Annotated in this window: 58 protein-coding genes and 1 pseudogene; 19 read left to right on the top strand and 40 right to left on the bottom strand. The window is 39.8% G+C overall.

Annotated elements, in window-relative coordinates; all coding sequences use genetic code 11:
* Positions 1 to 72: 72 nt before the first annotated feature.
* Genes AC25Y5_RS16755 through AC25Y5_RS16735 form a run of 5 tightly spaced genes read right to left on the bottom strand, consistent with a single transcriptional unit; the run spans position 73 to position 3,775 of the window.
* Positions 73 to 294, bottom strand: coding sequence for a hypothetical protein (locus tag AC25Y5_RS16755; RefSeq protein WP_488141297.1), 222 nt, complete (start codon positions 292 to 294; stop codon positions 73 to 75).
* Positions 295 to 315: 21 nt separating this feature from the next.
* Entirely contained in the window at positions 316 to 1,002 is a 687-nt protein-coding gene (locus tag AC25Y5_RS16750; RefSeq protein WP_482101337.1) for an ABC transporter permease, read from the bottom strand.
* An 18-nt stretch (positions 1,003 to 1,020) separates the two neighbouring features.
* Complete coding sequence (locus AC25Y5_RS16745) at positions 1,021 to 1,935, bottom strand: osmoprotectant ABC transporter substrate-binding protein (protein ID WP_488141296.1); 915 nt, start codon at positions 1,933 to 1,935, stop codon at positions 1,021 to 1,023.
* 12 nt (positions 1,936 to 1,947) lie between these two features.
* A complete protein-coding gene (locus AC25Y5_RS16740; protein ID WP_482105946.1) occupies positions 1,948 to 2,604 on the bottom strand; it encodes an ABC transporter permease in 657 nt (218 codons plus the stop codon).
* A gap of 13 nt (positions 2,605 to 2,617) precedes the next feature.
* Positions 2,618 to 3,775 carry a betaine/proline/choline family ABC transporter ATP-binding protein gene (locus tag AC25Y5_RS16735; protein ID WP_488141295.1) on the bottom strand — a complete coding sequence of 386 codons (1,158 nt, stop codon included), beginning with the start codon at positions 3,773 to 3,775 and terminating at the stop codon, positions 2,618 to 2,620.
* A 192-nt stretch (positions 3,776 to 3,967) separates the two neighbouring features.
* Here AC25Y5_RS16735 and AC25Y5_RS16730 point away from each other — a divergent pair, with 192 nt between their 5' ends.
* Entirely contained in the window at positions 3,968 to 4,783 is an 816-nt protein-coding gene (locus AC25Y5_RS16730; RefSeq protein WP_488141294.1) for a flagellin N-terminal helical domain-containing protein, read from the top strand.
* A 46-nt stretch (positions 4,784 to 4,829) separates the two neighbouring features.
* Here AC25Y5_RS16730 and AC25Y5_RS16725 read toward each other — a convergent pair whose 3' ends face one another.
* Positions 4,830 to 5,243: a hypothetical protein gene (locus tag AC25Y5_RS16725; protein WP_488141293.1), complete on the bottom strand. Its 414-nt coding sequence runs from the start codon at positions 5,241 to 5,243 to the stop codon at positions 4,830 to 4,832.
* Between the two features lie 209 nt (positions 5,244 to 5,452).
* On the opposite strand from AC25Y5_RS16725, the gene AC25Y5_RS16720 reads away from it, so the two are divergent.
* Positions 5,453 to 5,647, top strand: coding sequence for a CsbD family protein (locus AC25Y5_RS16720; protein WP_488141292.1), 195 nt, complete (start codon positions 5,453 to 5,455; stop codon positions 5,645 to 5,647).
* Between the two features lie 31 nt (positions 5,648 to 5,678).
* On the opposite strand, the gene AC25Y5_RS16715 is transcribed toward AC25Y5_RS16720, so the two are convergent.
* Positions 5,679 to 6,146, bottom strand: coding sequence for a YflT domain-containing protein (locus tag AC25Y5_RS16715; protein WP_488141291.1), 468 nt, complete (start codon positions 6,144 to 6,146; stop codon positions 5,679 to 5,681).
* 156 nt (positions 6,147 to 6,302) lie between these two features.
* On the opposite strand from AC25Y5_RS16715, the gene AC25Y5_RS16710 reads away from it, so the two are divergent.
* Positions 6,303 to 6,551, top strand: coding sequence for a hypothetical protein (locus AC25Y5_RS16710; RefSeq protein WP_482101345.1), 249 nt, complete (start codon positions 6,303 to 6,305; stop codon positions 6,549 to 6,551).
* 47 nt (positions 6,552 to 6,598) lie between these two features.
* Here AC25Y5_RS16710 and AC25Y5_RS16705 read toward each other — a convergent pair whose 3' ends face one another.
* The 4 genes from AC25Y5_RS16705 to AC25Y5_RS16690 all read right to left on the bottom strand — a co-directional run bounded on the left by AC25Y5_RS16705 (position 6,599) and on the right by AC25Y5_RS16690 (position 9,242).
* Positions 6,599 to 7,303, bottom strand: coding sequence for a CBS domain-containing protein (locus tag AC25Y5_RS16705; RefSeq protein WP_488141290.1), 705 nt, complete (start codon positions 7,301 to 7,303; stop codon positions 6,599 to 6,601).
* 96 nt (positions 7,304 to 7,399) lie between these two features.
* Positions 7,400 to 8,182 (bottom strand): ABC transporter permease, encoded by a 783-nt coding sequence (locus tag AC25Y5_RS16700; protein ID WP_488141289.1) that lies wholly within the window; start codon positions 8,180 to 8,182, stop codon positions 7,400 to 7,402.
* On the bottom strand, positions 8,182 to 9,081 hold the full coding sequence (locus tag AC25Y5_RS16695) for an ABC transporter ATP-binding protein (protein WP_488141288.1): 900 nt from the start codon (positions 9,079 to 9,081) through the stop codon (positions 8,182 to 8,184). Before AC25Y5_RS16695 ends, AC25Y5_RS16700 begins: the two co-directional genes overlap by 1 nt.
* On the bottom strand, positions 9,078 to 9,242 hold the full coding sequence (locus tag AC25Y5_RS16690; protein WP_482101349.1) for a PLDc N-terminal domain-containing protein: 165 nt from the start codon (positions 9,240 to 9,242) through the stop codon (positions 9,078 to 9,080). Before AC25Y5_RS16690 ends, AC25Y5_RS16695 begins: the two co-directional genes overlap by 4 nt.
* Positions 9,243 to 9,601: 359 nt before the next feature.
* Here AC25Y5_RS16690 and AC25Y5_RS16685 point away from each other — a divergent pair, with 359 nt between their 5' ends.
* Together AC25Y5_RS16685 and AC25Y5_RS16680 are read left to right on the top strand one after the other, a co-directional pair.
* On the top strand, positions 9,602 to 10,489 hold the full coding sequence (locus AC25Y5_RS16685; protein ID WP_488141287.1) for an EamA family transporter: 888 nt from the start codon (positions 9,602 to 9,604) through the stop codon (positions 10,487 to 10,489).
* A 93-nt stretch (positions 10,490 to 10,582) separates the two neighbouring features.
* Positions 10,583 to 11,146, top strand: coding sequence for a GNAT family N-acetyltransferase (locus AC25Y5_RS16680; RefSeq protein WP_488141286.1), 564 nt, complete (start codon positions 10,583 to 10,585; stop codon positions 11,144 to 11,146).
* Between the two features lie 148 nt (positions 11,147 to 11,294).
* On the opposite strand, the gene AC25Y5_RS16675 is transcribed toward AC25Y5_RS16680, so the two are convergent.
* Complete coding sequence (locus AC25Y5_RS16675; protein ID WP_488141285.1) at positions 11,295 to 11,840, bottom strand: NADPH-dependent FMN reductase; 546 nt, start codon at positions 11,838 to 11,840, stop codon at positions 11,295 to 11,297.
* Between the two features lie 190 nt (positions 11,841 to 12,030).
* On the opposite strand from AC25Y5_RS16675, the gene AC25Y5_RS16670 reads away from it, so the two are divergent.
* Together AC25Y5_RS16670 and AC25Y5_RS16665 are read left to right on the top strand one after the other, a co-directional pair.
* The gene (locus tag AC25Y5_RS16670; RefSeq protein ID WP_488141284.1) at positions 12,031 to 12,567 is read left to right on the top strand and encodes an RNA polymerase sigma factor; all 537 of its coding nucleotides are present in this window, start codon (positions 12,031 to 12,033) and stop codon (positions 12,565 to 12,567) included.
* Entirely contained in the window at positions 12,564 to 13,316 is a 753-nt protein-coding gene (locus tag AC25Y5_RS16665) for a hypothetical protein (protein ID WP_488141283.1), read from the top strand. Before AC25Y5_RS16670 ends, AC25Y5_RS16665 begins: the two co-directional genes overlap by 4 nt.
* A gap of 659 nt (positions 13,317 to 13,975) precedes the next feature.
* Here the strand turns inward: AC25Y5_RS16665 and AC25Y5_RS16660 are convergent.
* The gene (locus AC25Y5_RS16660) at positions 13,976 to 14,689 is read right to left on the bottom strand and encodes a FadR/GntR family transcriptional regulator (RefSeq protein WP_488141282.1); all 714 of its coding nucleotides are present in this window, start codon (positions 14,687 to 14,689) and stop codon (positions 13,976 to 13,978) included.
* Positions 14,690 to 14,879: 190 nt separating this feature from the next.
* On the opposite strand from AC25Y5_RS16660, the gene AC25Y5_RS16655 reads away from it, so the two are divergent.
* From AC25Y5_RS16655 to AC25Y5_RS16640, 4 genes are all read left to right on the top strand, one after another.
* Positions 14,880 to 16,262 (top strand): FAD-binding oxidoreductase, encoded by a 1,383-nt coding sequence (locus tag AC25Y5_RS16655; RefSeq protein WP_488141281.1) that lies wholly within the window; start codon positions 14,880 to 14,882, stop codon positions 16,260 to 16,262.
* 14 nt (positions 16,263 to 16,276) lie between these two features.
* Positions 16,277 to 17,272, top strand: a complete 996-nt coding sequence (locus tag AC25Y5_RS16650; protein ID WP_488141280.1) for a bile acid:sodium symporter family protein — start codon at positions 16,277 to 16,279, stop codon at positions 17,270 to 17,272.
* An 88-nt stretch (positions 17,273 to 17,360) separates the two neighbouring features.
* Positions 17,361 to 18,569, top strand: a complete 1,209-nt coding sequence (locus tag AC25Y5_RS16645; protein ID WP_488141279.1) for an alanyl-tRNA editing protein — start codon at positions 17,361 to 17,363, stop codon at positions 18,567 to 18,569.
* 11 nt (positions 18,570 to 18,580) lie between these two features.
* On the top strand, positions 18,581 to 18,829 hold the full coding sequence (locus AC25Y5_RS16640) for a hypothetical protein (RefSeq protein ID WP_488141278.1): 249 nt from the start codon (positions 18,581 to 18,583) through the stop codon (positions 18,827 to 18,829).
* A gap of 63 nt (positions 18,830 to 18,892) precedes the next feature.
* Here the strand turns inward: AC25Y5_RS16640 and AC25Y5_RS16635 are convergent, their stop codons facing one another.
* Positions 18,893 to 19,492 (bottom strand): short chain dehydrogenase, encoded by a 600-nt coding sequence (locus AC25Y5_RS16635; protein ID WP_488141300.1) that lies wholly within the window; start codon positions 19,490 to 19,492, stop codon positions 18,893 to 18,895.
* Between the two features lie 165 nt (positions 19,493 to 19,657).
* Positions 19,658 to 20,392: a sulfite exporter TauE/SafE family protein gene (locus AC25Y5_RS16630; RefSeq protein WP_488141277.1), complete on the bottom strand. Its 735-nt coding sequence runs from the start codon at positions 20,390 to 20,392 to the stop codon at positions 19,658 to 19,660.
* Between the two features lie 325 nt (positions 20,393 to 20,717).
* On the opposite strand from AC25Y5_RS16630, the gene AC25Y5_RS16625 reads away from it, so the two are divergent.
* Both AC25Y5_RS16625 and AC25Y5_RS16620 read left to right on the top strand, forming a co-directional pair.
* On the top strand, positions 20,718 to 21,257 hold the full coding sequence (locus AC25Y5_RS16625) for a DUF1572 family protein (RefSeq protein ID WP_488141276.1): 540 nt from the start codon (positions 20,718 to 20,720) through the stop codon (positions 21,255 to 21,257).
* A gap of 374 nt (positions 21,258 to 21,631) precedes the next feature.
* A pseudogene (locus tag AC25Y5_RS16620) lies at positions 21,632 to 23,116 on the top strand (MDR family MFS transporter).
* Between the two features lie 237 nt (positions 23,117 to 23,353).
* On the opposite strand, the gene AC25Y5_RS16615 reads toward AC25Y5_RS16620, so the two are convergent.
* The 5 genes from AC25Y5_RS16615 to AC25Y5_RS16595 form a co-directional block, all read right to left on the bottom strand.
* On the bottom strand, positions 23,354 to 24,427 hold the full coding sequence (locus AC25Y5_RS16615) for an LLM class flavin-dependent oxidoreductase (protein WP_488141275.1): 1,074 nt from the start codon (positions 24,425 to 24,427) through the stop codon (positions 23,354 to 23,356).
* Between the two features lie 26 nt (positions 24,428 to 24,453).
* Entirely contained in the window at positions 24,454 to 25,302 is an 849-nt protein-coding gene (locus tag AC25Y5_RS16610; RefSeq protein WP_488141274.1) for a VOC family protein, read from the bottom strand.
* 349 nt (positions 25,303 to 25,651) lie between these two features.
* On the bottom strand, positions 25,652 to 26,797 hold the full coding sequence (locus tag AC25Y5_RS16605; protein WP_488141273.1) for an NADH-dependent flavin oxidoreductase: 1,146 nt from the start codon (positions 26,795 to 26,797) through the stop codon (positions 25,652 to 25,654).
* A 47-nt stretch (positions 26,798 to 26,844) separates the two neighbouring features.
* Complete coding sequence (locus AC25Y5_RS16600) at positions 26,845 to 27,777, bottom strand: aldo/keto reductase (RefSeq protein ID WP_488141272.1); 933 nt, start codon at positions 27,775 to 27,777, stop codon at positions 26,845 to 26,847.
* Between the two features lie 77 nt (positions 27,778 to 27,854).
* Entirely contained in the window at positions 27,855 to 28,598 is a 744-nt protein-coding gene (locus tag AC25Y5_RS16595) for an IclR family transcriptional regulator (RefSeq protein WP_488141271.1), read from the bottom strand.
* A gap of 260 nt (positions 28,599 to 28,858) precedes the next feature.
* Here AC25Y5_RS16595 and yiaA point away from each other — a divergent pair, with 260 nt between their 5' ends.
* The gene (yiaA, locus tag AC25Y5_RS16590) at positions 28,859 to 29,329 is read left to right on the top strand and encodes an inner membrane protein YiaA (RefSeq protein ID WP_482105918.1); all 471 of its coding nucleotides are present in this window, start codon (positions 28,859 to 28,861) and stop codon (positions 29,327 to 29,329) included.
* A 120-nt stretch (positions 29,330 to 29,449) separates the two neighbouring features.
* Here yiaA and AC25Y5_RS16585 read toward each other — a convergent pair whose 3' ends face one another.
* From AC25Y5_RS16585 to AC25Y5_RS16555, 7 genes are all read right to left on the bottom strand, one after another.
* Complete coding sequence (locus tag AC25Y5_RS16585) at positions 29,450 to 29,878, bottom strand: MarR family winged helix-turn-helix transcriptional regulator (RefSeq protein ID WP_488141270.1); 429 nt, start codon at positions 29,876 to 29,878, stop codon at positions 29,450 to 29,452.
* A gap of 30 nt (positions 29,879 to 29,908) precedes the next feature.
* On the bottom strand, positions 29,909 to 30,520 hold the full coding sequence (locus AC25Y5_RS16580) for an alpha/beta hydrolase (protein ID WP_488141299.1): 612 nt from the start codon (positions 30,518 to 30,520) through the stop codon (positions 29,909 to 29,911).
* Positions 30,521 to 30,568: 48 nt separating this feature from the next.
* On the bottom strand, positions 30,569 to 31,174 hold the full coding sequence (locus AC25Y5_RS16575) for a flavin reductase family protein (protein ID WP_488141269.1): 606 nt from the start codon (positions 31,172 to 31,174) through the stop codon (positions 30,569 to 30,571).
* Between the two features lie 18 nt (positions 31,175 to 31,192).
* Positions 31,193 to 32,131: a ring-cleaving dioxygenase gene (locus AC25Y5_RS16570; RefSeq protein ID WP_488141268.1), complete on the bottom strand. Its 939-nt coding sequence runs from the start codon at positions 32,129 to 32,131 to the stop codon at positions 31,193 to 31,195.
* Between the two features lie 66 nt (positions 32,132 to 32,197).
* Positions 32,198 to 33,139, bottom strand: a complete 942-nt coding sequence (locus tag AC25Y5_RS16565) for a ring-cleaving dioxygenase (RefSeq protein WP_488141267.1) — start codon at positions 33,137 to 33,139, stop codon at positions 32,198 to 32,200.
* Between the two features lie 141 nt (positions 33,140 to 33,280).
* Positions 33,281 to 33,889 (bottom strand): NADPH-dependent FMN reductase, encoded by a 609-nt coding sequence (locus AC25Y5_RS16560; RefSeq protein WP_482101374.1) that lies wholly within the window; start codon positions 33,887 to 33,889, stop codon positions 33,281 to 33,283.
* A gap of 17 nt (positions 33,890 to 33,906) precedes the next feature.
* The gene (locus tag AC25Y5_RS16555; protein WP_488141266.1) at positions 33,907 to 34,890 is read right to left on the bottom strand and encodes a ring-cleaving dioxygenase; all 984 of its coding nucleotides are present in this window, start codon (positions 34,888 to 34,890) and stop codon (positions 33,907 to 33,909) included.
* 1,121 nt (positions 34,891 to 36,011) lie between these two features.
* On the opposite strand from AC25Y5_RS16555, the gene AC25Y5_RS16550 reads away from it, so the two are divergent.
* Positions 36,012 to 36,494 (top strand): DUF2975 domain-containing protein, encoded by a 483-nt coding sequence (locus AC25Y5_RS16550; protein ID WP_488141265.1) that lies wholly within the window; start codon positions 36,012 to 36,014, stop codon positions 36,492 to 36,494.
* A 9-nt stretch (positions 36,495 to 36,503) separates the two neighbouring features.
* Positions 36,504 to 36,725 (top strand): helix-turn-helix domain-containing protein, encoded by a 222-nt coding sequence (locus tag AC25Y5_RS16545; RefSeq protein ID WP_488141264.1) that lies wholly within the window; start codon positions 36,504 to 36,506, stop codon positions 36,723 to 36,725.
* 132 nt (positions 36,726 to 36,857) lie between these two features.
* On the opposite strand, the gene AC25Y5_RS16540 is transcribed toward AC25Y5_RS16545, so the two are convergent.
* From AC25Y5_RS16540 to AC25Y5_RS16515, 6 genes are all read right to left on the bottom strand, one after another.
* Entirely contained in the window at positions 36,858 to 37,523 is a 666-nt protein-coding gene (locus AC25Y5_RS16540; protein ID WP_488141263.1) for an MOSC domain-containing protein, read from the bottom strand.
* Between the two features lie 155 nt (positions 37,524 to 37,678).
* Positions 37,679 to 38,236 carry an NUDIX domain-containing protein gene (locus AC25Y5_RS16535; protein ID WP_488141262.1) on the bottom strand — a complete coding sequence of 186 codons (558 nt, stop codon included), beginning with the start codon at positions 38,234 to 38,236 and terminating at the stop codon, positions 37,679 to 37,681.
* Between the two features lie 143 nt (positions 38,237 to 38,379).
* On the bottom strand, positions 38,380 to 39,012 hold the full coding sequence (locus AC25Y5_RS16530) for an FMN-dependent NADH-azoreductase (protein WP_488141261.1): 633 nt from the start codon (positions 39,010 to 39,012) through the stop codon (positions 38,380 to 38,382).
* 262 nt (positions 39,013 to 39,274) lie between these two features.
* The gene (locus AC25Y5_RS16525; RefSeq protein ID WP_488141260.1) at positions 39,275 to 40,588 is read right to left on the bottom strand and encodes an NtaA/DmoA family FMN-dependent monooxygenase; all 1,314 of its coding nucleotides are present in this window, start codon (positions 40,586 to 40,588) and stop codon (positions 39,275 to 39,277) included.
* 49 nt (positions 40,589 to 40,637) lie between these two features.
* A complete protein-coding gene (locus tag AC25Y5_RS16520) occupies positions 40,638 to 41,675 on the bottom strand; it encodes an LLM class flavin-dependent oxidoreductase (protein ID WP_488141259.1) in 1,038 nt (345 codons plus the stop codon).
* 77 nt (positions 41,676 to 41,752) lie between these two features.
* Entirely contained in the window at positions 41,753 to 42,169 is a 417-nt protein-coding gene (locus AC25Y5_RS16515; RefSeq protein WP_488141258.1) for a MarR family winged helix-turn-helix transcriptional regulator, read from the bottom strand.
* Between the two features lie 267 nt (positions 42,170 to 42,436).
* On the opposite strand from AC25Y5_RS16515, the gene AC25Y5_RS16510 reads away from it, so the two are divergent.
* A complete protein-coding gene (locus AC25Y5_RS16510; protein ID WP_488141257.1) occupies positions 42,437 to 44,419 on the top strand; it encodes a methyl-accepting chemotaxis protein in 1,983 nt (660 codons plus the stop codon).
* A gap of 488 nt (positions 44,420 to 44,907) precedes the next feature.
* Here the strand turns inward: AC25Y5_RS16510 and AC25Y5_RS16505 are convergent, their stop codons facing one another.
* A complete protein-coding gene (locus AC25Y5_RS16505; protein ID WP_488141256.1) occupies positions 44,908 to 46,620 on the bottom strand; it encodes a GMC family oxidoreductase in 1,713 nt (570 codons plus the stop codon).
* Between the two features lie 74 nt (positions 46,621 to 46,694).
* Positions 46,695 to 47,441, bottom strand: coding sequence for a gluconate 2-dehydrogenase subunit 3 family protein (locus tag AC25Y5_RS16500; protein ID WP_488141255.1), 747 nt, complete (start codon positions 47,439 to 47,441; stop codon positions 46,695 to 46,697).
* 502 nt (positions 47,442 to 47,943) lie between these two features.
* On the opposite strand from AC25Y5_RS16500, the gene AC25Y5_RS16495 reads away from it, so the two are divergent.
* On the top strand, positions 47,944 to 50,076 hold the full coding sequence (locus tag AC25Y5_RS16495; protein ID WP_488141254.1) for a type IA DNA topoisomerase: 2,133 nt from the start codon (positions 47,944 to 47,946) through the stop codon (positions 50,074 to 50,076).
* Positions 50,077 to 50,133: 57 nt separating this feature from the next.
* Here AC25Y5_RS16495 and AC25Y5_RS16490 read toward each other — a convergent pair whose 3' ends face one another.
* The 5 genes from AC25Y5_RS16490 to AC25Y5_RS16470 all read right to left on the bottom strand — a co-directional run bounded on the left by AC25Y5_RS16490 (position 50,134) and on the right by AC25Y5_RS16470 (position 55,605).
* A complete protein-coding gene (locus tag AC25Y5_RS16490) occupies positions 50,134 to 52,254 on the bottom strand; it encodes an MMPL family transporter (RefSeq protein ID WP_488141253.1) in 2,121 nt (706 codons plus the stop codon).
* A complete protein-coding gene (locus AC25Y5_RS16485) occupies positions 52,254 to 52,652 on the bottom strand; it encodes a hypothetical protein (protein ID WP_488141252.1) in 399 nt (132 codons plus the stop codon). Before AC25Y5_RS16485 ends, AC25Y5_RS16490 begins: the two co-directional genes overlap by 1 nt.
* A gap of 75 nt (positions 52,653 to 52,727) precedes the next feature.
* A complete protein-coding gene (locus AC25Y5_RS16480) occupies positions 52,728 to 54,107 on the bottom strand; it encodes a HAMP domain-containing sensor histidine kinase (RefSeq protein ID WP_488141251.1) in 1,380 nt (459 codons plus the stop codon).
* Positions 54,104 to 54,778: a response regulator transcription factor gene (locus AC25Y5_RS16475; protein WP_488141298.1), complete on the bottom strand. Its 675-nt coding sequence runs from the start codon at positions 54,776 to 54,778 to the stop codon at positions 54,104 to 54,106. Before AC25Y5_RS16475 ends, AC25Y5_RS16480 begins: the two co-directional genes overlap by 4 nt.
* The gene (locus AC25Y5_RS16470; RefSeq protein WP_488141250.1) at positions 54,778 to 55,605 is read right to left on the bottom strand and encodes a YihY/virulence factor BrkB family protein; all 828 of its coding nucleotides are present in this window, start codon (positions 55,603 to 55,605) and stop codon (positions 54,778 to 54,780) included. The genes AC25Y5_RS16475 and AC25Y5_RS16470 overlap by 1 nt, the downstream gene beginning before the upstream one ends.
* A 229-nt stretch (positions 55,606 to 55,834) precedes the next feature.
* On the opposite strand from AC25Y5_RS16470, the gene AC25Y5_RS16465 reads away from it, so the two are divergent.
* A complete protein-coding gene (locus AC25Y5_RS16465; protein WP_488141249.1) occupies positions 55,835 to 56,455 on the top strand; it encodes a hypothetical protein in 621 nt (206 codons plus the stop codon).
* The last annotated feature ends 524 nt before the right edge of the window (positions 56,456 to 56,979 follow it).

Here is a 56,979-nt window from a genome sequence, read left to right as displayed (position 1 = left end):
TAGCTGCATAATATAAAACTCTAACTTTAAGGGGTCACAACAGTTATCGGTGGTTTTCGAACTACTTTCCATTCAATTTGATTCCCATTCTTTAATTCTCTTTTTCACTTCGGCTTCCAAGTCTGCAATCTGCATTTCGTGGTTCTCCTGGTCAGGCTTCATTTGAAACCAGTTCACATCATTGTCCTTGTAATGTCCTTGGTATTCATTCCCGTCCAAGGTTAACTCGAAATGCAATGTCTCATTTGGTGTATCTCCAAACATTTCCTTACGTATATTAAAATTCTCTATCATTTAGTCCCCTCCAATCCGTTACTATACGATATTATTTACAGGTGAAACTTTTTTAGTCACTGCCTTCCGGTTTGCAGGGGATAGAACACGTTCCAACCAGCCCATTAATAAGTCTGCAATTACCGCCATTAGGGCAGTTGGAATCGCTCCTGCCAAAATGATAGCCGCGCCGTCCGTCACATTCGTGCCTCGGATAATAATGGAGCCGAGTCCTCCGCCGCCTATGAAAGCTCCGATTGTTGCGACTCCGATTGCAACAACAAGTGCAGTTCGCAGGCCCGCCATGATTACCGACATCGATAGTGGTAGTTCAACCATGAACAGCATTTGTGTCCGCGTCATCCCCATTGCACGACCTGCTTCCAAAACGGATTTTTCAACACTTTTAATTCCTGTATAGGTGTTTTTTATGATTGGCAATAAAGAATATAGAAATAAGCCCATCACGACCGTGTTAGGTCCCAGTCCCATCGCCAGCATTAAAACAGCAAGCATTGCGAGGGCCGGGATGGTCTGAATTATATTCGTTATCGATAATACCCATCCACTCAATTTACCATAACGGGCAATTAGGATTCCCACGGGAATTCCTACAATCGCCGCAAACAGGACTCCATAAGCAGACATAAGGAAATGCCTTACAAACTGATCCCATACGTAGGTGCCGTTTATTGTGAAATAGGCCCACAGTTCTTGTAACGTTTCCATTAGCTCACCTCCAGTGACTCAGTTGAAGTAATTGTTTTCAGCCAAGAATTCTTTTGCCACGATAGCAGGTTCTTTTTTGTTGACATCTGCTTCGTAGTTTAGACGTGTCATCGTTTCCCCATCAATTTTACCTGCAAGTTTTTTCAGAATAGTATCGATTTCTGGATGCTTTTCAATGACATCTTTTCGTGTGACGGGCGAGCACTCATACGGCGGGAAAAATTTCTTATCATCTTCTAACGTTTTCAAATCGAAAGCTTTCAGACGCCCATCCGTACTATACGCCAGAACAACGTCCATCTTTCCGCTATTCACCGCTTGATAAACAAGTCCGAGAGACATAGGCAATGCTTCACCAAATTCAAATCCGTATGTCTCGACAAATCCCTGGTAACCATCGCCTTCTCTGTTCAGCCATGAATTGTCTACGCCGAGCGTTAATTCATCAGCAATTCCTTCTATATCCGATACAGTATTAAGTCCTTCTTTTTCAGCGAGGGCATCCGTCACTGTAAGTGCATACGTATTTTGGAAACCATAAGAATCGTACCAAACTTGATCGAAACGCTCATCAAACTCTTTTTGGACTAAAGCCATTGCTTCTTCAGGATCGGATATTGGCTCTATCTCTAAAACGCTTGCCATGTCAGTACCCGTATAGCGTGCCGCCGTAATGTCTACTTGTCCACTAGTCAATGCCTGGTGCTGTATAATAGACGTTCCCAGATTTTCCACCATTTCAACATTCAAATCAGTTTCTTTTTCAATCATTAATCGAATTACATGACCTAAAGTCGACGTTTCTGTACTTGTCAGTGTTGCAATTCGGATGGTGTTTTCCCCTCCGCCAAGGCCAGGAAGTGAACAGCCCCCTATCAACAAGGTTGTAGCCAAGAGCGGAATTATAAATTTATTTATATTTTTTCTAAACATTGTATTCCCTCCTCAAGAAACCACTTTCCTGCTTTCTTTCAGTCCTTTTGGCGTTGCAAACAATTCAAAACGGCCGAGAAGGAAATCTACTAGAAGTGCAAGTAATGTCACCGGTATCGCACCACCAATTATTAAATCTGTTCGAAATAAATTCAAACCATCAAAGATAAAATCTCCCAGTCCTCCTCCACCGATGAACGAAGCAAGTGTTGCCCAACCGATTAGATAGACCGCTGAAAGCCTTATTCCCGCCATAATAACTGGAATCGCCAGTGGTAGTTCAATATTTAAAGTTCGCTCGAAAGCTGTCATACCCATACCACGACCGGCTTCCACGAGATCCTGATTGACCCCTCTCACACCGATGAATGTGTTTCTAAGAATTGGCAACATCGAATAAAGAAATAAAGCAACAATTGCAGGTACTTTTCCAATTCCAAGAAGCGGTATGAAGAAGGCAAGAATTGCAAGACTCGGGAACGTCTGAATGACGCCAACGACCCCTAACACAAAACCAGCTACTTTAGGCACTCTGTTTAGCATTATCCCAAGTGGAACTGCAACAATAATACCGAGGGAAAGCGCTATAAATGAAATATAGAGATGTTCCCAAGTCTTCGTTGCAAGCTGGCCTCCATACTCAGAGAAAAAATCAATAAGTCCGTTCATTCAATAACCTCCTTTACACTTGACCCAGTGTTTGTTCTTCAGATTCTCCTTCGCCATCTCCCCAAATGGAATCATAGACGATATCGACTAGGTTTGTTCTTGTAATCAGACCGACCAGATGTCGATTTTCATCGACAACAGCTACATATTTCAAGCCCCGTACAAGAATATTACGTGTCGCTTCTCGTAGAAGTGTATCTTTTTGAACAACGGTCAATTCTGTAGACATGACGTCCCCGACTGACGTTTCCATATTCCTGCCTCTGTCTATCATCTCAACATTCAGCAGTCCTTTTAGCACGTTATTTTCATCAACAACGAGTAGTGAGTCGACACGACGTTCACGCATAAGTTGAACCGCCTGCGATAGGGTTCCTCCAGCTTGGATAGATATCGGATTTGAATTCATGATTTGCCCTACAGTCTGGATATGTTGCTGCGCTTGCAGGAGACGATCTTTTCCAATGAAGTCCTCTACAAATTCATTGGCGGGTTCCCTTAATATTTCGTCTGGAGTACCCATCTGAACGATTTTTCCGTCCTTCATAATTACAATTCGATCTGCTAGTTTAATGGCCTCATCCATATCATGTGTGACAAAGATGATTGTTTTCCCAAGCGTTCTTTGAAGATTTTTGAATTCCGCTTGCAACGAATCCCTAGTAATTGGATCGAGCGCACCAAAAGGCTCATCCATTAAAATAAGTGGAGGATCAGCGGCTAATGCACGAAGTACGCCGATACGCTGCTGTTGCCCTCCGCTTAGTTCATGTGGATAGCGATCTAGGAATTCCGCCGGCATATTCACAAGCTTAATTAGCTCATCTGCCTTATTATTGCGCTCCTCAATCGACTTTTTCATAAGCCGAGGCACGAGAGCAATATTTTCTCTAATGGTCATATGGGGGAAGAGACCAATCTGTTGAATAACGTATCCAATCGAACGACGTAATTGGACGATATTCTTTTCCATAATATTTTCTCCGTCAATTAAAATTTTGCCCTCTGACGGTTTAACCAACCGATTAATCATTTTCATTGTTGTTGTCTTTCCGCATCCACTAGGCCCAATAAAAACGATAAATTCACCCGCATTAATATGTAAGTTCAAATTATCTACAGCTTTCTTTCCGCCGGCATAGATTTTCGATACATTTTTAAATTCCAGCACTTACTTCGCCCCCTATGGTTAAACTGTTCAATAGGTTATTTATGTACACTTCTTTACAATACCCTCAAATGTAAATACCCTGTTTCATAATTTATTAAACGAAATTCAGTTAATTTTATTATCAATAAATTCCTCCTCTTAATAATCTCTATTTAACGCCGATGTATGACACAAAGGCAGGAGGTTTTTGCAATGTTTGGAATTTGGCAAACAACAGGAATGAACGTTATTCGCAATATGAACTTGCAAAACAAACAAGTAATGCAGTCAATGGAAAGATTGTCCTCAGGCATGCGCATAAATCGTGCTGCGGATGATCCAGCTGGTACTGCGATTTCTGAGAAAATGCGCGCTCAAATCCGTGGACTATCTATGGCAGGACGCAATATCCAAGACGGAATTTTACTATTCCAGACAAGCGAAGGGACTTTAAATGAAACTCATTCCATTCTCCAGCGAATGCGAGAGTTAAGTGTTCAGTCTTCCAACGGAACATTGACTAATTCAGATCGCGAAAACCTTTCTCTCGAATTTGAAGAACTAAAAAATGAAATCACCCGCATATTCATTGATACGGAATTCAACTCACTCCCTCTGCTAGATGGCTCACGTTCTTCATTAAAAATTCAAGCCGGGGCTAATGGCGGGCAGTCGATTGAATTTTATATTGGTGATATGAGTGCTACTTCAACAAGGTTGAAGAACGTGTCAATTATGGACTCCACGAAATCCAATAATGCCATCGCTGCACTTGATAATGCCATTAAAATTGTCTCATCTGAACGTTCTCGAATGGGTTCCTATACCAACCGACTTGAACATGCTTACAATAATACACTAGTTATGGAAGAAAGCTTAACTGCCGCCGAATCTCGCATACGTGATATAGATTTCGCAAAAGAAATGATGGCACTAACGAAAGCGAATATCCTGCTTCAAGCAGGTCAATATGTCCTTTCAATGCATATGCAACAGGCCCAATCCGTACTTCAGCTCCTAAAACAATGAAAAAGGTAATCCTGTGTGTCTACTTTCGACATACATGATTACCTTTTCATGGGTTTAAACCTTTAAAACCAAGTATAGGAATTCGATCTTCTTTTAGTTCCACACCTTCATCGTTCATAGCAATTTCGATTATGTATTCAAATTTCCCATATGGGCGAACGTCAATCTTCTCCTTGACAAATGGATTATTTGTCACGAGCGCCAATTTACCAGTCTTTTCGTTGTATCCTTCCACGGCAAAGCGATACCCCTCGATCATCGCATATGGAATAATTTCATATGCATCTTCCAATTCCCTTACAGAAACCGGTCTAATGAAAACAGGATTTTTTCCGTTCTTTTCTATGAATCCATTTTTTAAATCTAAAGGATTGCCTGATTGCAAATAATATTGCCGTAGGTATGATATCAGTTCAAACTCTTTATTTCCCCATAACGCATATCGACCTTTTCTAAACATTTCATCTCCCCCACTATTTTATATTTGTATCCATTATACGCAATATATCGACAAGTAGGTACACTTGGTTTGTCACATTTTAGTCAAAATTCATAGGTATCTAGACTCATCTTTAGACAAAGTATTCCAAAATCCGTACACTATTCACAAGTTTATGTTTTTTCTTGGCGGGTATATTGTAAACAACGAAAAAAATTGGAGGTTTTACTATGACGAACAATGGTTTTTCAGACAAAGTAAAAGGTACAGTAAATAAAATAAAAGGTGAAACGAAAGACCAGATTGGTAATGCTTCAAATGATGCCTCACTGCAAGCAGAAGGAAAGTTTGACAAAATAAAAGGTGAAGCGCAAAAGGCAGTCGGAGAAATAAAGCAGGTAAATAGTGAAGGTGAAAAAAGCTGATTCCAACTGGAATCAGCTTTTTTCTATCCAACTATAAGTTATTTGTATTAATACGTGGAACGGTGTCTTGTTGGTTATTATCTAATCCAGCTAACTGTTCTCCACTCAAACTTCGTTCAGCCCTGCTATCCATTTCTTCAGGGTGCTGTTCTGCCGTCTGATCATGGCTCGCCCTATCCTCTACGAACAATGCAACTCCGCCATTTTTCACCTCATTATAGTACTCCCTTGATTTCTGTTCTGAAACCCCCATGCTTTTAAAAGCTGCTAGAATCGGTTCTTCGTCACTCAAAAATAGTTTGAATCGGTCTAACCATTTTCCATTAGTTGTACCTAAAAGTTCGGCTTCTGTCTGTCCGCGCAACATTGTAATAGTATCTTCTGCGGTCGTAACTACATACATCTCACTTTCAACATATCCTTGCGCTTTCATTTCCGTGATTTTATATAAAACAGTATCTTCTGAATGAAATGTACCGATAAATTTCTTGTGTTCCATTTTACATAGCTCCTCCTTGATGAATAGTCTCTTTTTTATAATGTACCCGTCAATTTCACAAAAAAACTTTAATGTTTAATTTCTATAAAATAGTGAATAACATAAGGACAACAGAATATTCCACGGCAGATTAAAATAGAAAGGAGTCTGGTTTTAGTGACTAAAAAGAAAGTATTCACTGAACGTGACCGGAAAGATGCAGATGGGCCATATATGGATAATCCAGAATATCTCCGAACAGATAAAGAGAGCATTTATGATATGCATGAGGATATGCAAACTGTTGATGCGGTACCTCTTGAGGACGCTCGGATGGAATGGGAAGAAGAAAAACGTCACCACGATACTAAAAGCAATTCGTCCAGCGCCGAGAAATCACCAGGATCCGGTTTGCCGAAGTATTGAAAAAGCTTTGTACCACTCACTTCGTGTGAATGGTACAAAGCTTTTTTTCACTCTATTTTTATTAGATCCAGTGGCGTAATTATTCCCAGTAATTTCTCTTCGGGCTTACCATTTTCAGTTATTAAAAGAGCTTCGAGGCGCTTTCCTTCAGAGACAAACTTTTTGAAGTATTCTTCAGCTTCATAAACAGAAAGATTACTTTTAACAAATCTGTATGTGTTTTTTTGTTTTTCATGAGAATAAATGTCGAGGAGTGTTGGCATTTCCCGGGAAATGATAGTATCTGTCATATTATCTGCTAGCCAATATGTAATTCCCGTAGCTGTTACAAGTCCAATGAACTTATTATTCTCATAGATAGGGATTTGATTGAACTTTTTTTCACGTATCATCTTTAATCCGGAGGATAGTGTATCAGAAGCCTGTAATGTATGGACTTTTCGTGTAAACATATCACCGACTGTAACTGGTTTTGATAGTTCGCGTTCGATATACTCAATCAGCTCGACTATATCGTCATGCGGTTCCGCAATTGCATACTCATTATCTGTGCGATGATGAACGATTGCGTTGCGCAAATCACCATATTCCCGCAAATCCTGCTCAAACTTGCGGATAATTGCATTCAAATGCTTTGATTTGTCAATTAAGCGTGAGAATGGCATATAGCTATTTAAGCCACTAATTTTCTCCATTGACTTTTCAATTCGGTTATATGCAAAAATAAATCGGTCCGAGTTGCGTACTGTCATATAAAATTCCCCCTGTCTCGTAAAATAAGTATCATTTTTTACCTTGAACAGTGTCTAGACTATGTGCTTTCCTTATAATAATAACAGAATTTTCGGTCACACTGTTGTTTTTGCTGCGTTCCGTTTTGCCATGTAAACACCGAATACGATAAGTGCGACTATAAGGACCAATGTGAGGCCTGAACTCATCCATAAATCCGCTTTATCTGATTCCGGCTTAAACCAAAAAGAAGCATACATCGACAATTTCCAGGGTGACACGGTCCAATATGTTCCGATAAGTGAATCGATTACCTGATAAATAAGTGTAATCAGAATTGCAAGCCCCGCAGTACCACCTGTTGGAAGTGATGCACTCAACGCTAAGACAACCGTCACAACAAAGATAATCCACAGGCTATAAGTCGCAATAAATGCGAAGACCGACATTATATCTATATGGTTGTAGAGAAGTTCAATGTAATACCATGCTCCAATGAAACCTAGCCATACGCTACCCAGTATAATTCCATTAATAACGATCCACTTGCTCAAAAAGTAATTACGAAATGACATCGGGCGGACGTAGAGAAGAGTCGCTGTCCCATTTTTCCGTTCACCTGAAATCGCACCCATGAATGCAAAAATAATAACAAGAATGCCAATGAGTTGATATTGCCCAAGTAATGATATGAAAATATCTTCCCCTCTGAATTCTGGCCAAGTAAATTCGGCTCCTTCTGGCAAATTGCCAACACTTTTCATGATTTCAGGTAAAAAATGATTCGTAAGGGGCTCTAATATCCCGAAAATGATAAAGACAATAGGGATCCATAGTATCTTAAAGTTTCTTGTATGCTCACGCCATTCTTTCCGCAATAACACGCTCAATCCATTCATCAAATCACCGCCACTTTCATGAAGATTTCTTCAAGGGTCGCCGTTTGAAGTTCAACTTTTCTAACTAGGAAAGCACCCGCACTTAATACGGATAGAACAGATGACATTTCAATCAATTGCGACTGAACATCAATAGATGTAACCAATCCTTTTGACGTCACTTGCCACTCGACCATTTCCTTGAAACGCCCCAATTCTTGCATACCTTCAAATTCAATAATAATACGCGGTTCTGCATGGCGTGCACGCACCTCATTAAGCGAACCCTGTTCAACAAGTTCTCCGTGTCTCATAAAAAGCACCTGATCGGTCATTTCTTCCGCATCATTCAAAATGTGGGTTGAATATAAAATCGTTGTTTCCCGTTGCAATTCTTTCAACAAATTCATCACTTGGCGGCGCCCAACTGGATCCAGTGCAGATACTGGCTCATCCAACAACAGCAACTTCGGTTTATGGACAATTGCTTGTGCAAGCCCAAGTCGTTGTTTCATCCCTCCAGAATAGGTACCTATTTTTTTGTTAAGGGCTTCCCCAAGACCGACAAACTCCAATGTCTTTCTTGCTTCGATAGTTGCTTGTCTAGATGCTACTCCACTCAATTGAGCAGCCATTTCCGTGAACTCAAGTGCAGATAGCCATGGGAAGAATTTTGGATACTGTGGGAGAAATCCGATAACCGACCGTATATCTTGTTTGGGGTCACCTTGAAACTGCATTATGCCACCAGTCGGCGAAACCAGACCTGCAAGCATCGACAGTGTCGTCGTCTTTCCAGCCCCGTTCGGTCCAATCAAAGCCGTAGCGGTATTTTCATCAAGCGCAAACGAAACCTCTTCAACTACCTTATTGGTCCCATATCTTTTAGACAAATTTTCTACTTGAAGCAAAATGTTCATACTTGCCGCCTCCCAAAAATAAAGTACAGGATAGGACCAATCAGATTTACAAAGATGATAATGAAGATCCACATGATGAACGGTCCATTTGTCCGCTGATGCCGAATAACGTCAACGAGGGCAATACTCATGAGAATGACCTGCAACACAATAATCGGCATAATAAGGCTCCATGGAATATTCGCGAGTTGAGACAAAGACTTCACAACCTTTCTATTATTTGTTGGTAAATTCAGTATAGCAATTCTGTTATACATTGTATATAACAAAATCACTATAAATATAAACTTTCCACCACATTAAATAGCCTTCCAATCACTATGATTGAGCGGCTATAATTATTCATCCGCCAACTACAAGAAGAAGAAAGATTATTAACCTCAGAACTAGGTCAGCTCATATCAATTTATGTAAGAGTCTATAAAGTATCTTCACCAAACTTCCATAGTCCTCTGACATCAGACCTGTAAGACTTTCCCTAATAGTGCTATACTGTTGAAATGGAACAGGGGGTTATTTTATGAAACTATGGATTTATCCGTTACTTATTATCTTTGCGGCAAGCTGTTATGGAATTCTTTCAACGATTATTAAACTGGCGATCCTAGATGGTTTCACTGCTGCTGAAGCAGTGACTAGCCAATATTTCGTCGGATTTTTTATAGCACTACTCATTTTCGTTATCGTGCGACATAGAGTCCCCAAATTCGGTGGTGGTACTACGCTGCTTTTAGCGGGTCTATTTACAGCTACAACAGGCACAGTATATGGACAAGCTATTGAATATATGCCTGCTTCTCTTGCAGTGGTCATGCTATTCCAATTCACTTGGGTCGGTATGCTGTTCGACTGTATTGCGAAGAGACGTCTGCCGAAACAAATTGAAGTTATTTCACTACTCTTCCTTTTTGGAGGAACCATACTTGCAGCTGGAATTATCGATGCAGACCTTAGCGGAATTCCATGGCAAGGTTGGGCATGGGGAATGGCTTCGGCTGTCAGCTTTGCGTCATTCGTAATGATTAACTCAAGACAAGTCGAAGGTATGGATACAGAAACGCGTCTGCTTTTCACATCGTTTTTCGCAGCAATTGCCATCTTCTTTTTCCAAACGCCGGAAATCGTCTGGAATGGTACGTTGTTTAGCGGTGGTTTATGGATATATGGCATCATTCTCGGATTATTTGGGATTGTCATTCCAATTTATCTCTTTTCGATTGCCGTGCCAAAAGTCGGTACTGCAATGACCTCTATATTAAGTGCCGCGGAACTGCCGGTTGCCGTTACCGCCTCCGTTATTTTATTGAAAGAATCGCTGACGCTTTTCCAAATAATCGGGATTATCATCATCGTTATCGGTATGACCTTACCGACTATTTCCCAACGAAGATTGAAATATAGTAGATAAGTTGAACCGCCTACTGCATCTGCAGTGGGTGGTTCTTTTTAAATAGGTAAGAACGTTTGCTATAATCAGAGGATAAATAAGGAGGCTTTTCAAATGGACATAACGATTCGGCAGGCACAACCGATTGATGCAACTCAGGCAGCACCACTTATAATTGACGCAATCGGTGATATTGCCAAAAGAATGACAGGTGAAACAGACTGGGACAAGGTGGAAAAGGAACTCTGTATACTGTTCAAGCGTGGAGATAACCGACACTCCTATTTCTATACATATGTTGCAGAACTAGATGATAAAGTGGCCGGTATTATGGTGTTATACGCAGGTACAGATGCCCCTGATCTCGATCGGAATTTAAGTGAATGGCTCGCAAAAAAAGGTGCCGCCAATTCTGAAGTGGACGCGGAATCGTTACCTGACGAACTTTATATCGATACTATTTGTATTGATCCTTTGTTTCGCGGTAAAGGAATCGGGACGAAACTATTTCAGTATGCGGAAGAAATTGCGAAGCAAAAAAACATCGCAAAGCTCTCTTTAAACGTAGAAACACAAAAAGAACCAGCTATTCGTCTATACAAACGGCTTGGTTATGACATTGTCTCCCCATGGACAATTATTGGTGAACCATTTCATCATATGGTGAAAGTTATTTAACTAGATCAGCTGTACAATTGAATACAGCTTAGGCGTCTTACAAAGGGTAGCTGAAGCAGATTTCAATGATTTCTATATCTTAATTTATATAATATACAAACCGCCCTTACGACTTCTCTAATGGAAATCAAAAAGGCGGTTTCTTTTATTATTTAACTTCTGGTTCTTTAACAAAAGTAACAAACTTATCGACGACTTGATCTAAAAACTTAAGTGTCATTTCATCTATCAGCTCGCCATCTAAGAACTTTTGTCCGGCAGAGCCGATGAAGATTTCATTTCCTGCAGGAGGCATCGTATTCGCTTGGATACTCCCTAATACTTGTCGTAAGTGCAACTGTGCCCTTACTGTCCCGAGTGCTCCTTGTGAAACGCCCATCGGTAAGACCGGCTTCCCCACTATCACCTTATCAACCCTGGACAGCCATTCCAACGCATTTTTTAAAACCCCTGAGAAGGACCAGTTGAATTCCGGTGTACTAATAAGTATGGCATCTGCTTCAATAATCATTTTCTTAAAGTTCTGCACCACTTCCGGAGGTGTCTTTTCATCATCTTCATTAAAGTACGGAAGATTACCGATTTCTGCAATTTCCATTTCAAAAAGGTGACTGAACCTCTTTTCAATCGTTTTCACTAACTGCATGTTAAATGACTCTTTCCTCAAACTCCCGACAATCGCAACGACTTTCATCAATCTCTCTCCTCTATTTTCACACTTTTCACACTTCACCTTTTAGTTTACACGATACCTTTCATCCGCATATGTCATTCGGCTCGGCATTACAAAAAAAAGATTGTAGACACGAAAACTTTTTCATATTTCTGAGGGTAAGTATAGTATGAACAACAAAATACCGTTGTTCCGAAGGAGTTGAACCTAAATGGAAAAAGAAGAAATAATACGAAATATACTGGCTGGTGATAAAGAGTCATTCCGTATCTTTTACGAAGCATATGCTGATTATGCAATCCGAACGGCCTCTGCAATTACGCGAAACCGTGAAATGGCGAAAGATGCCGTTCAAGAGACGTTCATCCGCGTGTACCGACAAATCGGCAGCTACAATCCCGAATTGCCTTTCGATCCATGGTTTTATCGAATCTTGACAAATGAATGCCTTCGTTACCTAAAGAAAGAATCACCACTATCAAAGTTCGAACATCCCGATTTAGAAAATGATCCTTCCCTTGCTGAAGAATCTTTCGATCATCTATCTGATTTATACGATACGATTCAATCGCTAGAAGACATGCATCGGATTCCGCTCATTTTAAAATATGTGAAAGGCTTCACCGAAAAAGAGATTGCAGACATTCTAGGTTTAAATCTGAATACTGTAAAATCACGGTTGTTTAAAGGCAGGAAGAGGCTGAAAGAACAGCTGGATCCGCTTGATAAGGAGGATGGTTTACGATGAGTAATTTCGACAAACGAGTAAATGAAGAACTTCATACACGGACCAAACAGGAAACGAATGGGCTCAAAGATGAAATATGGGGTAGTTTGGAAAAAGAATTGTTCAGCGAAGAGCAAGATTACAAAGGGGAGGTAAAAAAAATGAAAAAGAAAAGCCGAGTAATTCCCATCATTATTACAGCTGCCGCCGCTCTTGTCATTGCATTCAGTTTACAAACGGATACAGGACTGGCATTCATTAAAGGCATTAAAGATATGTTCGTCCCTGAAAAAGAAATCATCCAAAGTATCGAAGGTCAGGACGAGGCAGCGAACGTTAACTTGAATGAAGGTACCAACTCCGAGTACATCATTTATGTCGATGAAACACGCTACAAAATGATTAACGGAAATGAAGTCGATATCATTACGACACTCGATCCATTACCTGAAAAATACCCTGAAGTAACGATGGAAATTAAACAAGTGGCCAATGAAAAACCAGAAGACCTTGTTGGCAAAATCGAAGCAGAATTGAAGAAGGATTTCCCTGAATTACGTGCGGTGGAAACAGTAACAGAACCGCTCGAAGGCTACTGGTTGCATGGTATAACAGGCAGTGAGTGGGATAGTAAAGTCGTCACTGCTTACGTCTTAAGCAACGGAAAAGAAGGAAGCTTCGTCATTACAGAAAACTATTTCCTTGAAGCGGCGGAGGGTCACGGCGCCAGGTTCCACCATATGTTGGAGAGTTTCGAGATAATAGATTAACGCCACGGGGAAAAGGATGGGTGATAAAACCATCCTCTTTCTTTATTTTTATTGTAAAAAATGTGTGTCGTTCTAGGCATAAATGCAAGATTGGAAGGGTATATATTATGTATATAGCATCTTCCGAGAGAGTCATTCTTTTAGTTGATTTTAAAAGGGAGGTTATGAGTGACATGGATATATTCATAGTTGTAGTAGACACGCTCGTCATCATATCGTATATCTTACTTATTGCTATGATTTCCCCACATATAATGCGGGTTATCAAGAATAGAAAATACGATATATTTTTTCAATTGTTACCTGTGCTGGCTATCATTTTTGTAAGTAGTATGGCTGTTTGCGTCGGTTATGGCGGGTTTCAAGAAACACTATTTTTCCGGTTAACAACTATAATCTCTTTTTCACTATTTCTAGCCTTGCTTTTCTTGACATTGTTGATGAAAAAATTATGGAAAGAGAACTACGAAAAACTATTAACCTGGTTACTTTCCTTTCGTCTAAAGGAAATACGCTTTCTGAAAGCTAGGTAGAAAACTAAAATAATCTCCATGTTTAGATACGGCTATTCATTAGTCGTATCTTTTTTGCATAAATTCACCTTTTTATGTAACCATTTTTAAATACATCGTTTACTTTAGTTGGATTTACGATATTGTTCATCCTAACTCCGGCAAAAAATTTATGCTCAGCTCTCTACGAATACGCGTAATATGTTCTTCCATCAGTTTCTTTGCTTCCTGGGAATTGCCCGATGCGATTGCCACGTAAATCTCCTTATGCTCCTCAAATGTATCTTCAAAGCGATTGTCATTTAAAAAACGATGTTTGCGTGTCGCTCGTATTGTGTCTTCCATTCGTTCAGTAAGCGTTTGAATCAGATTAATCAGTAATTTATTTTGAGAAGCTTGGACGATTTGCAGATGAAAATGCAAATCAGCCTGTACTCCCGCTTCTGCATCTTCCTGGGATGCGGCCATCAGTTCCAGTGATTGGCGAATCTTTTCCAAATCTGCGGAAGTTGCGCGTTGTGCGGCAAGTGATGCCGATTCGACTTCTAAAGCACGACGCAATTCAAGCATTTCATAGACCAAGTTATTTTCGGCCTGAATAAACGTAGAGGAGAGTGCATCACTTATCATTTGAACTTCAGACGTTTTGATGAAACTCCCCCCACCTTGTCTAATCTCAATAGTACCGTTAGTCTCCAGTGCTTGTAGTGCCTCTCTCACAGACGTTCTGCTGAAGTTAAACTGACTCGCCAGTTTTCTTTCGGGCGGCAGCTTATCTCCCGATTTCAGTCCTCCATTTAAAATGAGTTCTTCTATTTTTTCAACAATTAATTCATAGGTCTTTTTTCTCTGTGTAATCAACCACTTCACCCCGATTCGTACTATTAACGATACCAACCATTATTAGATTAATCAATGACTTAAAAATAAGTATTGTATTGTTCGGATTATTGGTTATAATGATAAACATTGGTTGGACCAAAATCTAATAATTCTAAATCACCAAAATTCCCGGTATGACCACTTTTTAAAATGAAGGAGAGAAATCGAAATGACAACAGCTATAGACGATATAGTCCACATACTAAAAAATGTACTTAAAGACGATCAGGTGACCATCAATGAAACCGTGAGAGAACTGCACGGAAAGGATGAATCCTATCACGCCGCAAGCCTTCCAGACATTGTTGTTTTCCCAGAATCTACTAAAGACGTTAGCAGCGTGATGAAAATATCGAATGAATACCAAATTCCTGTCGTGCCGTTCGGTCTTGGTTCTAGCCTAGAAGGACATATTATCCCTACCAAAGGTGGAATCACGATTGACTTTTCATTGATGAATAAAGTATTGGAAGTTCGAGAAAATGATTTTCTGGTAAAAGTACAACCCGGCGTGACACGTACACAGTTAAATAAAGAACTGAAAAAGCATGGATTGTTCTTCTCGGTCGATCCAGGAGCAGATGCAACACTCGGCGGAATGGCGGCAACAAACGCTAGCGGTACAACGACCGTTAAATACGGTGTCATGCGTGATCAAGTTCGTGATTTAGAGGTTGTAATGGCGGATGGGTCAATTATCCACACCGGAAATATGGCTGCAAAATCTGCTTCGGGCTTTCATCTAAATGGCCTTTTCGTAGGGTCTGAAGGTACGCTTGGTTGCTTTACAGAACTGACACTTCGTGTGTATGGTATTCCGGAGCATGTAACGGCCGCGCGTGCATCCTTCCCTACCGTCAATGACGCAGTGGAAGCTGTCGTTTCTATTTTACAAGCTGGGATTCCGATTGCACGGGTGGAATTAGTAGATGAACCATCTATAAAACAGACGAATCTTTACAGTGAAACCAACTATAAAGAAAAACCGACATTATTCTTGGAGTTTCATGGGAATGAAGCGGGATTGAAACAAGATGTCGATTTCACAAAAGAAATTGTTAAAGACCATCATTGTGAAGACATTGAATTTGAAACGGACAATGCTGGACGTAACAGGCTGTGGGAAGCACGTCACAATTTAGCCTATGCTTTCATCCACGGCTACCCAGGGAAAAAGATGATGGTTACGGATGTCTGTCTTCCTATTTCAGAGTTGGCAAGTGCAGTTGAACACGCACGTGAAACGGTTGAATCACTAGGTTTGACTGGCGGAATCGTCGGTCACGTAGGCGATGGTAACTTCCATGTACTACTGATGATGGACATGAACGACGCTGAAGAACTTGCAAGAGCTGACGAATTGAATGAACGAATCGTCATGTATGCACTTGAGCGCGGCGGCACATGTACTGGAGAGCACGGCGTTGGTAGTGGCAAACAGAAATACCAGGAGCAAGAGCACGGTGCAGCACTCCTCGTCATGGAAAAAATCAAAAAAGCACTTGACCCGAATAATTTATTGAATCCAAATAAAATCGTGAAGATGGACTAGAGAGGATACCTATTATGAAAACACTTGAAGCACTCAGTACAATTGCAGGAAAATACTTCGCCTTTTGGGTTATTATCATTGCCATTGTTGCATTCATCGTGCCCACACCTTTTTTAGGATTAGGCGGCTATATTACAATTTTACTAGGAATCGTCATGTTCGGAATGGGATTGACTTTAAAGCCCGTTGATTTCAAAATCGTTCTGACAAAGCCATTACCTGTCATTGTCGGCGTTGCAGCTCAGTTTATCATCATGCCCCTTGTCGCTTTCGCATTAGCGCACTTACTTAAGTTACCTCCTGAATTGGCGGCGGGCTTAGTGCTTCTCGGTTGTGTTCCAGGTGGTACAGCTTCCAACGTAATGGTCTATCTAGCAAAAGGAAATCTTGCGTTATCAGTTGCAATGACTTCCCTATCCACTTTATTGGCTCCAGTCGTTACGCCACTCTTGCTACTTTTACTTGCAGGGCAATGGCTGCCAGTTGATCCAGTCTCGATGTTTATGTCGATTGTACAAGTGATCATCATTCCGATTATTTTAGGGTTTGCAGTTCAGAAACTTTTCCCGAATGCTGTTGAAAAAAGCGTTTCGGTTGTCCCTCTTATTTCAGTGCTAGCAATCCTAATCATCGTTTCCGCAGTCACTGCCGCAAATGCAGATAATGTTGCAAGTTCAGGATTTATTGTTTTCATTGCTGTTTTCCTTCATAACGGATTCGGTCTGTTACTTGGCTACCTCACGGCTGTAATGCTCGGCCTAAACGAAAATGATCGAAGAGCCATCTCTATTGAAGTTGGCATGCAAAACTCTGGATTAGGTGTCGCACTTGCGACTGCGCATTTCAGCCCACTCGCAGCACTACCAAGTGTATGGGGCGCCATCTGGCATAACATTTCAGGTCCGATTCTCGCCACAATCTGGTCGAAAAAACCGATAGTTGAGGAGATAGATGAAACAGACGTAACGCAGGATAAAGTTTTATCCCCTGCTAGCAAGCTACTAGACTAATCAGAAAAAAGAGTGAGAATCCCCAGTGAATTGCCACTCTTTTTCTTTGTTCTTGATAAAATAGAAAAAAACTATTGGAGTCGATTGCATGCTAAAAGATCGTTTGTATAATACAGATCCATTTTGTAAATCATTTACGACTCAGATAAAGAAGACAGCACAAGATTCAGATGGGCATCACTATGTCGTTTTGGACAATACAGCATTTTATCCGACAGGTGGCGGTCAGCCGCATGATATAGGAACATTGAATGGCATCGCCGTACTCAACGTCGAGGAAGTGAGCGATGAAATCCGCCATACGGTAGCTGAAAGTCTCGGTTTTATGACCGAAGTGGAAGGCGTCATCGACTGGGAAAGACGCTTTGACCATATGCAACAGCATGCAGGACAACATATTCTGTCAGCTGCTTTTGTTGAACTGTTCGGATTTCCGACAGTGAGTTTCCATTTAGGCAGAGAAATCGTATCGATTGATTTAGATATTGAAGAAGTATCTTTAGATCAATTACATGCAGTGGAAGAATTAGCGAATGACATCATTTTAGAAAACTTACAAATTGAAATAAAATGGGTGACGGAAACTGAACTTCATCGATATCCCCTTCGCAAGCAATTGGCGGTGACAGATGAAATTCGGCTCGTCATCATTCCCGATTATGACTACAACGGCTGTGGCGGCACGCATCCACATTCAACTGGACAAGTAAGTATGCTGAAAATTTTATCGACCGAAAAGCATCGTGGCAAAGTTCGCGTCCATTTTGTTTGCGGTGGGCGTGTTTTACAGCAATTGAAGCGTAAAAATAATGAGTTGACGGAAGCTTCAAGATTGTTAAGTACACCCGATAACGGCGTTGCGAAGGCGGTGCAGAAGTTATTGGAAGCGAATCATTCGCTTGAGAAATCGTTGGCGGATGCACAAGAAGCACTGTTGGCATTTGAAGCGAAAACGTTATTAAGTCAACAAGAACACGGCGTTGTGAAAGCACTCTTTACAGGTAGAACTGTTCAGCAATTACAGAAACTTGCCCGACTCCTTGTGGCTGAATCAGATGAAATAATTGTACTTCTTGTTGCCGAAAATGATAATAAACTACAGTTCGTCACAGCCCGTGGACCTTCTGTGAAGACGAGTATGAAGCCAATTCCATCTATTATACATCCCCTCATCAATGGCAAAGGCGGCGGAAATGATGCGTTTGTCCAAGGTGGCGGCGAACGGTTGGTATCAGCAGAACAGTTGCTGACTGAAATAAATGAAACTTTAGTTAATCTGGTTCGTAAAGAGATGTAGAGGTGAAAACAATGAAAAAATATTTAATCTTTATGAGTAGTTTTGCAGTACTGTATTTTTTGTTCCAAATTTCATCGGGAGCGATTCTAACGCTTTTATATACACCTAATTTATCAGGCGTATCATCCACATCTGGACAAGAAGTTATAGTAGAAAGTGCTTCTATCAATTCTCTATTCATTATTTTCCTTTCATCGACAATTGCCTTTTTGCTTTCACAGAGATTGAGTAAAACCTCAAAAGCTCCAGCCAATATTTGATGCACAGTAAATACGAAAAGCCTTCCAAGAAATCTACCTGGAAGGCTTCTATTATTCCAAATGTCAGTACACTTCGTAATTCTGGCCATTTTGTAAGCCAAAGACACTTTTTTCAAAAGCAAGAACCACACGCTTTACAGGAACCGCTTCGAACCCCTGGAAAAGACCACTAAGCCTATGCATCGACTCTTGTAACACATTTGGACTTACGCTATTAATGCGAATTCCTCTTGGCATTTCAATTGCCGCAGCTTTAACGAATGCTCTGACACCGCCGTTTGCCAGTGCAGCTGAAGCCCCCAGTGCAATTGGATCATCCATCATAACTCCCGTCGTTAACGTAAAACTTCCACCATCATTCAAATTATCAAATCCTAATAGAACCAGATTAACTTGCCCTTTCAGTTTGCTATTAATCCCTACATCATTCAACTCGGGTGTCATATCCGTTACTGCGTCAAAATGGGCACGACCTGCAGCATTGATAACCGCGTCCACTTTACCAATTTGTTCGTACATCTTCTTAATACTCTCCACTGACGTAATATCAACGGACACATCAGCACCGTTTCGGCCCGCGCGGATCACCTCATGCTTTTTCTCCAATTCTTCAGTAACCGCTTTTCCAATCGTTCCACTTGCACCCACAACGAGTATTTTAATATGTAATCCTCCTTCTTTAGAGTGTGTAGCGTTAACTACCTATTCTTCCATGATACTTATCAAATGCATTAATTATGAAAAATGTTCCGATTGGAATCCGGTTGAGTCTATCGACAAATTCTGTATTCCACTATAAACCCTTTATGAGCTTGTATTTCAGTATACTTATCCAAAATAATTCACTGCAATTTGCATAATTAAGAGCACAGTGACAAGGCGAAGTATTGGTTTAACATGCTCAGTTTTCAATTTACGCGCTAGACGTACGCCGAGTTGCGCCCCACTTATCGAACCAAGCATTAATGCAATCGTAAGCGGCCATATTATTTTCCCTGTTGAGATATAACTAATCGATGCTCCGAAACAGCTTGAAAAAATCATGATACGAGAAAGACCGACTGCTCTTAAGTATGAAACCTTTAATCGAGCATATAAATACAGCGCTAATGTTCCGCTGCCTGGACCAAACACCCCATCGTAAATACCAATCCCGTATAATGACGAAGCACTTTTTTTAGTTACACGAAATGATTCACTGCCGTTAAAGTCTGATTTCCCAAGAAACGAAGTAATGAACGCGAATGTTAATAGTACAATCGCGATAACAATCATCCATTCTTCTTTTAGGAAGGACGCGATAAGTCCACCGGTAATTCCGCCGGCTAGACTGATTGGAACAACCCTAAGTGCTTCTTTTATCGTTACTTCTTTATTTTTATAAATCACTAGAAAACTCGAAAATGAGCTTACTGTGTTTGATACTTTATTCGCCCCGATTGCAGAATGTACCGGCAATCCCATCAATAGCATAGCCGGCAAGCTGATGAGTCCCCCGCCCCCTGCCAAAGTACCAAGCGTTGTTGCGACAAAGCCGATGAAGTAAAGCATAATGTATTCCATCCCTAATCCTTCTTTCCGAAAAACCACTATATGAATAGCATATTCCCCTTCCACTCATAAGTAAATTCAATTGTATGAATGAAAGTCCATTCGTAAACTGAATGAGCGGCCTTAAAGTTAATTATATAAAAAATACTCCTGCTGATTTATTTGGGGAGCATTTTTCATAATAGTTATTTAGTTAATAAGCTCGAGCGAACCAAACGGTGAACTTATCGGCCAAAAGAAGGAATTCTTCATTTCTAAATCGAAAGTGAATTAGAGAGTGTTCATTGTTAAGCAAGCGGAAATTCAATTTGAACGAACGCGTGAGGAGGATGACTCGATGATTTTAGGAAATGAGTATTTGAAGATTGTCCAAGAACGATTTAAAAGCGTTAAAGACCTTGGAGATAAAACGATAAGCCAATTATCCGAAGAGAATATTCACTGGGTTTTAAATGCTGGTTCAAATAGCGTTGTAGTTATCGTGAAGCATTTAAGTGGCAATATGACATCTAGGTGGTCTGATTTTTTAACTTCGGATGGGGAAAAACCTTCTAGAAATCGTGAACAAGAATTTGAAGATACGCTTTCATCTAAGCAAGATTTGAAGATAACTTGGGAGAAGGGTTGGACTATTCTGTTTGAAACGCTAAGTGGCTTAGATGAACAAGACTTGTTGAAAAAAGTATATATTCGTGGTGAAAGTCATACGGTACTTGATGCTATTGAAAGACAACTAGCCCATTACGCTTATCATATAGGGCAACTTGTTTTTATTGGGAAACAATTAAAAGCCGAGAATTGGGAAAGCCTTAGTATTCCCACAGGAAAATCGGAAGAATACCTGCAAAAAATGCTGAGGGAAAACCAATCAAGATAAATCGTTTAGTGACAGCTATTCATAATTGAGATATGTTAAGATTATCTTACATTTTTCGAGCGCAATATTGGAGTAAAACGGCAGCTGGAAGGTTTCGATTCACTTTGCTTGGCTAATTGAATAGCTATGAAGGCTCTACTTGGGTGGAGTACTCGAATAGGTCTGCCCTTTAAGAAAATTCAACCGATTAAAGAGGGAGAGGGACTACTCCCTCTTTTTTTGTCTCCAAACATATCCATCTTTGTATTTTTATTATTTGACGAAAAATGTTGTTGTCCCTGATTAATTATGCAAATTTGCTCCTTTTCTTCTACTTTTTACTCAAGCTAGGAGTTGTGATTAAAAAATAATGTAGACGGAAGGAGATTTTGTATATGGAAGATAATCAAGAACCAAAAAAGTACGAGTATTTAGCGGATAATCCGAATGCTAAGGTTATCCCTATTATGCTTTCTTTAATTATTGGAGCTTTTTTCGCTATATTAAACGAAACACTTTTAAATATAGCGCTTGTCACATTAATGGAAGAGTTTTCAATCTCATTAACGACTGTACAGTGGATGGCGACAGGTTTCATGCTCGTCATGGCAGTTGTTATCCCTGTGTCTGCATTGTTACTCCAATGGTATACAACCCGACAACTATTTTTAAGTACTATGGTTGTTTTCACCATTGGGTCAATTATCTGTGCGAGTGCACCAACGTTTTCAATATTGTTAGTCGGTCGATTAATCCAGGCAATTGGAACGGGATTATTAATGCCCATCATCTTTAATGTATTTTTACTCATTTATCCCCCAAATAAGCGTGGAAAGATAATGGGCTTAGTTGGCCTTGTCATTATGTTTGCACCCGCTATTGGACCTACGCTTTCTGGAGTTATTGTTGAATATTTAGGATGGCGTTATTTGTTTATTATTGTCATTCCATTTTCTTTGTTTTCTATTTTATTTGCTTACAAATATTTAATTAATGTTTCAGAAATAACCAAGCCGAAGATTGATGTCATATCAATTATTTTCTCCACAATCGGGTTTGGATCAATTGTTTATGGTTTTAGTTCAGTATGAGAAAGCGCGGATGGATTTTTGAGTACAAATGTTTTAATTGCAATCATTGCTGGAGTCGCTGGAATTGTATTATTCGTAATAAGGCAATTAAAACTTGAAGAACCCATCATGGATTTAAGGGTTTTTAAATATCCAATGTTTACACATGCAGTTTTAATGTTTTTAATTATTATCATGGCCATGTTCGCTTCAGAGATTATTTTGCCGATTTATATGCAAGGCCCTTTAGCTTTGAGTGCGGCTACAGCAGGTCTCGTGCTCTTACCAGGGAGTCTTTTGAATGGAATTATGTCACCATTTATGGGGCATCTTTTTGACAAGTTCGGTCCTAGAGTATTAATGATTCCTGCAACACTTGTTTTAAGCGGTACGATGTTTATGATGAGTAGATTGACGACCGAAACTTCTTTATGGGTTGTAATCGTCGGTTATACTTTATTAATGTTAGCAGTTTCAGCAATCATGATGCCTGCAGAGACAAACGGCTTAAATCAGTTGCCTAAACGACTATACCCACATGGAACCGCAGTTATGTCAACATTACAACCTGTGGCAGGTGCAATCGGTGTATCCGTGTTTATTAGTATCATGAACGCTAGGCAGCTTAAATTTTTACAACAAACAGATACACCTAATGATCCGGCTACAATAAGTGAAGCAATGGTAGCCGGTGTCGAGCTTGTCTATTTCATCGCTTTTGCCATGTCTATCGTAGCAGTTATCTTGGCGTTTACTGTTTATCGTGCTGAGCCAAGAGAAATGGATGAACCGACCAAAAAGAGTAATTGACAATAACGTACCAAGCGCCTTTCCCACTAATTTTTGTACGGGCGCTTTCGGATTGCCTTGGACTGAACGACTACAGCACCATTACCACCATGCCTACGAATTCGGAAACTTCCTTACTCTATATAATAATCCAATACTAAGAACGGAAGCTTAATCGCGCCATGAAAAAAAGCCGAATTCCTCGCTGCTATAAGCGAGGAATTCGGCTTTTGTAATTTAAGTTATAATATTCCATCTTTACTTACTCGTTGCTTTCCTGACGATTGGAGCCACTTCTGTAGCTAATAGCTCAATACTCTCGGCTACTTTTTTAAACGGTAAACCACCTATGTCTAACTGCGCCATGAAACGTTGGTGTCCAAAGAGTTCGTGTTGACGGAGAATTTTTTCGGCTATTTCTTGGGGACTTCCTACGAACAAAGCAGAGTCAGGAGCCGTGATTTGTTCAAACTCCGTCCGTGACATCTTCCCTTCGCCCATCCCTAGCTGACGGTCTACGTATGACCTATAGTTTGAATAATAAGAATAGAATTCATCTTTGGCTTGTTGAGTTGTCTTTGACAAATATCCATGACCAGTTACCCCAATCTTAAGGTCTTCTAGGTCATGCCCAGCCTCTGTTCCAGCTTGACGGTATAAATCCACCAACGGCTTAAACCGCACAGGATCACCGCCTAGGATAGCTAAAGCCATCCCTACTCCCAACCTGCCAGCACGGGCAGCACTACTTGGAGTTCCTCCAACACCAACCCACATTGGCAATTCTTTCTGCAAGGGGCGGGGTGCAATTTCAGCATTCTTTAATGACGGGCGGAAGTGACCATCCCATGTAATTCTCTCGTTTTTGTTTAGCTTTAAAAACAAGTCGATATTTTCCTCGAACAAGGCATCATAGTCATTTGGGTCATAACCGAAAAGGGGGAATGATTCCAGGAACGCACCACGACCTGCGATTAATTCTGCACGTCCATCTGATAGCAAATCCAATGTAGCGAAGTCTTCAAACAAACGAACAGGATCAATCGTACTTAACACTGTAGTCGCACTTGTCAATTTGATTCGTTTCGTTCGTTGGGCTATGGCAGCTAAGATGACTGAAGGTGAAGATATGGCATAGTCTAAACGATGATGTTCTCCTACACCAAAAATATCCAGTCCAGTATCATCAGCAAGTTTTGCCGCTTCCATTATTTCCTTAATCCTTTGCCCTGCACTGATCGTTTTTCCAGTTAACGGGTCAGGCACTATATCTCCAAGTGTGTATAGACCAATTTCAATTCCCGAATTTTTAATTCCTTCACTTTCACCCATAGTTGTATTAATCCTCCATTTAATCCTCAGACTCTTATATGAATACGATTTCCAGAAGGATCTGTAGCAACGGTAGAACCATTGTCTTCAGTGACGGAAGCACCAATATTCTTTAATTGAGCGATCATTTTATTTTTCTTTTCCTCATTTGGAAGCATTAACGTAAACGATTCAAGCCCGACGCTATTAGGTGATGGCGCAGGAGCTCCTAATCCATTCCAAGTATTTAAACCAATATGGTGATGGTAGTGACCATCCGAAATGAATAGTGCCTGAGCTCCAAATCGATTTACTACTTCAAATCCGAGTCCTTCGATATAAAATTCTTCAGTCTTTTCTAACTCGGATACATGCAAATGGATATGTCCCATAACAGTGCCGGCAGGTAAACCTCCCCATGATTGCTGTTCATCTACAGCTAAGAGATCTGTAAAATTCAATGGATCAACTGTCATAGCCACTTCACCGTTATCCCAATCCCAAACGGAAGGGTCACGATCTATATAGATTTCAATCCCATTTCCATCCGGGTCAGATAAATAAAGGGCTTCACTCACAAGATGGTCAGAAGAACCAAACCGTAAACCAATTCCTCTAAAATGTTGCACGATTGCAGCTAAATCAGAGCGTTTAGGTAGAAGAAGTGCATAGTGATATAATCCCGTAGTTTTCCCTTGTTTAGGAACTATATGATCCGACTGTTGAATTGTTAATAATACTGTCTTTCCATCCGCTGTCAGGTTTGCAGTTTTTTCAGTTTGCTCTACTACCTTAAATCCGATTACTTCTTGATAAAATGCTAACGACTGTTCTAAATTTTGTACCTTTAAGTTAACTTGACCTACGAATGTTATAGGTTCATGATGAAAATTCATTGCTGTTACCTCCTCATTTTTAAACACAAGACACTAGTTAGTTAGTTACTTTATGTAAGTAAGTATATAATTAAAATAAGCAGTAGTCAAGTAACTAATTTGCAACAGTTGATTTGATGGAAGAAGTCGACTTGCCCTAGGTTTGTAAGGTCATAGCTAGATGGGATTAATGATTTAAAGTTAATACCTGGCCCACAGACCTTTTGCATTCTTGAATCGGTGTGAGTAGCAGAGTCCTATTAGAGAGGATAAAGGATTTGGAAAACGAGGTTGTTAGGTGAGATTATACTCATTTTACATCAAGAAAAAATTGTCCCCAGTTTAAATGTCTGAGGACAATTTTTTACTTTCACAAACTTTTAACAGGGAACCAACCCTCTACGGACATCATGAGTTCCCAAAGTGGATCTGGTACTTGGAGACGGGCCTGATCATTTTGAGTGATCGTCGTATTGATTTCGTTTTCTTTTCCATGTTGCACTTTTTCTACCCATTCCGGCTCCATAATAAGTTCTCTTCCTAAAGCAATAAGTGGAATACCCGTTTGCTCGAGTGCTTGTACTGCTTGATCTGGTGTGTGGATAGAGCCTACTCCTATAATAGGAACACGGTTTCCAACATATTCCTGGATGAGTTCGACCCGTGAACGATCACTTTCCACACCGCGTCGAGGTTTCGACCATAAGTCGTTTAACGCCAAATGAATATAGTCTATTTCCTCATCCATTAGTGAGTCGAGAAGCACGAACGTCTCAGCCATCGTAATTCCTGGCGTTTCCGGTTCCTCTGGAGACAGACGATAGCCAACAATAAACGGTTCTCTGGCATACTCAGCAATTACGCGTTTCACTTCCTCAATGACGGCAAGTGGAAAGGCCAATCGGTTCTCAATGGATCCGCCCCAGCGATCTGTTCGTGTATTCGAATGAGGGGAGAAGAATTGTTGAATAATGTACCCACTCGCACCATGCAATTCCACTCCATCAAAACCAGCTTCTATAGCCCGCCTCGTCGCCTCGCCAAATGCTATAACTAATTGAAGGACTTCCTCATCCGTCAAGCTTCGAGGTGTTTTCTCGATACTGTAGAAACCACGATCAAGAAGGGGAGCAACACTGCTTGCACTTACAGTTTCTCCTTCTGGAATCAGATGTGGCACGGCCAATCTCCCGCCATGATAAAGCTGCAATACAGCCTTCGCCCCTTTATCTTTTATCGAAGAAGCAACACTTCTCAAACTAGGAATCATCGTATCCCGATCCGCTGCAAATTGTCCCTCAAAACCTTTTCCGCTTGCTTGCACATATGTACACGCCGTAATCACCATACCTGGTCCACCCGAACGAGCCGCATAGTAGGCTAGCTCCGCGTCTGAAGCAGTATCATCCGGATTTGCCGAAAAAGTGGTCATAGGCGGCATGACAATTCGGTTTTTTAACTGAACTCCATTATTTAGTGTAAAAGGTTCTAATAATGGTTGGTATTTCTCTTTCATTGTTGACTCTCTCCTTTGATGTTTCATAAAAAATGCATAATTAATGTTTACCTAAAAATACTGTCAATCTTTGCAATCTCGTTCTCTGTTAATTGAACATCTAGCGTTTTTAAATTGTTAAGCACTTGATCTGCCCGTTTAGCGCCAGGAATGACAGCATCAATCGAATCGCGTGTTAAATACCAAGCTAGAACAATATGTGCCACTTCGGCCTGTTTTGCATTTGCAATCTCACGAAGTTGTTCCACTTTCACTAGGTTCTTTTCAAATTCTTCGCCCTGTAGATGCGGCATGTTGGCACGTAAATCATTAAATTTCATGTCTTTATTGTATTTTCCTGCTAACAATCCTGAAGCAAGCGGGAAAAATGGAATAAAGGAAATGTTTTGCTCGGCAGTATAGGGAAGTAATTCTTTTTCAGCTGAACGCTGGATTAAATTATATTCTCCTTGATAAACATCAACATAACCGTCTCTGTTTGCTTCTTTTAACTGATCCAACGAAAAATTCGATAGGCCGATTGCTCTAATTTTCCCTTGATCTTTTAATTCTTTTAATGCTCCCACAGCTTCATATCCCGGTGTAACACCATCTGGATAGTGAATATAGAATAAGTCGATATAGTCGGTTTGCATACGTTTCAAACTATCTTCTACTGCTTGTTTCAAAAAGGATGGCGTATTGTCATTTTGCATTTCCTGGCCAACGAATTTCATTGACCCTTTCGTTGCAAGAATAATATCCTCCCTTTTCCCTGTTTCTTTAATTACCTCTCCAACTAATTCTTCTGATCTTCCCGGTCCATATAGATAGGCTGTGTCGATAAAATTCACACCATTTTCAATCGCAACTCGAACGAGCTCTTTTCCCGCTTCTTCGTCTAAGTTAGGATATAGATTATGTCCCCCAACCGCATTGGTTCCAAGTCCAATCGGATTTATATATATTCCTGATTTTCCAAGTTGTGTTTGTTTCGTCATTATGGTTTCCTCATTTCGCATTTTAATTGCATTTATGATTATCACTACTATGATTTCCTATGCAGGGGATTCAATTCTTAATACCGATTGTTTAGTTCCTTGGTTATTTCTTCACTTACAGCTATCACTTTATTCGTCAATCCTCTTAGGATAGTTTTTTTCATTTTGTCAATTGGCCCAGCGATTGCGACTGCTGCAATTACTTGATTCTCATGGAATACCGGGGCAGCAATGCAACGAACGCCAATAAATCTTTCTTCGTCATCGATGGAAAATCCTTGGTTTTTTATAACTTCCAAGTGTTGAGAGAAAATTTCCTGATCTACAAATGTATTATCGGTGGCTTGATTAAATGGAAGGAGAGAGAATACTTCTTGTTGGTCAGTTGGTATTAAATTTGCCAATATGACTTTACCAAGAGCACTAATGTGGGATGGGGAACGATCCCCTATCTCGGGCTGGTACGGTTCTATAAAAGGGGGTTTAATCATTTGTTTCATAACTACTTCAGTTCCTTGTAGCACCCCAATATACACACCTTCTGCCGCACTTACTCCCAATTGGTAAGGTGTTTGTAACGTGGTCCAGTCAATGGATCTTTCACTTCCATCCATTTGGAACTTTTCATTGTTCCATGTATAATACTTGCCTTTTTTTGAAATATAGTTCATATTTTCCAGAGTGCTCAGCAACCGAAAAACAGTAGTCTTATTTAAATCCAGTGCCTTTGTGACTTCTGTCAAAGTTAGATATTGTTCCTGTTGTAGTAAATCTAAGATTTGAAGCCCTTTTTTTAATGTCGCAACTTCATATTTACTCATCCAATTCACCCCGTCTCTAAAATCATCTTAGGTCACCTTTTAATTTGATTCAACAACTCAGCACTTTGTTTCATTATTTGAAACATATTTGAAGTAAGCCCATAATCTACGTTTTTAAAAGCCGTAGTGCAGCTAGATTTTATTATATTAAGGTCAAAATTTTATGGAATCGAACAAGTTTTGGGTGTCTGACTATTTCAAAGATTGTTGCTAGTTTACATGTGTTTGGATATGATTGTCTGAAGGGAGGGGAATATTCAATGTCTAACGATAATGAAGGGTTCTTTGACAAAGAAACACAAAGTGATTCAAAAATGAAAGTAGAAAGAAAACTAGGAGAACCCACTTCAGCCTTCAAGGGTGCTTCCTTAGCAGCGCTTCTAATAGGTGTATCGGCTTATCTCTTAGGTTTGTATAACGCAGTCATGGAACTGAATGAAAAAGGATATTACTTTGCAGTTTTACTATTCGGACTGTATTCATCTATATCTTTACAAAAAGCAGTTAGAGATAAAGATGAAGGAATACCAGTTACGAATATCTATTATGGAATTAGCTGGTTTGCGCTAATTGTATCTATTTTATTAATGGCCATCGGATTATACAATGCAGGAAGTATTGTGTTAAGTGAAAAAGGATTTTATGGTATGGCTTTTGTTCTTAGTATATTTGCAGCGATAACAGTTCAAAAAAATGTTAGGGATACACAGAAAGCAAGAGAAATAGATTGAGTTCCCATTCTCCATTTTGACAATTCTATCCAATTAAAGAGCAATATATAAACCCCGTTCTAAATCTAGAACGGGGCTGTTGTATTCATCTCGGATTCTAGATATTTACAATCAAAAACATTATGCCTCTACTCTTTTACTTACCTTATTTAAAAGATTTACCATTGTTTCAGACTCATCTTCAGTTAAAGATCCAAACATGTAATTAACCATATCTTGATGGTTTGGCATGATTTTCTGCATTAAGTGGTTTCCATCTTCCGTTAGTATCACATGGATTACTCGTCGGTCATCAGGACATGCATTTCTATTTAATAATCCCTTATCTTCTAATTTATCTATAACATAAGTCATAGAACCACTAGCAATGAGTATGCTATTACCAATCTGCTGAATGGTTTGTTTCCCCTGCAGAAATAGTACCTCTAAAACAGAAAACTCCGTAATGTTAAGCTTATTAGTAATCATTACCCGCCTAATTCGCTCCTGAATTGCTTTTGTTGTTTTCATTAACAACAAATATGGCTGGTTTTCACACTTATCATTCACTTAATCACCTACTTAAAATAGTTTACCTGTTTAAGAATAAATCTGTTCATACCATTGTTTAGCGGCTTCCACTTCTGTCATTGTGAGCTGATGTCCAGTATCTACCCATATCACACCAACTGACGCACTTGCATCTTCTAACAGTTTTTTCAGATCAACGGATTCTTGTTGTGGACAAATCGGATCATTTGTTCCTGCTGCAATGAATACTTGGATACCTGTTAAATCTGGAAGTGCTATGCCTCGTCTTGGCACCATAGGATGATGTAAAATCGCACCTTTTAGTGAATCATTAAAATGGAATAACAGACTGGCCGCAATATTGGCACCGTTTGAATACCCAATAGCCACGATGTTTTGACGGTTAAATTTATATTCTGTAGCAGCTTCATCTAAAAATGCATTGAGCTCATTTGTTCGGAAAATTAAATCCTCCTCATCGAAAATACCTTCAGCTAATCGTTTAAAGAAACGAGGCATCCCGTTTTCTAATACATTCCCACGTACACTGAGTACAGAAGCATCAGGATCTACGATATCTGCTAAAGACAATAAAGCATTTTCATTGCCACCAGTACCGTGTAATAGTAATAGAACTGGTTTTTCACTATTTGTTCCTTGTTTAAATATATGTTGCATAATATTTATTCTCTCCTTTCAAAAGAGGATAATCTTAGTGGGTTTTTAATACTACTTCGGTCTATCAAGAGAAAAGATGTCGCCAATCTTTGCGTAATTGGTACCAGCTAAGCGGCTGACAGCGTTTAAGCCCCTCGGGTCAATTCGACCATCTTCATAAATCTCTTTGTCAATGTGAAAGCGTACAATCTCTCCAATAAACAAATCACTACCAGGTCCTTCTCCACCTAAAGGAATGGCTTGTACAAGTCTGCATTCCATTCGAACTTTAGCTTCTTTCACTCCCGGTACAGAGATACTTTCACTTTGTACAAGCGTTAGATTCGCCAATTCAATTTCACTTTCTGTTGCAGGTAATGAAGCTGCGGTTTCATTGATTTTCGCCACATTTTCATCATCTACAATATGCACGACGAATTCACGATTGCTATAAATATTTCTGGCAGTATCTTTCAATCCACCACTAGGTCTTTGGATAGCTAATGAAACCATAGGCGGGTTGGATGAAACGATATTGAAATAGCTAAATGGTGCACCATTAACGATACCATCCTCAGACTCGGTAGTAACAAAAGCAATAGGTCTAGGAATTATAGTACCAATGAGAAGTTTATAATTATCCCGCTCACTATTTTGTTTTGGGTCAATCGAAATCAATTTATTCAGCCTCCTAATTTAGTCGATTGGACGCACTTGAATTGGAATAAGCGCATTAATTAATTGCTCACGACGTTGTTCATATTGTACAGGTAACTTCAACTGAGTACCCATTGTTTCAAGTGTTTCATCATGTGCAAATCCTGGTGGATCTGTTGCAATTTCAAATAATATTTCACCTGATTCACGGAAGTACAGTGCATTGAAGTAGTTGCGGTCCTTCAATTCTGTTACATGTTGACCAAGATTCCTCGCATGTTGTTGCCATTCAAGATGATCTGCATCATCCTGAGCCCGCCATGCGATATGGTGAACCGTCCCTACACCCATCTTGCCACGAACACCAGCGACCATTTTTAAATCTATGATATTTCCTAAATCAGCAGAAGCTTTATAGCGGGTATAGTCACCTTCAGTTCCAACCAATTCAAGCCCCATTACATCCGTTACTGTTTTAGCAGTTTCTTCTGGTCTGCTTGAGTATAGAGTTGCCCCACCAAATCCTTTTATAGCTACTTCTTTGGTTACTTCTCCAAATGTCCAATCGTTTAACGCTCCCGCTTCACGTTCAACAATTTCAAGATGTAAGCCGTGTGGATCATCAAATTGTAAATATGTCTCACCAAAACGCTCTACTTGTTTATATTCAATTTTAAATTTAACCAAACGTTTTTCCCAAAAATCCAAAGATCCTACTGGGACAACGTACGACGTAATACCAACTTGACCATCTCCAATTTGACCTTGAGCAGCGCCTGCCCATGGGAAAAAGGTGATAATAGTACCTGGTTTTCCACCACCATCTCCAAAATACAAATGATATGTGCCCGGATCGTCGAAATTCACTGTTTGTTTAACTAAACGTAAACCTAATACCCCTGCATAAAAATCAATATTTTCCTGTGGATGACCAACAATTGCTGTAATGTGGTGAATACCTGCTGTTCGTTTTTTCACAATTATTTCCTCCTCTATTGTTCTTTCCTTTTCCTATCGTAACTACTTGTACTAGTTCCCTTGTCTTTACTCAATGGGTTCTAATTTCGCCTCAATTTCAACTCGCTTACTCTCCAAAAATGGCGGTAAGTCTAACTTTTCCCCCAAGGATTCAATGGTCGAATCCACTGTAAAACCTGGTCCATCTGTCGCTAATTCAAATAAAATACCATTTTCTTCTCTAAAATATAAACTCTCAAAATAGTAACGGTCTGTTATTTTATTCACTGCAAAACCAAAATCTTGAATACGTTGGTTCCACTCACGTAACTCAACGCCATCTTTTACTCGGATAGCTACGTGATGCACACTGCCTTTTCCTGGTCTCTCTTGTGGACCACCCTTCTCCACAATGACAATTTCACCAAAAGACTGTCCTTTTACTGACTGATAGATAACTTCTTTTGCTTTACGTGAGGCTAGTTCATACCCAAACAAGTTTTCTAACGTATTCGCTAGGCTATCTAAAGATTGCACGGTCATTTCCACTGCGCCCATTCCAAGAATACGATGTTTCTCTACAACAATTGAATCGTCCCATGTCTGCCACAGCGTCGGAACCTCGTCATCGTTATTATTTAACAGGACTAGACGTAAACCCTCAGCATCTTCAAAATGGAGTGCGTCACGCCCTGCGTACTTGGTTAACTCCCCATGTTTTACATCAAGTAATTCAAATCTATCTTTCCAATACAGTAAACTATCATAAGACGGAACGAGTAACCCAATCCGCGTAATTGCATTCGTTCCTCTCCTTGTGCTTCCAGCCATCGGGATTTCAAAGAAGGACAACTCTGTTCCGGCGCTACCCGTTAAATCTCCATAGAACAAATGATACATGCTTGGATCATCTTGATTGACTGTTTTTTTCACTCTACGCAGTCCGAGCACCTTTACATAAAATTGATTGTTTTGTTGTCCTTTTTTTGTAATCATGGATATATGGTGATGACCCGCTATTTTGTTCATCTTAGTATCTTCCTTTCCGGTATAAATTCTAAGCAAAACCTTCAATCCGCTTGAAATCGTTTTGCTAAGAATTTATTTATTAAAATCACAAAATGTGCATATGCACATTTTGCGACTTGTATAAATTTACTTGCGTTAAAATTAGTTACGTACAGTATTTAATGCAGTTGTCCAAGGGATAACTTGGTCGAGCATTTGGTTTACTGAATCTGCTTGTACAGCAGCTGGTTTGAAGTCTGTACCATTTTCGAAATCTGTAAATAACGATAACGCTGGGTGAACACGAACATGCGCTACAGATAATTCACTTAAAATACCACGTAAATGTTCTGTTGCACGAGCTCCACCTACTGAACCGTATGATACGATACCTGCAGCTTTATTGTTCCACTCATCACGTAAGTAGTCTAGCGCATTTTTGAGTGCTCCTGTAATCGAGTGATTGTATTCTTGAACGATGAATACAAATCCGTCTTGTTTTGCAATGATTTCTGACCATGCTGCTGCACCTGATGCGTCGCCGCCGGCTTCACCTAAAAGTGGTAATTTGTATTCTGCGATATCAATAATCGTGTAGTTTGCATCCCCGCGTTTATCTGCTAATTCTTTTACCCATGTCCCTACTTGTGGGCTTACGCGTCCTTCACGTGTCGATCCTAAAATAATACCTATGTTTGATTTTGTCATTGTTTTTTCCTCCTCTTGTTGTTGTGGTTGTTGTGTTCCAAATAACTTACTAAAAAAACCCATTTTACAATTTCACCTCCTTATAAGTACTCTTTGTCAATTTTAAGTGTGCTACGTACCGTGTCGATTGGTCGTACTGATGCCTCAATTTGTTCCCGTTTTCCTTCAAGGAATGGTGGTAATGATAAAATTTCCCCTACTGTTTCGTAAGGCTCATCCCCCATAAAGCCAGGACCATCTGTTGCCCATTCAAAAAGAATGCCAGGTGCTACTCGTGCATATAAAGATTCAAAGAAGAAGCGATCCACATACCCGGAAGTACCGAAACCAGCAGTTTGCATATGGTCAATCCATTCATATAATACTTTCGTATCTTCTACACGGAAGGCAGTATGATGAACTGTACCGTAGCCTTGGCGACCTTCTGGGAGAACCGTATTATGCTCTACAATTACTTGCGCACCATTCCCACCTTCACCCATTTCAAATAAATGCATTGGGCCTTCTTGTGCGATTTCACGCATTAACATCACTTTCTCCAAAACCTCTTTTAAATAATCAAATTGTGCGATACGAATATGAATCGGTCCTAATCCTGTAATTGCAAACTCCAATGGTACAGGACCATTTTGCCAAGGCGTTCCTGATTCAATACCCTCATTAAATTCGTCAGAAACCAACATATATTGTTGCTCGTCAAAGTCCACAAATGAAATTGTTTTCTTGCCGAACACTTCTTCAACACCATTATTTTGTACTTTATACTTATCAAAACGTTTCACCCAGTAATCAAGCGCTGCGTCTGTCGGCACACGGAAAGCAGTTTTATAAATTTCGTTCGTTCCATGTGTGCCTTTTGGAATACCAGGGAAATCGAAAAATGTCATATCCGTACCAGCAGAACCTTTATCATCTGCGAAGAATAGGTGATATGTTTGAATATCATCTTGATTGACTGTTTTCTTTACTAAACGCATTCCCAATACGTATGTGAAAAACTCATAGTTCTTTTCTGCACTACTTGTGATAGCTGTTACGTGGTGAATTCCTTTTAAATGGTTCATTTTGTTTCCTCCTTTGATTTCCTTGGATTCAAGGTGTGTACTTAATAATTTCTTTCCTATCAATACATGACTCTGATGGTTTCAATTTATACTTCGCTGAATCTTTTCAAATCGTTTCATAAATTACAGAAACGATATTCAACTTTTTAGGAGCCATATTCAATTGTTTCACTCTTCTATAGCATTTATTCCGATTACCTCGAATTCAAGTATCTTGAATTCAAACTAAATTTAACATGAATACGCTACAACTGTCAACACATTAGATCTAATTAGTTTGTATTTGTAGAGAATCCTTGGTATTTACTTATATTTCGTAGTTAATAACAGGTGTAGTGAATTACTATTTTGAAGTTATGGAGAGGTTCACATAATGAGGCATGCTTATTATTTTTATCTAAACACCTATGTTGATTAAACATATACTTGCAAAAGGCGCTGGCGAGTAGACCCTGAAAACCAACATTTTCACTGGACTATTTTCGGCCCGCTTTCGGCGAATTAATCACGACACTTTTACCAAGGGGAAGGTGTAGCTAGAAGTGACTCCGTCACTTCTAGCCACACTCTTTGGGATAATCCTGTTGTGATTAATCACCTGTCGCGTTCCTACAATAGTCAAGTGAAAAATGCAGTGGCTTTGAATGAAAAGAATAGATGAGCTTCCATTAAAGATTGTAAGTGCCCGAAGATGCAATTTCGGGCACTCTAGCACGTTGTACATTGTATTCTCTGCTTTACTCTATAAGAAAGTGATATTTCCTTAAAATAAAAATAGAGACTATAGAGACTTAATAGTAGAAGCTTGAGCGGCCAAAATTGTATCTTTGGCCGCTTCTCTCCATATGAGAAGTGAGCTATTCTTTAGTCCCGAAAAGCTTCAGCACTTCTTGTACTTCTGTCTTTGGAGAGCGACGGATGAACAACCACCATACGATTACCGAAAAAACAAGTAGAGATATCTCGATAATGGTATAGAAGTCGTTCAATTCAAAGCAATCCAATAGCAACTATACAAGTACTGGGATGTTTGTAATCAGTTATTAGCAATAAATATTTATTGAAAAACGATAAATACCATGCTAAAATAAAACTATCAATTAAGAGGTGAGGTGCTTTTTATGAAACGAGGTTCAACAAACTTTTTGAAAATAGCTGTTATTTTTCTCGGACTCCCAATCCTTGCTATATGTATATTTGCGTTGCCAATACTAGCGAAAGATGCAACTGAAAGTAATTCGGAGTTCGCTTATGTGGTATATGGCTTTGTAACCGTTATGTATGTGTCGGCGATACCGTATTTCATCGCATTGTATCAAGCTTTTAAACTGTTAAGTTATATTGACAAGAACAAAGCATTCTCGGAAATATCCGTAAAAGCTTTGAAAAATATAAAGTATTGCGCAATCACAATCAGTGGCTTACATCTCATTGGACTGCCATTCTTCTTTATCTTTGCGCAGTTAGATGACGCTCCAGGTGTCGTATTGGTTGGAATGCTTTTTATTTTTGCTCCATTGGTAATCGCAGTCTTTGCTGCTGTTCTCCAAAAACTTTTGCAAGAAGCTATTACGATAAAATCTGAAAATGATTTAACAGTCTGAGGTGAAAAAATGGCGATTATAATCAATATTGATGTGATGTTGGCAAAAAGGAAAATGAGCGTAACGGAGCTTTCGGAGAGAGTTGGGATAACAATGGCTAACATTTCTATATTAAAAAATGGAAAGGCAAAAGCGATTCGTTTATCAACTCTAGAGGCGATTTGTAAGGCTTTGGACTGTCAGCCTGGAGATATTTTAGAATACCGAAGTGATGAAGACAACCAAGTTTAATAAAGTTGTAAAGGAAAAAGAAATACTTCCTGGCGAAAACGCGATAAAAATACCACGCCACAGGTGCTCGCACTTGTGACGTGGTGTTTAAATTCTAGCTATGCAAACGATTCTAATAGCCTATCTTTACAGCTATAAACTTGTTAATTTATTTAGCCGATTTTCTAATGACTCTTTCCACTCTCCGGCCAATTCCGAAACGTCTAGTATCTTATTAATACCTTCAATATCTCTAGTGTTATGAAAATAAGTCTCGTTTGCGAACAGGATTGACACCCGCTTAGGATGCCGCTCAATCAATGTTATCTTGGAATCTTGTCTAATTGTTCCTTCCTCTAAAACACGGCTGAGGTAGCCTGTAAAACCTGTCTCCACCATTCGTTTTAGAAGTAATGGCAGATTCGTTCGCTTAGTAATTGTACTACACGGAATTCTGCCTTGTGTGATTTGGATAACCGCCTCCCCCAACCTAAAGATATCGCCAATATGAACATCTGTTTCCAACATATTTAGGACTGTTAAATTCTCCCCGAAGGTTGCGGCAGGTAAAGGGGTTCCAAATTCTTGTTCCCACTGCGAATAATGTTCATATGGATAAACGCAAACGGCGCGATCAGGGCCACCGTGAAAACGTAAGTCGGCAACGCCATCCCCGTGAAATCCTTCTTTTGTTAAAAAAGCCTCTTCCACTGTTTCCTTGCGTATTCCGGTATTCATTTCCTTCTCACCATCATATTTCATTAGTTTCGGTGATCCGATAGAAAAGTTTTTCAGCTCAATAGAATCCTTATTCCCCATTTTATGAATTACCCCCCATTCTTTCGTAAAATATCTATTACCAAAACTATACCATTGCCAAAATCGCCACGCATAGTTAGCGTCATTAATCTGTCTCTGTAGTTGAATTATAATCGTGAAATTCATGTGCTATTGTATAACGATTTATCGTCTTCCTAAACATTAAAAAAGGTGTAGCCATTAAATACTGTTTTCGGCAGTGGATTTAATTTTAATCCAACGGCTTGTTGTTCAAAAGCGATTCGGGCCAGTCCCCGTGACATATCTGCAACATCCATTGACTCCATTTCCTCCAATGAGAAAAAGTCAGCACCATCTACTTCAACGTCATCTGGTTGTGGCTGCCCTTCTACATATTCCATCGCAAATCCAACATAGACGTTATGTACTCGACCCGGATAATCCCCCAGCATTACGACCGATTTCACTTTTGCGGTTACACCTGTTTCTTCTATTACTTCACGTATGATGCTTTGTTCAATGAGTTCTGCTTGTCCGATATAACCACCAGGGTTTGTCCATTTCCCTTTCCCCGGATTATCTTTACGGCGAACGAGCAACATTTTTTCATCTTTTATGACTAAAGCTCCAACACTTATACTGTAATTTCCCCAATGAATAAACGAACAACTTGGACACGCTTTATACTTTTCATCATTGATAATACGCACTTCTAACACTTCCCCACAGTTCGGGCAATAATTCATATCCATATTAAAACCTCCATATTATTGTTTTGATATTCGGATAAACAAAAAGCACCATTCAGGATATTCCGAATGGTGCTTTCTTATTTGTATTGAATTTCCAATACAATGATATCATTCCTATGACTATCATATACAACCAATTGATATTAAACCAATACTGCAGATAACTCTTTAGCGACAGCTTCCACTTTTGTTAAACCTTCAGCAATAATTGCTTCTGCTTGATCAGGTGCGGATGCATGACCTTCAATAATAACTTCCTGCACGATTTCCATACCAAATACGCCACCAAAGACATTTTTAATATAGTTGGCAGCCATTTCCATTGGTGCTGCTTCCGGTGTTGAATAAATACCACCACGCGCATTTAGAATAACAGCTTTTTTGTCAGTCATTAATTGTACAGCTTGTCCATTTTCATCATATTTAAATGCGTAACCAGCTTGGTATACATAGTCGACGAATGTATGTAGTTTAGCCGGGATTGTTAAGTTCCATAATGGGAAGGCGAAAACAACGATGTCTGCCGCTGTTAATGCATCCATTGCTTTTTGTTTTGCAGCTAAAAGACGTTGTTCGATATCTGTCATTTCTTCGCCCGATTGTACTTTACCGAAAGCGTCGAATAATTCTTGACCAAGATAAGGCATATCTTCTTCGAATACATCGTAAGTCGTTACGTTTACACCTTCAAGATTATTCATGAAAGTTTCATACATTTTACTTGATACAGCTTCTGAAGCTGGGCGGTTATTTGCTTTGACTACTAATATGTTCATTTTATTAATCTCCTCTTTAAATCTTCATTGTAATTACCTCGAATTCATACTATATGAATTCGAGGCAAATATCAACTCATTTGTTTCAGTTTGCTTCCGATGCCAGTCCACCATACACTATGAAAAAATTTCTAGAATAAGCAAATGCTATCATTGTAGATGTTGTCAGCTCAATTATTTTTGTACCTTTTTCATTTTACGATATGTATGAGTAGTTTCCCAATCATGCTGAGCTTGTAAAATAAGTAGTTACTATCTTTTATTAGAACCCGTACTGGTATGATACACCCATATGGTCGCGTAACGTAGTGCCCTCGTAATCATCATGAAACAGTCCGCGTTTTTGTAGAATAGGAATCACATGGTCGACAAAATCAGAAACGCCGTCAAAGCTGACATCCGGTTGAATAGCAAAACCGTCGCAAGCTCCCGCAACAAACCATTGCTCCATGAAATCCGCTACTTGCTCAGGTGTCCCTGCAATAACAGGATGGTAATTAATGACCCCATGCGCCAACACATCACGAACCGTCATACCACTTCGTGCCAGTTCAAGCGCATAGACTGATCTTGGATCCTCAGAATTCGCATATGTACGCTTCAGCAAGTCTTCCGATACAGGAAGATCAATGTCATCGATTGACAGCGGTACCCCGATCATATGACCAAGATAACCAACTCTCCCTGGTAAATCGATAGACTGATCAAGTTGTTTGCGTCGTTCCAATGCTTCTCGTTCTGTTGATGCAATCGAAGGAATAATCCCTGGCAACAACTTTATCTCGTTAGGATTTCGCCCGAAGCTAGTTACACTCTGCCGTACCATGGCCCGGTGAGTCATCGCAGAAGGAATGTCGAAAGGGTTTGCATATACTCCGGACGCGTATCGACCTGCTAGCTCCAATCCCTCACGACCACCACCTGCTTGAAAAATAACGGGCTGTCCCTGCGCAGAAGGTGGTATTGGCAATGGCCCTTGAGAAGACAAGTATTTCCCACCCAAATTAACCGGTTTAATCTTATTCATATCAGCATAATTACCGTTTTTCGTATCAAGTATTAAAGCATCCTCACCCCAGCTCCCCCACAACGCTTGAACAAGTTGGATAAACTCATGCGCCCGCTCATATCGCTCGGTACGACTGGCAACAGTACTGCCGAAATTTGCCGCAGCTGCTTGATTTGATGTTGTTACCGCATTCCATCCTGCACGTCCATTACTAATTACATCTAGTGTTTTGAGCTGACGAGCTACGTTATAAGGTTCATTAAATGTTGTGGATAACGTCGCTACAAGTCCGATGCGTTCAGTCTCTCGTGCAATCACAGCTAATGTCAGCATTGGATCCATTGGAGTTTGCGGTGGCTGATTACTCAAGTCCACTGACAGTACTGGCGTATCTGCTATAAAGAGCATCTGTATCTTCCCTCGTTCAGCAATTTTTGCCAACTCTACGTAGACGTCCATATTTGTATAGGCAGTCGGATCAGCGCCCGGCATTCGCCAAGCACCTGCATCTAAGCCATATCCAGAACCCAATTGCATTGCTAATTGCATTTTTGCATTGCTTTTCAAAACAACCATCTCCTCAGATAAAATCGACGTGCTTTTTGCGATAAATTACTTAGTTAGATGAAAGACCAAACTCTTCTGCCAATAGTCGGTATCCTTTATGTCGATCGACAGTTTCTGTGTAAAAATCCATCATCATGATTTCGTCAACCATTGCTTCTGTAGCAAGGTTTCTTAGTTTCGTTGCAACTTTTTCTACACTACCTATTACAAAACGCGTTTTATTCTCACGTCGTGCTCGTTCCTCCGCTAGAGAATAGACATGAGAACTCGCCTCTTCAAGAGTCGGAATTGGCAGTTCCAATTTCCCTGTTACTAATCGAGCCCAAAACAATTCTACCGGGCCCGCCAAGTACTCCGCCTCCTCGTTGGTCTCAGCCGTAATAACAATTGTCGATAAAATACTTTTAGTCTCAGACATGTACGTAGAGGGTTTAAAGTTTTCGCGATAAGCACGTAACATCGGGACTGCTAAATGAGGTGCAATATGTGCTGCAAAGACAAAGCCCAACCCTTTTTCAACCGCAAACTGCATGCCCCCATCACTTGACCCCAACATGTAAATTGCAGGTAATAATGATTCATCTGCTGTCGGTGTAATTCCACTAAACGGATGATTAGCAGGAAAATTTCGGGAAAAGAATGCAAGTAGCTCATCTAGTTGTTGCGGAAAATCATAAGTAGTTACCGCTTCACGAGAACGTCTTAATGCGTATGCGGTCATTCCATCCGTTCCTGGTGCCCGACCAATTCCCAAGTCGATCCTGCCAGGATTCAAAGCTTCCAATAGCGCAAAGTTTTCGACTACTTTAAGTGGACTATGATTGGGCAACATAATACCACCTGACCCCACACGTATACTTTTCGATTTCGCCGCTACATGAGCACTCAATAAATCAGGAGAAGTACTAATCTGGTTTTTGGCATTATGATGTTCCGCAAACCAGTAGCGAGTATAGCCCAAACTTTCAGCTAGCTGCACAAGCTCAGTTGAATCTAGTAAAGTCTCGTTTGCAGTCTTACCTTGATAAATATTTGCTAGATCTAAAATTGATAATTGTAATTTACTTTGAGTTGCCGAAGTTGACATATGTTCAAAACTCCCTTTTACCTTTAATATTAAGAATTAAGTAGCATGCTAACTAATTGAATAAAAATAGGCTGAGCTTACTTAATATTTTCAGCCATTTTTTTCAGAAGCTTTTTTAAAACGATACGCTCTTCGGATGAAATGCCATCCAATAATTTATCTTGCTGCTTTACCCAAATACGCTCGACAGGATCTTTTATATTGTGACCTTTAGTCGTTAAATAAACCCTGTTGACCCTACCGTCTAACTCATCACGCCGCCGATAAATCAAATCATAACTTTCGAGCGCTTTTACCATATTTGCTACGGTTGGCGGTTCACAGTTCAAACGTTCACTTAACTGGGTCTGTGTAACGCCATCCTCGCTCCAAAGGCGGCACAATAACTGGTCCTGACCAACATGAAGGTTTAGTTCACGCAGCATTTCCGAGTAATTTCTACGCATCTGAGCCGATATTCCATCAAGTATTTCACGAATCTCATCATCAATCAAAAGTTCACCTTCTCATAGAAAAAATTGGATAGCATGCTAACCATATCGAAAACTCATTTTAATATCCAGTAATCTGTTTTATCTCCTATATATAGCGTAGAAAACTTAACCTTCGCTACCTAATGTGATTTCATTGTGAAAAATGACACTTTCTAGTGACAATTACTTATATAGCGATTATTATTAGCTATAGGTATAAAGAAATGAGAAGTTTGAAGAATCACCTATTGATTCGAATCCTTGAACAGATATGAAAGGAATTTTGAAATGAAAACAATATTTAATCCAAACAGCTTAAACAAAAAGTTGCTCGCAATCTTTTTGTCGTTAACAATTATTCCATTAATAATTACAGTTCTCGTGATTTATTATGCAATGGAACAAGGATTTACAAAACTGATTACCAATCAGCAGGAAGAAATGGAGCATACCATTCAAACGCAATTCAACAAGGCTTCCGAAGCCCTCCTTGAGATTACATCGATTTATGCTGCAGATGAAGAACTTGTCTTAGCTTTGCAATCAGGAAAGCGTGATGAACTACTACAAGAGGTCGAGAAAAATTACCCTCGTCTCCAGACGGAACATGGACTTGATGTATTTGAATTCGGAAATACTTCAGGCATTGTTTCGTTACGTGGGCATAATCCAGATAAGCATGGAGATGACAAGAGCGGACTTCCAGCAATTCAATCTGCGTTAGATGGCCAATCGATTTCCGGTTTTGAGTTTGGTTCTAGCGGTCTTTCCGTCCGTGCTTTTGCACCTGTAATCCACAATAATACAGTGATTGGAACCCTACAAACGGGTGTTGACGGTACCTTTCTAAAGGAATTGAACGAGATGTTGCAAGGCGTGACCATTGATTTATATGATAAAAGCGGAACGGTTGTTGTCTCTTCTGAAGAGGAAAATGTCGGGAAGGCCATTGATCATGCTTCAATATTATCTTCTGTTGAGAATGGAGAAGCAATCTCCGAAAGTAATGGCGAACGTCTGAATTCCTATATCCCGATGTATGATCCAACGCAAAGTGTGATTATTGGCGCGATCGGCATCAATCAAGACATATCTGTTATTCAGGATACGAAGCAACAAATTGTGTTAATCGCATTATTTATTACAGTCGCGACATTGTTAGTTGTGCTGTTTGTATCTATTAAGTTCAGTAAAACGATTTCGAATCCAATTAAATATATAGCCGGATTGATGGGGGAACTCTCTAAGGGTGATTTAACAGTTGCAATAAGAGAAAGTAACCGAAATGATGAAATTGGGCAATTAACGGAAGCGATGCAAGTTATGAAAAACACACTTCATGAGACACTTCAACAAGTTGCTGACGCTTCTCTCAGCGTTTCAGCACAAAGTGAAGAATTAACTCAATCAGCAATAGAAGTAAAAACAGGATCGGAACAAATTGCCATGACGATGCAGGAAATTGCATCTGGAACGGAAAAACAAGCAGACAATGCTAGTAGTCTAGCTTATACGATGGGTGTTTTTGCTACAAAAGCACAGGAAACGAGTGAAAAAGGAGGGCAAATACAAACATCCTCTTTAGAAGTACTTGGCCTGACAAATGATGGACAACGATTGATGGCATCTTCAGAGAACCAAATGATGAAAATCGAAGAAATCGTTCAAGAAGCCGTTAGAAAGATGGATCACCTCGACAATCAGACGCAAGAGATATCTAAGTTGGTTTCTGTTATTCAAGAAGTGGCAGCGCAAACGAACCTCCTAGCCTTAAATGCAGCGATTGAAGCTGCAAGAGCTGGAGAACATGGAAAAGGGTTCGCAGTAGTTGCAGATGAAGTAAGAAAGCTTGCAGAACAAGTATCTGTTTCAGTAACGGATATCACAGGTATTGTTAACAATATTCAAACAGAGTCATCCGATGTAACCGAATCGCTTCAAAGCGGCTACAGAGAAGTCGAACAAGGAACACTCCACATTAAAACGACAAGTGACACTTTAGATGAAATTAACGGTGCTGTGACAGAAATGGTCGATAATATTAAATTAATTGCCGAGAACTTATCAGATATTGCAGTAAACAGCCAAACATTGAATAGCTCGATTGAGGAAATTGCGGCAATTTCCGAAGAGTCAGCTGCTGGCGTCGAAGAAACTGCTGCAACAAGCCAACAATCAAGTAGCTCGATGGAAGAAGTAGCAATGGGATCAGAGAAACTATCCGACTTAGCAGATGAGTTACATGAGTTGGTTCGTCAGTTTAAGCTTTGAAATAAGCACTCATCACTTTAAAAAAGAAGTAAAATCCATATTAGTTTCTTTTAAAAACAGAAGTGAAACACTGTTCAGAGAAAAGAAGTCGGCCAGGTTAAATCTTGGTTGACTTCTTTTTTCACATTGTGACAGGTGACAGGAACCTTATCTGCTCACCTATTAGAAAACCTTCTTTGTATAATGTAGCTTAAAAGTGAGCCACCATAGCAGTTGAAAACAAAACCACTTCTTAACAAGTAACCAAATTGTTCGTCAAATATTAATCTTTACCTATCATTCAAGAAGGTATTATTTCATGGATTCCTTACTCTTTTCTATCCCTATTACAATATTTAAAAAAGCACACCAACCCTTTAAAGGGTTGGTGTGCTTCGTAATATGTTCACGAGTACTTAAGTAAAACGAACAGGAACTACCCTTGTTCACTTACTCAGTCAGGTAACAAATTTGTTCCTCGGATTTGAGTCCGATTCTATTTAACACGCTTAGACTAGCATGTTTCCTTCTTTACTATATTTGATGATTCCTTCTGATGCTCGGTAAGCAAGCGCTCCTAAAGTATGAGTCGCATTGTAACCACTTTGGTGAGCATATGCTGATCCACCAACAACGAAAACATTATCCGCTTCCCACATTTGTAGGTAAGAGTTGACAGCAGATGTTTCAGGGTCTGCTCCCATGATAACACCACCTGTATTATGTGTCGCTTGATATTTTGTTATGTCATAATGCTCAAGTGATTGATGCTCAGAGACATGCGTTGCTCCCATTTCTTGCATGATTTTCTTCGTTTGGTCGTTCAGGAATTTACCACGTTTACGGTCCGTTTCCGAAAAATCAAACGTCATGCGAACAAGTGGATTACCGTATACATCTTTATATGTCGGGTCTAAATCCAAATAGTTATTGACATGAGGCATAACTGCGCCATACGTATGAACGTTCAAGTGGCGGTTATAGTATTTTAATGATTGTTTCTTAAAGTCTTTACCCCAGCTTGGTGTACCTGGAGGAACTTGGTTATTCTCAATCGGTCTTTTTCCTGATTGGTTCATGATGATTGCTCCACCATGTATAAAGTCATGATCTGTATGGTCAAAGTTATCACCACTAAAGTTATCTAATGTCGCACCGAGTCCACCTGAACCAATTGCAGTGTTGAATTTACGATCATCAAAGAACCCGTCTGTACCTACGATAATTTGGTAACAATAATTCTTTCCAATTGTACCTTTTTGCGTTTTAGGATCATAGGCAGTACCAAGTTTTGAATTGAGTAACAAACGATTATTATTAAACGTATAACTTGTAATTGCAACAATATCTGCAGGTTGTTCAAATTTCTCACCTGTGCGTGTATCAACATAAATAACCCCTGTTGCTTTTCCACCTTTGTGTAGAATTTCGATAACCTCAGAATATGGGCGAAGGTCAAAATTACCAGTTTTCAATGCTGTTGGAATAACCGTAACGTTTGGACTTGCTTTTGCACCATATTCACAACCGAAACGTTCACAGAATCCGTTCATTTGACAACCAGCTAAATGCTGACCGTCTGGATTTTGATAAGGTTGTGAGTTGTTAGCTGCTGGCATAGTGAAAGGATCCAGTCCCATTTTTTTCGTTGTTTCTTTAAATAAATCAAGCTCAGGACCATTTTTCAATGCCGGATTTGGGAAGGGTTCCGAACGTTTTCCACGAAGAGGTGTCTCGTCAGCAGAAATACCAGCCATTTTATCAAACTTCGTATAATATGGCTCCATTTCATCGTAGGTAATTCCCCAATCCTGAATGAGAAGTCCTTTCGCGATTTTACTCTCGCCATATCTTTCAATCGTTTTTGATCTAATTTCAAAGTCATATGGTAAATAACGGTCCGTCATCCCGTTCCAATGCGTACCTGCTCCTCCAACACCATTTCCTAACATGAAGGATCCATATTGACGCATTGGTAATGCACGTTGACCACCATTATTTCTAAATGTTAACGTTTCTCTCGATAAATCCTGCATCAATTCACCGCGTATTGCATAGCGCAGTTCATCATGTTTCATACCAAAGTTTTCCGTTCCGCGATTTCCACCACGTTCTAATCCGACAACTTTTAAACCAGCTTTACTGGCCTCAGCAGCTATAATTCCGCCTGTCCAGCCTACACCTACCGTTACAACATCTGTTTTAGGTAGTTTTGTAACCATAATGAATAACCCCTCTTCCTGCTGTTCGTATTTTATGAAGCTTTCTTATTCAGCTTCATTATTTTATATAATTATTAGTTTAGTCTGTCATGAAGACTCACTGGTGCAACTTTAATGAATTCATTAGAAGCCACTTGTTCAGCCGAATAAGTCATTTGAACACCAGGATACTCTTTCATCTTCCAACCTTGCATATCCTTGTTCCCACCGTAAAGTGGATCTGCATACGCACCCTCTAAAGTCGCTTTGCGTAATATTTCAAAGAAGAAGCTTGATTTAAGGCCAGGTATTTTCACTTTATCATTTTCAAGAGCTACTAAGATCTCATCCTGCTGTTCGCCATCTAATGCTGTAAATTTCTCTTTAAATGTCGCTTGGCTATGATTCTCAATTGCTTCTATTCCCAAGTCAAAAACCTGATGATATTTTAATTGCGTTTGATAACCTTGAACAGCCTCTCCCGCGTGAAACGGTCCCTGTCTATAATCTTTCGCATTGATTCCCCACTTACCTGCTAATTGGTGATCGATATAATAAGGAACTCCTAAACCAATCGCACCCGGTCCATTTTCATCTTCAGGGAAAATTCGCTCTGTTGCCTGTTCCAGCAATATGAAATCCGCTCGGTTCGTAAAATATTCTAGAGCGTGATCATGCTGCTGTACTTTGGTTGCAACTGGAGAAACTTCTTTAGTTTCTCCCAATTGAGTTCCGAGCAATCCACCTAAAACGCTACCACCAACAACACCACCAGCTACATAACCAGATTTCTTAAGAAAATCTCTGCGAGTAGATTTATTCGCTGTCTTTTTGTCCGCCATCGTTTGCCCCTCCTAATAAACCCCAAAAAAAATAGTGAAAGTTCTATTTTTAATTCATAATAAAAAAAGGGTTTTTATAATCTAGTATTTTTTTATGACACATAACGAGCTATAAGTTTCCGCACAAAAAAACCTATAAACCCATTACCATAAGTTTATATTTTCCGACAAATATTAACATTTTTCGACATTTTTTAAGATAGAAGACCCACTATCTTATTGATCTCTATCTCGAAATGCTCATATAGTATACCACAAAAATCGACTTTTTTCTACCTTTTGTTTACACTAATGTGTTAGATTTTTGTGGTTACTATTTTAATTTGGAGAATAATCTTTTTATATGTTAAGTGTTTTCAATTTTTTTACTTTAACAGAGTTATTAGTTTCTTGGTGAAGATCAACTTGACTCAGTCCAACATTGATTCAATTAGAAAACCACCTTGATTTATGCGATAATGTAAGATAAACATTTAAATCCATAAAGAAAAGGGGTGTTGTCATGAAGCCAGTCATCCTAGCCGAAAAACCAAGCCAAGCAAAAGCGTACGCAGACGCTTTTTCTGTGCGGCGACATGAAGGTTATTTGGAATTATTACCTTCTCCCATATTTTCAGAAGGTGCATACATTACATGGGGAATCGGCCACCTTGTCGAATTGAAGGAACCAAAAGAATATGATCCAAAATGGGCCAAGTGGTCGCTTGCCAGTTTACCAATCTTGCCGGAAAACTATGAGTTTCAAGTCGCAAAAGGAAAAAGCAAGCAGTTCGCCATTGTAAAAAAGCTGATTAAAGGTACTGATACTGTCATTAACGCCTGTGACGTGGACCGTGAAGGATCGAATATCTTCTATAGTATCTATTATCAAACAGGTGCAAAAAACCAGACGATTAAACGGCTTTGGATTAATTCGCTCGAAGTGGATGAAGTGAGGAAAGGATTTGCGAACCTACAAGATAACCGCAAAGACCTTCTCATGTACGAGGAAGCGAAAGCCCGGCAGATTAGTGACTGGCTCGTCGGGATGAATGGTTCTCGCCTTTATTCACTTTTGTTGCAAGCACGTGGAATTCGGGAAGTATTTTCGATTGGCCGTGTCCAATCGCCAACTGTTTACCTTATTTATCAGCGGCAAAAGGAAATTGAAGCATTCATTTCAGAACCATTCTATGAAATCGAAGCAACTTTTACCGCCGTAAATGGAACGTACAAAGGGAAAGCGAAAGCAAAGGAACCGAAAAAGGAAATTATCCAGGACCTACTTGCGAAGCATGACATCCAACCAAATTCACTTGGTGTTGTCACTTCTGTAGAAACAGTTGATAAGCGAACGCCGCCGCCTCAATTACATGCATTGTCTACGCTACAGGCTACAGCAAACCGCTTGTGGAAAATTAGCCCCGCAAATGTATTGAAGACTATGCAAGGACTTTATGAAAAGAAACTTGTAACGTACCCAAGGACGGATTCCCGGTTCATTACACCAAGTGAATTTACCTATCTTGCCGGACAAGTGACTGACTATCAACAACTCATCGGCCACCCTTTCCCTGTCGCATCACTCGCTCCGAAAAAACGGTATGTCGACAGTTCAAAAGTACAGGAACATTACGCTATCATTCCTACGAAGAAAATTCCGTCACAAGGGGTGCTCGCCGGACTATCTACCATCGAGCGCAACTTATACGAAGAAGTTGTCCGAACGACGCTCGCCATGTTCCATACCGACTATCTGTACACTGAAACAAAAGTGACAACGGACGTCAACAAGCTACCTTTCTTCACAACCGGTAAAACAGAACGGGATAAAGGATGGAAAGCATTGTTCGTCCGTTCAACGAAGGAAAACGACAAGGACGAGCCTACGCTTCCGCCACTTATGATGCGCGAACAGGTCGAAAGCGATATCGGTATTAAAGAAGGTAAAACGATGCCGCCTAAGCCTTATACAGAAGGTCAGTTAATCGCGATGATGAAAACTTGCGGGAAACTTGTCGAGGACAAAAAAGAGACCGACATTTTGAAAGAAATAGAAGGACTTGGTACAGAAGCGACTCGAAGCGGAATCATCGAAACGATCAAAAGGCATAACTATATCGACGTAACGAAGAACATTGTTTCCATTACGGATAAAGGGCGTATTCTTTGTCAGGCAATTGAAGGGAATCTGCTTGCAAGTCCCTCCATGACCGCCAAGTGGGAAACCTATTTGCGGAAGATTGGTAACGGTGAAGGAACGCAGGAACGCTTCCTTGGAAGTATTGCAAAGTTCATCTACAGCTTATTGGAAGAAGTACCAGGGCAGTTGAAATCTCAAACGATTGATATAAAACTGATATCCAAGTCCCCTGCTACCCCTGCCATCGTCACGAATGGAATCGTCCCGTGCCCTGCATGTGAAACAGGTACAATCGTTGCGCGGAAAGATTTTTACGGCTGCAGTGCATACGCAAGCGGTTGCAAACAGACTTTCCCCGCTGTTTTTTTAAAGAAAAAACTTTCACCTGCTCAAGTAAAGCTTCTTTGCACAAAAGGGAAAACAAATGTTATCAAAGGCTTCACTTCCAATTCGGATAAAAAGTTCGATGGAACCTTAACATTGGTAAACGGTAAAATATCTATTGAGTTCTAATGTTATGCAAAAAAAGTCACTTCCTGTTTTATTTAGGAAGTGACTTTTTCGACTAATTTAATTCATTTTCCTCGGCCAGAAGCTCCATTTTCCTAACAATATCAGTATCGCTGGAATCAGAAGTGGTCGTACAACGAACGTATCGATAATAATACCAAGTGCCATGATGAACCCAAAGAGCTTAAGTTCGTAAATTGGCATTGTAGCAAGCACCAGGAATGTTGCTGCCAGGACAAGTCCCGCAGAACTGATGACACCTCCTGTTTTATCGACTCCCCTTCTAACCGCATCTTCAAACGGCATTGACTTCATCTCTTCACGTACTCTTGCAATAAGCATGATGGAATAGTCGACGCCGAGTGCAATTAGGAAGACAAACGTGTATAACGGAATTCGGTAACTGATTGCTTCCAGTCCTAAAAAGACGTCGAATAGGAAGAGGGAAAGACCAAGTGTAGCCGCATAGGACAACAGAATTGTGCCCATCATATAAACCGGTGCGATAATCGAACGTGTTTGGAGTCCAAGCATGATCGAAATAAGTACCGTCATGACCGACATAATAACAATCGTATCCCGCTTATTAATATCTCGAATATCCGCATTTTTCGCACTCTCTCCAGCGACAAACAGTTTCGTTTCAGTAAGTTCAGCATCTCTTAAAATCATCTCACTGTTTGCACGGACTTCTTTCACAGCATCCAGTGCTTCTATATCATACGGATTGCCTTTAAATATGATGGAGAATTTAGCACTTTTTCCATCTTCCGAAGAAGGATTTCCTTGAGCAGTAATACTCTCAACGCCTGGTAGTTCTTCAAGCTTCTCAATTGCAACAAGCATTTCTTCCATACCCATTTGTTCTTTCGAAACGAAAAGCAGAGTACTAGGTGCTAAACTTCCTTCAGTAAATGATTCGCCGAGTCGCTCATACCCAATGCGAGAAGACAAATCCTCCGGGAAGGATTCAATTAGATCATACGATTCTTTAATATTGGTCACATTCCACGCTCCGATTAGTAACAGCAATAGAATTGGAACCATAAACATGGCTGGGCGTTTCGTAACTTTAATTGCAACTTTACCCCAAATGGATGCTTTGTCTTCTTGCACTTCTCCATATTTTGGAATGACCGGCCAAAATGCTCTTCTGCCAATCAATGCAAATAGTGCTGGCAACAGCGTAAGTCCTGCAATAAGCATTGCTATAGCTGCAATGGCAAAAGCAGGCGCAAAATTACGGTACGGTTCATAAAGGGCGAAGAATAATGTTGCTACTCCCAATATGATTGTGCTCCCACTAAAGAAAATTGGTTCTTTTACATGACGCATCGTTTCAGTCATTGCATCATTAACCGACTCATATCTTTTTAGCTCTTCACGATAGCGTGAAAAGATTAGCAAAGAGTAGTCTGTAATAACTGCGAATAATAATATTGTCATAATCGACAGTGCCTGGCTATCTACTAAAAACCATTCTGCCTGTGTCGTCAATCCGATTATCTTGTCAACAACGACATACACAATCGCTGCCCCAGCAAGCGGGATTAGTGTCAACAATGGGGATCGATAAATGACCAACAGTAAAACGAGAATTATTCCAACAGTGGATAATAATAAAATGACATCCGCTTTACTAAATAATTCAACTGCATCAGAAGCGATTCCAGCAGGTCCCGTCCATGATACTTCAATACCCTCTTCTATTTTAGGTTCTACATCTTTTTTAATCGATTTAACTAAATTATTTAGTTCCTTACTTTCTAGCTCCCCTGCTAACGTGAGAGGTACGAAAAATGTTTTGCCATCTTCAGAAAGAAATGTTGCCCGAACGTCCGGAGAAAGTTTCGTCAACGGGACTACTGTCACTTCACCTAACGTCGGATCGACTTGAAGTGACTCAAGTGTTTCTGAAAATCCGAAAAGATCCTCGTCTGTTAAACCGTCTTCAGTATGAAAGACAGCAAACAAGGGTAATCCACCATCTGCCGGAAAATACTTTTCAAGATTCCTTTCCGCTATGATTGACTCTGCATCGGCTGGCAATCCACTGTCTTTATTGGCAGTGACAAATTCATTGCCGCCGGGCGCAAAAACAGAAAGAACAATTGCAAGTAAAATCCAGATAGTAGCTGACCATACCCATATTCTTTTTCGGGTTCGTTTTTCATTTGCCATTAACGTTTGCCTTCTTTCTCAGTCATGAATGTAATGACGACAAACAAAGCAAAACTCGTTAACAAGACTGTTCCACCAATTATATAGAAAATAAGTGAGAATGTTGGATTAATGTCAAACGGTTGCATAAATTGTAACCACATCCCAGTCGTCAGACCAATTGCACCAATAATACCAGTCCAACCGTGAACGGAGACGAGTTTTTTAGCTCGTACTTTATAAATCTTGTAAAAAACGCCCCAAGCAAATAGTGACAACCAGCCAACCAATAAAATATGCGCGTGGATTGGACGGAAGGCAGCTGATCCAGAACCCGCCATATGTGAGCCTAATATTGTTCCTATCAACCCGAAAATTGCAGAAACACGAATAAGCCGTAAACTCCATTTTTCTTGCATGCATTATTCCCCCTATGTTGTTGATGTTATACATTTATCTTAGACTTCCTTTATGAACGGAAGATGAACAGGACATTACAACTTCGGAAAATTCATAGTAAAAGTTGTGCCACTCCCTTTACCACAAACTACTTCAATCGTCCCGCCATGTAACTTCACGACTTGCTGGACAATGGACAATCCTAGTCCTGTTCCTCCGGTTTCCTGTGTTCTTGAATGATCTGCCCGATAAAAACGGTCGAAGATGCGCGCCAGTGCTTTTTCCTCAATACCAATCCCGTTATCCCGAATAAGGATTATAACGTGGTCCGTCTCCTCTGCTAATACTATTTCAATCGCTCCGCCAATTTCCGTATACTTCAACGCATTAGATAAAAGGTTCTCCCACACTTTTTCAAGGAAGGCAGGATCACCAGTAAAATGGACCTCTGCGATATCCATGGACAATGTCATTTCCTTTTCCTCTAATAACCATCTATACTTGCGGATTGTCTCCTTCAACTGCACATCCAATTCAAAGGTTTTCATCTCAAGTGGGGATGCTAACTGATCAAGCGAAGTTAGTAGCAACAGCTGTTTCGTTAATGAAGACAAACGTTCCGTTTCTGATTGGATGACAGATGCATAATTTTTTCGCGCCTCTTCCGTTAGCATATTGTCCAAAAGAAGCTCCGCATAACCTTTGATATTAAGCAAGGGTGACTGGAAATCATGCGACACATCGCTTATGAACTCTTTACGTATTCGATCATTTTCACTCAATTTCTCTGTCATTAGCTGAAAACTTTTTGCTAGTTGCCCAATTTCATCTTTTCGGTTAATATCAAGCGTCCCTGTAAACTGTTCATCGCCAACTTTTTTTGTTGCCGCAGTCAGCTCCGTAATTGGATCAATCAGCTTTTTAGCCACAAATAACATTGATAGCAAACTGAAAACAGCCATGACTAAAACCATTCCACCTAAAATATAATGGACTTCTGTGAATAGCATTTTAATATCGGGGCGTAGGAATAGTGCAAACGTTTCGTTGTTATACTTAAACGGAACTCCGACTGTGTTTGCCAACTTATTCGAGAAATAGCCTGTTACAAACGTTTCGCTCGGGAGATCTCTCATCCCATGGTACTCTTCACCATTCATTACCTTATTTATGACTTCGTTTGAAAGTTTTTCTTCTCGAAATCCGTCCCCATACATAGTAGACTCTAGATTTTCATTGACCACATAGAGCTTATATCCGACTGCTGATTGTGTTTCCAAATAATCTTCAAGATCGATATCCTTATTTGACTCAATGAATGACACAATGCTTTTTACAATATTCATATTCTTCTCGTCGTTTTGCCCTTTCAAATGCTGATGGTAATATGTATTGATGGCGAGAAATGCGATGAGCGTACTCACTATCATTATCACCACTGTTGTCGCAATAAACTTCCCGTATAACGATCTCATAGCGATGACACTTCAAGCTTATATCCAATACCCCGCAGAGTAGAGATGGTCACTTCCCCAGTCAGTTTCGCCAGCTTGTCTCGAATCCGTTTAATATGCACGTTCAATGTTTGTTCATCACCTTCATAATCATAACCCCATATCCGTTCAATCAAAGTTTCTCTTGTGAACACATGATTCGGTCGTGATGCTAAAACTGAAAGTAATTCAAACTCTTTTAAAGGAAGAAGGAGTACCTTTTTTTCGACGGAAACTTCATAGCTCTGCCGATTTATTTTCATCGGGCCTGCCTGGATAAACACATCAACCGCCTTGTCGTATCTACGTAAGATTGCATTTATTCTAAATAACAATTCCTTTGGTTCAAATGGTTTTACAACATAATCATCAGAACCCGCAAGAAAACCCTTTTCCTTATCTTCTAATTCCCCTTTGGCTGTCAACAATAGTACCGGAATATCCAGCTCTGCTCTAATTCTTTTTGTCAGCGTGTACCCATCCATACCCGGCATCATTACATCCACCACTGCCAAGTCGGCTAATTCCTCTTCCAGTATCGTTAGCGCCTTAAATCCATCAGACGCCTTCAGAACCGTATAGCCCGCTTGAGACAATTGAATTGACACGAGTTCCAATATATTAGGATCATCATCTACCACAAGTACTTTCATCATGAAACATTCCCTTTCTTTCTACCGTATAACTTATACCATTCCGCGTTTAATAAACCTGATAACAATATGATAACGGCCGTCAAATAAAACCAGATAACAAGTAAGATAATACCCGACAATTGGCCATATAAACGAGTATAGTCAACATTCGAGACGTAGCTTCCAAACACTAGAGAAAATAACTGCCAACCAATAGCAAAGAAAATCGCACCCGGCAGCGCTTCTTTAAATGTAACTTTGCTCGTTGGTACAATTTTGTAAAATAAAAGGAAAAACAGAAGTAAAAAGAGCGTACCCAGCCCCCATTTAACATTTGGCCAAATATAAAGCCAACCTTGCCATTCTTCAATTGTATCGTAGTATGTCACTACTCTGAATAAAGCTTTTTCAATAATTGGAAGAAACAATGATAGTGGGATAACGAGCATAAAAAGGAGTGTGACGCCCAAATCACGGATAAGGACTTTCCAAAATGCATAACGGCGTACATGGCCATTCGCAAGATCAAGTGAACGAGCTAACGACTGTACAGCCATGGAAGTAACCCAAAATGCTGCTATCAGGCTCACATACAATACTTTCCCATGGCCTTTATTTAGAACTGCTCGGACATTGTCTTCTATTACAGTGAATGCCTCAACAGGAGCGAAAGGTCTAAGAAAGGTTATAAGCATTTCTTCATTAACTGGAAATAAGCTAAGCAGGGATAAGATGAAAAGGAAAAATGGAAACATCGACAATAGAAGATAATATGCCGTCTGCGCTGCTTGATCAAAAAAGCGTTCCTTGAAAAAACGACCGATTACATTTTCAATAATCTTCATACGCTTACCTCCCCATTCCAATATACCCTATTCTAAACGAAGCCAATGGATTACCACAAAAATTAAATATGAATATAAAGTTCCAATAGCAGAATTTGATTTATTGGGGTCGACTAATCCATTAAGCCAGTCTAAGGTCAACTGGGCTATTAAAGGATTACTTGAACTGCTTCATTAACTACGGTAGACTATTACTTATAGTAAGGTAAAAACTAGGAGTGATTTGCAAATGGATATCTCTATTACTAAAGCTTTACGTGAACTTAAAACCTTGGATGCACGTATACTAAAAAAAATTAGTGAAACTACTTTTGCGGCTTCAAAAAAACCAAAAGAAACGATTCGCGGCTTCAAAACAATCAACGAGTTCGAAAATGAAGCAAAAGAGAGCTTACAATCCATTAAAGATTTGATTTCTCGTAGAAAACAAATAAAAAAAGCGATTGTTGAATCCAATGCAAAAACAATTGTAGAAGTTTCTGGAGTTAAAATGACGGTTGCTGATGCAATTGAACGTAAGAATTTTATCGAAATAGAGAAATCACTTCTTTTTAAAATGAATAATGACTATGGTCAATCTCAAGTACGTGTAGAAGAAAATAATGAACTTGCCCAAGATAGACTAGACACGCAACTAAATAACATGATTTCTAAAGATGGTAAAACAGACTTAACCGCTGTTGAAGGCTATAAAAAGCTGTTTTGGGAATCTGAGGAAACTAAATTGATTGATCCAATCAATGTAAAAGAACTAACTACGAAAATGGCAATTGATATTGATACTTTCGAAGATGATGTCGATGTAGCACTCAGCGAAATCAATGCGCGTACATTAATAGCTGTTAACTAGTAAATAACCCTTGTGATTTGCTGTTATAGCGAAAAAGAAGAAAGTTTTCCCGTTTGCAGGGTCTGGGTCAAACCCCTGCACTACAATCAACCTAAATAATTGAAAAAAAGCTCAAAGCTAAACGTTTAAACCTAAAAGGTAAACATTCAACTTTCTTAAATTACAAAGTTCAATAATGAGCGATTAACAATCTATAAAATCTCGGGTAACAGGTGTAATGGGATTTAAAACTTCCTTTCTTCTCCTCCGAGCAGCTATGACAGCACAAAAAGAGTGATCCTTAGGGGGTCACTCTTTTTGTTTGAAGTAAATATAAATATATAAGTAGGACGACTTTACTCGGAGAGTAAACATGTCCTTCCCTCACAAGAAGAATCCCCAACTACCCATTGGCGCGCGAGCAATCCAACCTTCGATTATAATTTAATATAAACAACAAAAAAAGCCACTGCCTAAAAGGCAATGACTTTACTTAGAGACCGGCGACGTCCTACTCTCACAGGGGGAAACCCCCAACTACCATC

It is taken from the genome of Sporosarcina sp. Y1011, assembly GCF_057669885.1.
The sequence above is the reverse complement of the archived record's forward strand: the minus strand, read 5'-3'. Positions and strand labels throughout refer to the sequence as shown.

What these genes read in the sequence shown, in the direction of transcription:
- AC25Y5_RS16720 (WP_488141292.1), top strand. Translation starts at nt 5,453, where the DNA reads ATGACGAACAATGGTTTTTCAGACAAAGTAAAAGGTACAGTAAATAAA.
- AC25Y5_RS16650 (WP_488141280.1), top strand. Translation starts at nt 16,277, where the DNA reads ATGAAAACACTTGAAGCACTCAGTACAATTGCAGGAAAATACTTCGCC.
- AC25Y5_RS16500 (WP_488141255.1), bottom strand. Translation starts at nt 47,441, where the DNA reads ATGGCGGACAAAAAGACAGCGAATAAATCTACTCGCAGAGATTTTCTT.
- AC25Y5_RS16465 (WP_488141249.1), top strand. Translation starts at nt 55,835, where the DNA reads ATGGATATCTCTATTACTAAAGCTTTACGTGAACTTAAAACCTTGGAT.
- AC25Y5_RS16535 (WP_488141262.1), bottom strand. Translation starts at nt 38,236, where the DNA reads ATGGATATGAATTATTGCCCGAACTGTGGGGAAGTGTTAGAAGTGCGT.
- AC25Y5_RS16480 (WP_488141251.1), bottom strand. Translation starts at nt 54,107, where the DNA reads ATGAGATCGTTATACGGGAAGTTTATTGCGACAACAGTGGTGATAATG.
- AC25Y5_RS16555 (WP_488141266.1), bottom strand. Translation starts at nt 34,890, where the DNA reads ATGAACCATTTAAAAGGAATTCACCACGTAACAGCTATCACAAGTAGT.
- AC25Y5_RS16740 (WP_482105946.1), bottom strand. Translation starts at nt 2,604, where the DNA reads ATGAACGGACTTATTGATTTTTTCTCTGAGTATGGAGGCCAGCTTGCA.
- AC25Y5_RS16615 (WP_488141275.1), bottom strand. Translation starts at nt 24,427, where the DNA reads ATGGGTGAAAGTGAAGGAATTAAAAATTCGGGAATTGAAATTGGTCTA.
- AC25Y5_RS16540 (WP_488141263.1), bottom strand. Translation starts at nt 37,523, where the DNA reads ATGGGGAATAAGGATTCTATTGAGCTGAAAAACTTTTCTATCGGATCA.
- AC25Y5_RS16475 (WP_488141298.1), bottom strand. Translation starts at nt 54,778, where the DNA reads ATGAAAGTACTTGTGGTAGATGATGATCCTAATATATTGGAACTCGTG.
- AC25Y5_RS16560 (WP_482101374.1), bottom strand. Translation starts at nt 33,889, where the DNA reads ATGGGTTTTTTTAGTAAGTTATTTGGAACACAACAACCACAACAACAA.
- AC25Y5_RS16640 (WP_488141278.1), top strand. Translation starts at nt 18,581, where the DNA reads ATGAAAAAATATTTAATCTTTATGAGTAGTTTTGCAGTACTGTATTTT.
- AC25Y5_RS16565 (WP_488141267.1), bottom strand. Translation starts at nt 33,139, where the DNA reads ATGAACAAAATAGCGGGTCATCACCATATATCCATGATTACAAAAAAA.
- AC25Y5_RS16695 (WP_488141288.1), bottom strand. Translation starts at nt 9,081, where the DNA reads ATGAACATTTTGCTTCAAGTAGAAAATTTGTCTAAAAGATATGGGACC.
- AC25Y5_RS16595 (WP_488141271.1), bottom strand. Translation starts at nt 28,598, where the DNA reads ATGAGTAAATATGAAGTTGCGACATTAAAAAAAGGGCTTCAAATCTTA.
- AC25Y5_RS16495 (WP_488141254.1), top strand. Translation starts at nt 47,944, where the DNA reads ATGAAGCCAGTCATCCTAGCCGAAAAACCAAGCCAAGCAAAAGCGTAC.
- AC25Y5_RS16670 (WP_488141284.1), top strand. Translation starts at nt 12,031, where the DNA reads ATGGAAAAAGAAGAAATAATACGAAATATACTGGCTGGTGATAAAGAG.
- AC25Y5_RS16510 (WP_488141257.1), top strand. Translation starts at nt 42,437, where the DNA reads ATGAAAACAATATTTAATCCAAACAGCTTAAACAAAAAGTTGCTCGCA.
- AC25Y5_RS16665 (WP_488141283.1), top strand. Translation starts at nt 12,564, where the DNA reads ATGAGTAATTTCGACAAACGAGTAAATGAAGAACTTCATACACGGACC.
- AC25Y5_RS16685 (WP_488141287.1), top strand. Translation starts at nt 9,602, where the DNA reads ATGAAACTATGGATTTATCCGTTACTTATTATCTTTGCGGCAAGCTGT.
- AC25Y5_RS16705 (WP_488141290.1), bottom strand. Translation starts at nt 7,303, where the DNA reads ATGACAGTACGCAACTCGGACCGATTTATTTTTGCATATAACCGAATT.
- AC25Y5_RS16755 (WP_488141297.1), bottom strand. Translation starts at nt 294, where the DNA reads ATGATAGAGAATTTTAATATACGTAAGGAAATGTTTGGAGATACACCA.
- AC25Y5_RS16750 (WP_482101337.1), bottom strand. Translation starts at nt 1,002, where the DNA reads ATGGAAACGTTACAAGAACTGTGGGCCTATTTCACAATAAACGGCACC.
- AC25Y5_RS16675 (WP_488141285.1), bottom strand. Translation starts at nt 11,840, where the DNA reads ATGAAAGTCGTTGCGATTGTCGGGAGTTTGAGGAAAGAGTCATTTAAC.
- AC25Y5_RS16600 (WP_488141272.1), bottom strand. Translation starts at nt 27,777, where the DNA reads ATGACGAAACAAACACAACTTGGAAAATCAGGAATATATATAAATCCG.
- AC25Y5_RS16485 (WP_488141252.1), bottom strand. Translation starts at nt 52,652, where the DNA reads ATGCAAGAAAAATGGAGTTTACGGCTTATTCGTGTTTCTGCAATTTTC.
- AC25Y5_RS16700 (WP_488141289.1), bottom strand. Translation starts at nt 8,182, where the DNA reads ATGAATGGATTGAGCGTGTTATTGCGGAAAGAATGGCGTGAGCATACA.
- AC25Y5_RS16655 (WP_488141281.1), top strand. Translation starts at nt 14,880, where the DNA reads ATGACAACAGCTATAGACGATATAGTCCACATACTAAAAAATGTACTT.
- AC25Y5_RS16505 (WP_488141256.1), bottom strand. Translation starts at nt 46,620, where the DNA reads ATGGTTACAAAACTACCTAAAACAGATGTTGTAACGGTAGGTGTAGGC.
- AC25Y5_RS16610 (WP_488141274.1), bottom strand. Translation starts at nt 25,302, where the DNA reads ATGAATTTTCATCATGAACCTATAACATTCGTAGGTCAAGTTAACTTA.
- AC25Y5_RS16630 (WP_488141277.1), bottom strand. Translation starts at nt 20,392, where the DNA reads ATGGAATACATTATGCTTTACTTCATCGGCTTTGTCGCAACAACGCTT.
- AC25Y5_RS16605 (WP_488141273.1), bottom strand. Translation starts at nt 26,797, where the DNA reads ATGAAAGAGAAATACCAACCATTATTAGAACCTTTTACACTAAATAAT.
- AC25Y5_RS16520 (WP_488141259.1), bottom strand. Translation starts at nt 41,675, where the DNA reads ATGTCAACTTCGGCAACTCAAAGTAAATTACAATTATCAATTTTAGAT.
- AC25Y5_RS16625 (WP_488141276.1), top strand. Translation starts at nt 20,718, where the DNA reads ATGATTTTAGGAAATGAGTATTTGAAGATTGTCCAAGAACGATTTAAA.
- yiaA (WP_482105918.1), top strand. Translation starts at nt 28,859, where the DNA reads ATGTCTAACGATAATGAAGGGTTCTTTGACAAAGAAACACAAAGTGAT.
- AC25Y5_RS16550 (WP_488141265.1), top strand. Translation starts at nt 36,012, where the DNA reads ATGAAACGAGGTTCAACAAACTTTTTGAAAATAGCTGTTATTTTTCTC.
- AC25Y5_RS16470 (WP_488141250.1), bottom strand. Translation starts at nt 55,605, where the DNA reads ATGAAGATTATTGAAAATGTAATCGGTCGTTTTTTCAAGGAACGCTTT.
- AC25Y5_RS16725 (WP_488141293.1), bottom strand. Translation starts at nt 5,243, where the DNA reads ATGTTTAGAAAAGGTCGATATGCGTTATGGGGAAATAAAGAGTTTGAA.
- AC25Y5_RS16530 (WP_488141261.1), bottom strand. Translation starts at nt 39,012, where the DNA reads ATGAACATATTAGTAGTCAAAGCAAATAACCGCCCAGCTTCAGAAGCT.
- AC25Y5_RS16715 (WP_488141291.1), bottom strand. Translation starts at nt 6,146, where the DNA reads ATGGAACACAAGAAATTTATCGGTACATTTCATTCAGAAGATACTGTT.
- AC25Y5_RS16680 (WP_488141286.1), top strand. Translation starts at nt 10,583, where the DNA reads ATGGACATAACGATTCGGCAGGCACAACCGATTGATGCAACTCAGGCA.
- AC25Y5_RS16730 (WP_488141294.1), top strand. Translation starts at nt 3,968, where the DNA reads ATGTTTGGAATTTGGCAAACAACAGGAATGAACGTTATTCGCAATATG.
- AC25Y5_RS16490 (WP_488141253.1), bottom strand. Translation starts at nt 52,254, where the DNA reads ATGGCAAATGAAAAACGAACCCGAAAAAGAATATGGGTATGGTCAGCT.
- AC25Y5_RS16645 (WP_488141279.1), top strand. Translation starts at nt 17,361, where the DNA reads ATGCTAAAAGATCGTTTGTATAATACAGATCCATTTTGTAAATCATTT.
- AC25Y5_RS16690 (WP_482101349.1), bottom strand. Translation starts at nt 9,242, where the DNA reads ATGCCGATTATTGTGTTGCAGGTCATTCTCATGAGTATTGCCCTCGTT.
- AC25Y5_RS16545 (WP_488141264.1), top strand. Translation starts at nt 36,504, where the DNA reads ATGGCGATTATAATCAATATTGATGTGATGTTGGCAAAAAGGAAAATG.
- AC25Y5_RS16745 (WP_488141296.1), bottom strand. Translation starts at nt 1,935, where the DNA reads ATGTTTAGAAAAAATATAAATAAATTTATAATTCCGCTCTTGGCTACA.